Here is a 55,267-nt window from a genome sequence, read left to right on the forward strand (position 1 = left end):
CTCGCCCGTCGCATCGCCGCGCTCGAGGCCCGTATCGCCGACCTCGTCGCCCGCACCCCCGATCTCGCCCGACGGCAGACCGCCTTGCGCTCGGTCCCCGGCATCGGACCCGTCCTCGCCCCCATGCTGCTCGCCATCATGCCCGAGCTCGGCACCCTCGACCGACGCCAGGCCGCCAGCCTCGCCGGCTGCGCACCCCATCCCAGGGACAGCGGCAGGAACACACCGCACCGCCGCCTCGCCGGCGGACGCCGCCAGATCAAACCCGCCCTCTTCGTCGCCGCCATGGCCGCCGCCCGAGGCAAAAATCCCCTCGGCGACTTCTATCGGACCCTCCTCGCCAACGGCAAACCCAAGCGCCTCGCCATCGCCGCCCTCATGCGTAAGATCATCACCATCGCCAACGCACGCATCCGCGATGCCCTCCCACCACACAACAACTGACTTGATGACGGGTGACTTGGGGCACCCGGCGTCCGCCTCAGATTGTTGCGCTAACCCCGCACGCACCCCCGTTTGCGACGAGCCGAGCCGCGCTCGTCGCAAAGCATGTTGCGGTGCAGCAGCTTTCGTGATGCTTTGATGACCGTCGCGAGACGAAGCCGTTAAGCTGGCTGTTAACCATCTTGGCGCATAGTCGGACGATGTTCACTGGCGGGGCGGGGTAACGAGCATGGCTGTCAAGAGACCGGTCGAGGGCGCGATGACGCTGGCCGAGATGAAGGAATTCGCAGGCTTTCCGGCGGCGACGCAGCGCTACATCCGGCGCAGTCTCGACATCGGGCTGGACCGCGATGACGCGATGACGCGCTGGTCGCGCGACGTGGTCGAGGCGGCGAGCATCCGCGCGCAGGCGCGACTGTACCGCGCGCTGCCGCATCTGCGCCAGCTCGTCCCCGACGACGCCGATCTCGCCGCGGTCGAACCGTTCCTCGCGCCGCTCGTCACGCTGGTCGGCTTCGATCTGGGGCAGGGGCGGCTGACCAGCTTTTCGGCGTTCCGCTTCCTCTACGAACGGCTGATCGGCGCCGAGGCGCGGCCGTGGCTGCCGAGCGCCTTCTGTGCCGCGGCGGCGCTGCCGCACCTCCACCCGGAGCTGCGCCGCAAGCTGCTCCAGTCGATCAGCGAGGCGGCGGCGACCGCATCGGGCTGGTCGAACCGCCAGCCGGCGTTCTTCCCGCACTGGGTGGAGAAGGTCGACACCGGATCGGCGGCGCTACCGCATTGACGCGGCCGTCACCCCGCCGTTCGCCCTGAGCCTGTCGAAGGGCATTGAGACTCATCGTACTTCGACAAGCTCAGCACGAACGGAGGGATGGAGGCCGCGTACCGAAACGGCTGCCGGCCACGCTACCGGCACGCCCGCCACCCCATCGCGCCGCGGTTCGCCTGGTCGAGGTGCAGGTGATCGCGATGCGCCGCATTGTAATCGGGCGACAGCGTCGTGCTGAACAACCGGCAGGCGCCGTCGCGCACCTCGCGCAGGAACGCGGCCTTGGCGCCGTCGCCCCGCCAGTCGCCGACCACCGTGATCCGCGTCCCGTCCGCCAGCCGGAACCCGGCGATGTCGACCGCGTCGGCGGTGGCATGCTCGCTCATCGTCCCGGCGTCGCGGCCGTAGATGCGGCGGCACGAATAGCTGCCGAAATGGTCGATCGACGCCACTCGGTCGCCGAAATGCCGCTGCGCCGCGGGTTGCACAACGTCCCATTCCCACATCGCCAGCGCCGCCGCGACCGGGCAGGCGATGCCGAGGCCCGCCGGATGGAACGCGATTCCCCGCGCGCCGCCCTCGCCGAAGCGCACGGCGTCGTCATAGCCGCAACCGCCCCCGCCGTCGCGCGGCGGCAGCGCGGTATAACGGACTCCAGCGGCGTCGAGTTTCGCACGGCACAGCGCGAAATTCCCGGTCAGCGCGGTCAGCTTGCGGCCCGTCGACAGGCCGATCGGCGCACCGAGGTCGAGCGGCGTCCACGGCATGTCCTGCGGCCGGCCCCTCGCCCAGGCCCAGAGCAACATCGCCGCGGCGGCGATCAGCGCAGCCGCGAACAGCAAGCCGATCGTCCGGCGCAGCGCGCGCATCAGCCGCGCACCGCCGCAGTGACGGGTTCGGCGCTGACCGGATAGCCGAGGTCGTCGGGAATGCAGAGATGCGCGACGCCGCCGCGGTCGTCGTAGAAGGGCGTGATCGCCCGGATCGGATGCGCCGCCGCCTGCGCCACCGCGGCCTCGTAATCGGCGAACAGCGCGAGGCGTTCGAGGTTGCGGCGCGTCGGATAGATAATCGTCGCGCGGCCTGCGTCGGCCTCGGCGAGCAGGTCGGCGGCGGTGGTCCAGGTCAGCGCCACGGTCTCGGTCGCATCGACGCTCGCCTCGCCGTCGGGCGCGCGGGCGAGGAAGAACAGGGTATCGAAGATCCGCATACCCGGATGGTCGGGCAGCCAGCGCGCGAACGGCACCAACCGGTCGAGGTTGAGCGCGATGCCCTCGTCGGCGAGGATCGCGGCGAAGGCATCGCCTGCGTGCAACCGCGCGCGCATCGCCGCCAGTCGGTCGGGTGCGGGCGCCGGATCGAGGCCGATCGCAAGACCCGCCTCCTCGATCGTCTCGCGGATCGCCGCGATCCGCGCCGGCGCGTCCGGCCCGGCATCCAGCGTCGCGGCGAGCGCATGGTCGCCGGGATCGATCCGCCCGCCCGGAAACACCATCGCGCCGCCGGCGAACGCCATCGCCTTGGCACGCTCGACCATCAGCAGCTCGGGCCGATGGCCCGCACGGTCGCGCAGAATGACGAGGGTCGCGGCGGGAATCGGATCGTTGGCCATGGCCCGCTGTAACGCGTGGCGCACGGGTTGGGAGCCGGTCATTCGGGCTGGCGGGGTGGTGGTGGAGCTGAGGGGGCAGCAACAAACGAGGCGGGACATCCACTTAGCGTGTCTAACCCGCCTCGATTGAGCAACGGAAACCCGCCGCGTCCGATGGTTAATGTCTAACCGGTCAGCCGGGTGATTTCGGCTTCGTGAGCTTGTCCAGCTTCGACTGCGCGGCGGTCGCCGCCGCCTGGATCAGCAGTGCGCCGACGATCGATCCGAGGCTCTTCAACAGGCTGTTCATACGACCTTCCCCCCATCAACCGCCGCAACATCGCAGCGGAAGTCCCCACACGCGGCCGGCATCCCCTGGCTCACCGGCCAGTAGAAGCCCTTTACGCGCGACCGCGCGAACCGCGCGACATTCACCGCGTCGCCCTGGTTGCCGCCCAGCAGCCACACGAAATCCTTATCGGCGCCGACGCAAAGCCCGACATGGCCGAGCGAGGGATGCGCCGGCACCCGCTCGATGACGGCGATCGCGCCCAAGGCCGGCTTCGGCAGCAGCTGGAACAGCGTGCTCGAGCAGAACGATTTTGCCGCCGGCGACGCGGTGCCCTTTACCCCGACGCCTTCGAGCATCGCGTTCACGAAGATGGCGCACCACGGCACCGCCTCTTCGCTGCCCTTCATCCAGGAGCAGCGATCGGCCGCGCGGTACGCGATGATCCGCGGGTTGTCCTTCGCGCCCTTCACCTCGCGCGTACCAACCTCGGCGCGCGCGGGCTTCATCCATTTCGGCTCCATATTCCCCCCTTGGTGTGGCTACAGCCTGTCGAGCAGACGGAGCATCGCCGGGGGGACTGGCTCCATGGTTGGCGCAGCATGGACCTGCCGCAGAAGATAGCCCGCGCCATCAGCCACGCGGGTGGCCATGCCGCCGATCGCGTCGGCCGCGCCGTCGCAGCTGATGCTCATCCGCAACGCCCGCGCGCGAACGGTGACGGCGCGGTGCTGGGCGTTGGCGTCGGCGATCGCCGCGTCGACGGCGGTCGTATCCAAGGGTCGGAAGGCGCGGGCGAGACGTGCGAACATGGTCAGTTCCTTGCTCCGGTTCGGACCGCATCAAGGATGCGGTCGAGGACCCCCTTCACCTCAGAGGTGGAAACGGCCTGCGCGGTCGCAAGGTCCGCCATCTGCTTCATGAGCGCCGTGCATTGCGCGTCTTTCCGGAGCGCGAACCAGACGGCCAGCGTCGCGATGCCCCCGCCGGGGATCACGCCGATCAAGCCATTGATGATGTCTGTACCCACGCTCAACCCCCGACAATCCGCCGAGCAGGCGGGAACATGGGGGGAGTGACGCCGTTATAGCAGCACCCCCCCGGCCGCGCCAGCATTCCCCCTGCTGGCGCGGTCTTCCTTTAGCTGTTGATGACCGACGCCGGGGTGTTCCAGCCGTCCTGGTAGAACCGGCCGCCCGGTCCGAATGCCTCCGTGAATGCGACTTGGTCGATCGCGTCAAGCTGGGCAAACGATAAGCCGGAAGCAGGAATATCGACGAGATGTTCGCTATAGAACACGGTCGATCGGCCATTCATGTCGTTCAGACCGCCATAGGGCGGCGAGTTTCCGAAGAAGAACCCGCCCGCGTTCAGCGTCGGCTCCGAGCTTGGGCTACCTGTCCAGCCGGTCGGCGCATAGAACACACTGCGCTGTGGGCCCAACACGTTCTGAGATGCCCCGGCGATGAGATAGTTGCTCGCGGCGCTGCCATAGTTGCCGATGAAAACATCCACGGTATTTGCGGCGCTGGGAGCTGCGCGAGTTACAACCTGCCAGACGAAGTAGACCTTCCCGCGGGTCGGATTAGCGGCGATCCATGCCGTCATCGGAGGTGGCAGAGTGACACCCCCGGTTTTCCCGCCGCGCCCGCTTGCGGACAAGATCGCATGAAGCGCCCCGCGCGACGTCCGCTGGAACGCGATCTTGGTCGGGTCAAGCGGATCATAAGAAAACTGCGCAGCAAGAGATGCTGCCGTCTGTCCGCCTCCGATCAAGGCTGCGGCCGACTGCCAAGCGACATTCGGCTTGGACCCGGCGCCGATACCGTCGGGCCACGCCCCCTGCGAATGCGTCGGTTCGACCAGCATCAGCGATCCAGGATTGATCCTTGCGTCGATGCTCGAAGCATATGGCAGTGTCGGGTCGGGATCGACTGCGGACGGAACTACGATATCAAGACCGATAGCCATTTAAAGCCACTCCAGTTCTGTCAGGCGTTGGTTAACGAGGTAGGCGATCAGCTTATAAAAGTGTGAGTTGCCGTGCGTGGGATCGACCCGAATAGATGGCGGCACATTGCCGATTGCCATTGCGTCGAGGTCGTCCTGCGTGGGCGTGATGCCTTCCCGAGCCAGCGCGGCGGGCGATGAAAGGTAAGCCCGCAGGTTCACAAACCTGCGTCCGAACGCAGCCAAGAATGCGGCCTCCATCGGTGCGCGGTACGATGCGCCACCCGTCGTCAAACCCAATACGAGCCACCGCTTATTCGCGCGGCGTAGCTCCTCGATCAGGTGGCGTTGCCGAGCGATGATCGCAGTGGCGTCGTTCGTGGCGTCGTTCTGCCCCCAGAACATGATCATGATGTCGCCGAGCCTGGACTCGAAAGCATCGGTGATAAGCGGGAGCGGGTACGGCACAGGCACTGCGGCGCCAGGTGCCGATCGCGTGAACGTGTATTGCACGCCAGGCGAGTTTGGCGCCGCCGGCCCCAGGACGCCGACCACACCAGCCAACTTGCAGGGGTTGATCCCGCTGTTCCCCCCTTGGATCAGCGGCTGAACCGCAGCGCCGTCGGCAGTGGACAGCGACACATTGACAGGTCCGCTAGTCGGAATTTGACCGCCGGCAACGGTCACGACAAACGGGTCTGCCCCCATGCGTCCGGCGATCGTGGCGGACGTCTCTCCTCCGATGCCCAAATTGCGAACGGTGCGCCCGGTCAGGTCGGCCAGATATTCCGGATATGACCGGCCGTTTTCGTCACCGGCGCCGAGCGTCAGACTGTCGCCAGCGCAGCAGATATCGGGACCGGAAACACCGCCACCGGACGAACCGCCTAGGCGGTCGCGCAAGGTCAGCGTCAGATCGTCATCCATCCGCGCGGATGCGGGGATCGTCATGCGTCGCGGGTAAAGGCCGCGCGCGATCGTCACGTCGTACAGCAGCCTGGACCCAACGACGAGACGCTGCAGAGTGGCAACTTCGGGTCCGGTCGGGCGCGCGATCCGATCGCGCAGGAGAGGAACGAGGGGGCTGTCATCCAGGCGGGTTTCGGCGGCCTTCAACATGAGCCGATTGAACATCATCCCCACGCCCGGAAGCCACGAGCCAAGTTCGCGGATGCCCCAAAGCACGCGAAGGATTTTGCCTCCGTTCGCTTCGACGCCTGTCTTGCGCGGCAGAATGTCCGCCGTGTTGGCCAACAGCTGCTGCGTTTCGTCGCGCGCTTCCTGCGCCTGCTCCACCGCCATCTCGACGTCGATCAGTGCCAAGTTGGCGATACGGGTCCAGCCCGATGGATTGCCGCCGACGTAGCTATAGACGCCGGCATTGGGAACTTGGGCGCCGGTACCGGTCGGGTCTTTCACCGGATCGTGGTGGGAGCCGCCATCCGCTTCGAGAACGATAGCGCCATCGCCAGCTGTGCCAACGATCGCGGCCAGTGCAGCCCATGTCTCGAGTGCCCGGCCGACACCGGTGTTGGCGATCGCTTCGACACGATCACGTTGCGCTTTGGCGGATTGGGCAAATCCGGCCGCCTCTCCGGCCGAAGCGTCCGCCGCTTCGGCTTGCGCTGCAGCCTCTGCGACACTCGCATCGAGGTTCCCCAATCGTTCGTTGATGGTCGGCAGGTCGAAAATCTCGACCGCCGGGACAAAAATCGACCGGTTCCCATACGTCATCTTGAGGTCGTAAACACCGTTCGGCGCGTAGAAGCCGAAGCGGCCAACGTCGTCGGTCAGGATCGGATTGTCTGCAGGGTCACTGTTGGGGTCGTTCGCTCCGAAGATTGCCGCAACCTCGGAGGTACCCGCGAGCGTGACCAGGATCGACGCGCGCTGCACTGGCAGGCCCGTCGCATCGCTGAGCACCTTCTCGTTATATCGCTTCATGAAAATCCCCACGATCAATCGGCAGAAGCCGGCCAGCTTCGGGGGGACCATCTCAATAGCAGACGCGCGCTCGCCCTTCCAGCGTCACTCTTCGTTCGGGTCCGCGCCGCCAACAGCATCCACGAAAGTCGACCGGTCAGCAGGCAGCAGCCCATCGTCATTCCGAACGCCGTGACCTAGGATCACGGCGCTTCCGGCCGCCCCGCGCAGCACCGATGCGCCGATCGCGCTCTCTGCTGGGTTTACCACGAGATCGTAGAATGCTCCCGCAGCTTTGCGCTCGGCGGCATCGGTATCTGGATTGTCGTTCACGAGCGGCGCCGCCAATCCCGTCACGCCTTGCGAGACGCGGCCCAGCACCGATCCTTGCAGGCTTTCGCCCAGGCCCCGCTGGTATTTCAGTCCGTTGAAGGCGTTGAACAGCGGCGAGGCGGCGCCGAACAGGCCGGTGCGATCCATCGTCTCGAGCGCATAATGCAGCGGCGTGTCCTGATCGGAATTCACGGGCGAGCCGAAGATTACGTGGCGCAAGCCCTGCACCAACGCCGTCGTCCCGGTCAGCACCACCAAGCCGGACGCCGCTGCGAGCTTTGCCGGGTCGCGCTCCTTCACCGCGCCCATCGTCTCGCGTCCGACGCGATCAAGGACGTTCTTCTTGAACGCGTAACTGTAGCTTTGCAGGGCCATAATAAACGACCCGATCGGATGCGACGCCCACGACGGCTTCACGGATCGCGTTGGCATCAGCACGGTCTGGTTCGCGAACCGCAGCAGCGCGGTCGCATATTCAGCGGCGTGGCCGGTATCGCCGAGCAGATCGGCGGGGGAGGGGGTGTTCGCGCGGATCGCGGCGGCGAACCCCTTCGGGTCCGAGATGCCGAGCTCACGCAGGTATCCCGCCGCGCGATTGCTGACGCGGGCGTTCGTGCTCTCGATGTCGTGGGCGAGCACGTCGACGAACCGCTGCGCCGTTTTGACGGCAGCGGTACGCCCCGCGCGCGTCCACGCCTCGAGGCCGTTCTTGCGATAGAACTGGTCGAGGATCTTGCCCGTTGCCGCGTTTGCCGTCGGATCATCTGCGCGCGCGCGCAGAAGGTGCAACGCGTTCTCTGATCCGATCGCACCAACCGCCTCGGCGTAGCGCGCAGCGTCGGACGGTGGCGCCCTGCGGATCAGGCGACCGACCTCCGTCATCGTCGTCACCATGTGCGGCACACCGTAACGGGGGCCACCGCGCACGAACCCCATCGAGATTTCGGGGATCGATGCGATCATAGCACGGGCGAGCGTCGACAGCTGGTTCCACGCATGGACGACCGACACCGCCGCTCCGACGCGCGGGGACCCCATGCGCGCTTTCCCCAAGCTGTTGGTCCGGAGGGCCTCGATCCGATCCATCAGGCCCGGCGATCGTTCCCCGTTCGCGCGAAGCTCGTCCTGGATCGCGGCCTTCATCACCGCCCACTGTGTCTGGTCGCCGTGCTGCTGCTTCCACGCCAGGCGCTCGGGGCTGTTCTCGCGCCCCTTGATCCCGAACCGCCGCGTCTCCTCCGCGCGCTTCACCGCGCCGGAGATATGGCTGGTCAGGGCCGACAGCGGGTTCGTGTCGTAGAAGTCGCGCAGGTGGGCGTCGGCCGCCTTCCCGAACTCGCGCGCCTTCGCGCTGCTCGCGCCTGGCGCCCCGGCACCGACGCCATCCTCGATCCCGAGATGCCCGTCGATGTTCCGCTGCAGGTACGCTTGCGCCGCCTTGGCGGGGTCGGGTGCGCCGATGTCGCGGTACGCACGCTCGGCCGCCTGCAGGAACTTGGTCGGGTCAGCGAACACGCGGTCCTGCCGCATCTGGCGCGGGAAATACCCGTCCTTCACCTCGCCGATCGCCTCGCCGGCATCGCGCCGATATTCCAACACGTCGTTGAGCAGGTCGCGGATTTTCGCTGCGGCGGCGCGCTCGGACGCTGCCGCCCGCACCGACGTGGTGGGCGTTGTCAGCAGGTCGCGAATGCGGCCCATCGCGGGATCGTTGCCGCGGAACGGCTTCAACGCCTCATCCAGCTGCGACATGAACCGGCCGGTGTTGCCGGTGACCGCCTCGCCGAACGTCCGCGTCGTGGTCTTATCTGTGACGCCTGCCTCGGCGTGGAACAGGTCCGCCATCTTCGCGAGCGTCGGCGAATTGAACCGGTCGGAGATCGATCGGATGGCGCTGTCGGTGCTGTAGGCGGTGACTTCGCCGAACGCACGCAGCCGGTCCGCCGTGCCGGTCATCACCGCCTTCGGATTTTTCATCCCGCGCGCGATCGCAGCGATTGCCGCCTGGGCGTCGCCCTTGAGGAACTCGGGGTCGAACAGCAGCTTGCCGGCCGCGCGGAACGGGGCGAGCAGCATGTCGGCAGTGATGAAGCCGGCGTCTCCGCCCGCGCCGTCCCATTTGCCCTCACGGATCAGCCGTGCCCGCTCGGCCGGCGTCATCTTTGCGCGGTCAACCTTCGGAGCTCCGGGCGCTGGGTCCGAAGGTGGGAAGGTCAGCAGGTCCTGCTGCCGCCCTGCGTTATCGTCGAACAGGCCGCCGTCGCTGCCCGGCGGCTTCTGCCCTACGTTGCTGCGCTGTCGTCCTTCGCCGGCGCGCTCGAGGGCGCGGCGCTGGTCGCCGGGTCGCTGCCCGAAGGCGTCGGATTGCTCTCCGGGAAGTCGATCGAACTCGGCTTCCCGTCCTTGTGGGCGCGCTCCACCACCGGCAGGGACCGGCGTATCCGCTCCTTGGTCTCCTCCGATACGCGCGGGTCGTTCAGCGCCGCCTGCGACTGCTCGATCAGCTTCTGCCGGTACTGGTTCAAAGCCCGATCCCCCCGCCTGCTCCGGCGCATCATAGAACGTGTCGGCGGTATCGCTCGCCGAATGGTTCGACGCAATGGCGAGCTCGTGCTCGTGGTAAGCGGTGAACGCGTCGTCCGCCGTCCGGCCCTCGGCCATGAACCTGCGCATGCCCTCGAGCTCGTGGTCGCCGATCGTCGTGCTGTGCTGCGCCGCCACGTCTTGGAGCTCGTCGTGCGTCTGCTCGAGCCACAGGTCGTTCTCGCGTTCGGCGCGCGCGGCCTCGATCGCGGGCATATCCTCCGGGCGGTACTGGCGATCGACCACGGACCGGTCGAGCATGTCGAGCACCTCGGACGTTGTCGGACGCTCCGGGAAATAGCCCGCCTCGTGCAGGAGCTCGCCCGCGTCATCGATCGACATCCCAGCCTTGCGGAACAGGTGACCGCCACCCGGCGCGAACTGCGGGATGTCACGACTGCCGCCGCCCTGCCCGCGCGACCGGGTGCGCAGCGCGTGGCCCTCGTCGTCGCGCAGGCCGCCGCGCTTGGCGAGGAAGGTTAGGGCGTCTTCGGGCGCTCGGGCGCGGGCAGCAGCAGTTCTTCCGGCGGGATCGGCCGGTGCTGCAGCTTCCCGTCCTCGAACGTCGTCAGGCAGGCCCCGCCCGGCTGCAGGCTCTTGAGCAACTGAGAGAAGCGCAGGTTGTCCGCCAGCATCTCGTCCAACGACGGAAGTAGTTTCCCGTACTCCTCCTCCGCCCAATCCAACGCGCTCATCGGCTGTGACAGTTCGGGCAGCGGAAGGAAATGGATCGGCGGCATCGACGCGATCCTGCACCTGCACGGGATCGCGCGCAACCGGCGGCTGCATCTCGTCGATCGCGCGGGCGACGGTGCCATCAGTGGGCACCTGTGAGGGCACCTCCGCGGTAGCGCGGGCGCTACTCGGAACCTCGGGGCTGATACTTGGACCCTCGGGCGCGCTGACCGGCGCTGCCCCGCCCAGCGCCTTCATGTTCTTCGCGACATACGCCTGCGTTTCGGCCGGCATGTGCTCGAGCCATGCGTCGCCATGCTGCGCGATCTGGCGTTCGACCCTCCCGACGCCACCGTTGTACGCGGCCCAGCCCTTTGCGGGATCCCCGCCGAAATGGTCGGTGTAGGCGGCGAGGAGGTCGCGGCCGACACGCGCGTCGTCGTCGAGGGAGCCGTTCGAGGGGCGGACGCCATAGCCGGGATCGCGGGCGGTCGCCGGCATCACCTGCATTTCACCACGCGCGCCCTTGGGGCTGGTCAGGACCGAACCATCGGCGGCGAACCGGCGGCCACCGCTTTCCGTGCTGCGCGTGATGTCGACCATGCGCGACCGGGAGCCGATCCCAGCAGCAGGAGGGACAACGCCGGGCGTGTCGAGCATCAACGGGCGCGACGGTACCGCCGGCAGGTCGAGGTCGTTGGCGATGTCGGGGCGTGCGCCCAGGCGCGACCACACGTCAGCGGGGCCACGGGGCGGCGCGGTGCGGGTGAGCAGGTCCGCGCGAACAGACGGGTCACCCGACAGCACGGCGCGGATGCGCTCGATCGCGCTGCCGATGTTCGCCATCTCGGCCGGGTCTGCCTGGGGCGTGATGACGTCGGGCGTCTCGATCGGGTTCGCCCGGCCACCGGGCGCAGGACGGTTGCTGTTCGCGGGCTGCGCGAAGTCGCCGCGCAGGTCCTCGATCTGAGGGGGCGGCGCGGGCAGGCGCGGGTCCGGTCCTGCGATGCGCGGTGGTGGCGCGGGGAGGGCGCGCGAGGGCTCCATCCCGATCCCCGGTTGATCGATGATAATCGGCTCGGGCTCGCTGCCCCAGAACGCCGGGCGCTGTCCCATGGTCGACGGGAGGCCGCCGGGCTGCGGCGGCAGGATTTCGCCGTCGAGGGCACCGTCGACGAGCTCCTCGGGCGGCATGCCCGGAGCGCGCGGGCGGCCAAGCCGCGCAGCGGCAACGCCACCTGCGAGCCCGCCGGCCAGCGCCGCGACCGTCTGCCCGACCTCGCCATAGCCCGCCTCGCGCGCCGCGCCCTGCGACAGGCCGCCCGATGCGCCCGCCACCGTGTTGACCACCGGAGCCTCGGCCAGAAACCGCATGAACGAGCCCGCGATGCCCGGCGCCTTCGTCGCGAGAATGCCCGCCTCCGCGCCGCCGGCGGTGAACAGCCCGCCCGCGCCGGCGACTGCCGTGTCCTTGACCAAGCGCTCGGTTCGGTTCTGCGGCTGCGGCAAGCCCAGCTGCTCGCTCCATCCTTCCCCGACCCGCGTCGAGAATGGATCGCCGGGCAGCACCGCGTTCGCCACCGTGTTCACCGGGTTGGCGAAGAACCCCAGCGCCGCGCCCGCGCCGTCGACGACGTGGCCGACGCCCATCTTCAACTGGCGCCCGACCTCCTGCGTCGATGGCAGGCGATCCCACAGCGAGGGCGATGGTGCTGGGGTGGAAATCGCGCCGGCTTGGTCGAACCGGTCGAAATAATTCGAACCCATCGCCGGCGTCGGCGCGGGCTTCGGTGCTGCGCGATCGAGCTCCGCGCGGGTGCGCGGCTGATCCATCCCGCCCTGCGGCGTGGTCAGGTCAGCATCCGGCGCAATGTCGAACCGGTCGAAGAAATTGGAGGCCATCAGCGGCCCCCGAGATACTGCGCGGCGGAGCCGGCCCCATATTTCGCCTCGAACTGCCCGCGCAGGTTCGGGTTCGCCTTGAGGGCCGCGACGGCACTCGCCGGCGCCGCGGCGGCAGATGGCGCGACGACCATGGGGACGTGCGTGGTCGTCTCCGTCGCGGGCGTCGCGGCACCGAACCACGGATTACGGGCGGGCGTCTTGGTCTTCGTCTCCGTGTAAGGGATCGCCGAGGCCTTTGAGCCGATGCCGGCCGCTGCCGTCCGCGCTGCGTCCGCCATATACCCGACGTTGGTCCCGTAGATATTGGCCCCGTACGACCGCTGGCTGTTCGTATCGTCCTGGACGATCCGGCGGCCTGCGATGTCATAGTCGAGGTTCTGCCCGCGCTGCGTCGTCGCCGCCTGTGTGTCGATCCCGTGCAACTGGATACGCTGGCCGTTTGCGTCGATCATCTCGCCGGCGCGGTTGTGGCGGCCCGTTTCGTCGATCGCGGTCGCTTGGTTCGCGACACCCGCCCAGCCCAGATCGTTCGCCTGCTGCTGCCGAAGGCGCGCGAGGTCTGCCTCGCCGGTCGCAAGGTCGTTGTTGAACGCCTGCTGCTGCGCGCGGGCGTCGATCGCCTTCTGGTCGTCCATGTAACCGGAGCCGGCGGCAATCGCCCCTCCCAGCCCGCCCCCGTTGAAAGCGGCTCCTGCTGCACGGAGAAGAGCGCCGGACATACCTGGCTGTTGCAACACTCCGCCGATACGATCCCAAACGTTGGGATTGCGCGAGTTGGCGATGCCGGTGGCAAGGCCGGTGCGCTGCGCATCCATCTCTGCAGGAGAAGTGATCGCCGACTGCGCAAGCGCCTCATTGGGATTGTAGATCGGTGGCGTCGAGAAGGTGGAGGGCGGCGCGAAGCGGCTTTGACGAGAGGCGATCATGCGAAGGGCTTCCAGCCGAGGCCGCCAGCGACTGATGCGCCGCCGAGGGCGGTTCCAAGGAGCGTATCGAGGAACGAGCCCGATTGCTTCTGGGTGGATGTGCCGGTGGACGTACCGGTGGTGCTGACGTTGCGCGGGGTGCCCTGCAGGATTTGCGTCAGCGTGCCATAGCCCGACAGCTTCGCCGCGCGATCCGCCTCGAACGCTGCACGCGCGGCGTCATAGCCTGAAGCGTTGGCGCCCGCTTCGTAATCGAGCAGCCGGTCGGCCTGGTCGTTCCGTACCTGTCCCTCGACCACGGCGTGGCGAGTGCCGCCGAACGCCTTCGCCGCCTGGACGCGATCGTTCATATCGCCGAGCTCGACCTGGTTGTCCTTGACCATGCCGGCCTTCGTGCGGTCGATCACCTGCTGCTGCCATGGATTGGCGTAGGCGGCGGCTTTCTCCGGCGTCCACACCGCGTCCGGCCCGTTCACATAGGCCGCGGCCTGTCCGTAATTCTGCTGACCCGCAGTCGTCATCCACTCCGGCAACGTGGTGGTCGTTGCCGTGTTCTGGTTGCTGCTCGTGGTGGTCTTCTTGCCGCCGCTCACCGCTATTCCCCCGCTTCGAACGAATATTCGTACCGAACCGCCACCCCAGGCAGGGCGCGCATCCATCCACGGCGGGGGCTCGTGAAGGTCACCCGATCGCAGCCGGCATCGCGGGCGATCGAACGAACCTGATCCATATACTCCAAGGCGCGGGCATCCGTCACCTCAGAAGCGATCCAGACGACAAGCGATCGGCCCCACGGCTGTTCGTCGATCTGGGTGACGATGAAGCAGCCGAGGTCCGGCGTGGCCCAGAGCGTTGCCTGTCCCATCGTCGTCAGATGGAACACGTCCTCCGGCATCCACGGTTCGCCGGTGCGCTCAACCAGCGCGGCGAGACGCGGCCGGAGCTCGGGCCAGGCGGCGCGGCGCTGATCGTAATCGAGCGGGAAAAGCGCATCGACGCTCATAGCGGGTTCGACCCCATGTTCGTGGCGGTCAGGACGCCGGCATCCGACACGGTGATCCCGAAATAGGTCCCGTTCGGCGAGCGGAGGAACAAGCGACGCGGGTCCTCGATCACGACATCCTCGCGCTTGGCTCGGCTGCGCGCGCGGTCGCCTTCGTCCAAGCGCTGGCGCAGGCGGTTGTTCGAGTCCTGCGCCTCGTTCTGAACACCGAAGCTCGATCCCTGCAGCCGGCTCATCTCAGCGATCCCCCCTGCATGGAAATTAGAGGCAGGCCGAGCTCCCACCGGCCGCCGGCGCCACCGATCCTCAGCTGCAACTCGCGGGTGGAGATGTTGAGCGGGACGATCTCGTCGCCGATCGCGAACATCGTCGGCCCGACGGTATAGGCCGCGCCGCCGGGTGCGTCCCGGCAGATGAACGATACGCTGCAGGGGGCGCTGCCCTCCTGCATGTCGGGCCAGAACTGATCCACGTCGGCGAACTGCTGGCCCACGCCGATCGTGATGGGGTGCGACAGGACGAACGACGGCATCGCCGTTCCATTCGCCGTGTCGCCCACCTCATGCGCCCATAGCGCGCCGGCGGCATCGACGGCGATCGGGGTGTCGAAAATCCCGCGATCGGCCCAGCACAGACGGGCGATACTGGCCTTCGACCAGATGCCGAGCTTGAAGTTGAACACGACAGCCCGGTCGACTTCCTCCGACGCCGCCGAGCAATACCAGAACCACACCTCGTCGAACCCGCCATTGAGCCGCGTGTGAAAGCGGGCGGACTGCTGCAGGTTGATGTCGTTGAAGACGTAATCGTGCAGATCGCAGTCGAGGACGCGGACGTATCCCTCGTAGATGAAGAAGTTGTCGCGACCGATCCAATAGGCACTCTCGCCGGTCTGATCGGTGACGACGACCACCGCCTGCGGCCCCGCGGCCCCCGCCTTCGTCGCGATCTTTTCGCGATCGTAGACCAGCGCGTTGTTCAGTGGCGCGAACTCGAACACCTCGCTTTGCGTCCAGCCGAGGATCGCTCCCCTGCAACGGTGGCCGCACTGGAACGGTGAGCTCGCCTGCACGTCATAGCTGCCCGCGCGGTTGGTCGCGAGCGGGTCCCACACCGAGCGGTTCTCACGATCGGACCATGCAACACGACCCGGAACCCCGTCGGCGCCGAACGCAATGACGTGACGCTCGTCCGAGACGCAGATCGCGCTCGCGCGAGGCGCGCCGGTGACCGGGCGTAGAACGGTGTCCTCGCCGACGGTGAATTCGTAGATGATGCCGTCGGACGAGAAGCAGCCGATCAGCGTCTCGCCGAACAGGTCGAACGTCCAGTTGCTCGCGTCGATCAGGTTGCCGCCGTCCGTGCGAGGCGTGCCGTACGCTTCCGCGCCATATCGGCCGGCGCCCCATCCATCGCCGATCACGCTTCCGCCTAGCCCAGGCTGGAAGCCAGTCGGCGTGATCGCCGTGATGCCGTCCCCATCGTACAGGAACGCGCCCGCGCTCGTGCCGATCGCCGCGTATCGCCCCGTCTGGCTGGGCCGGAACGTTATGATCCCGCGCGCCGCGCCCGTGATCTGGTCGCCGGTGGTCGTCAGCCTCTGCCAGCCCCCGATCTGCGCCGGAACGCCGTCGCGGAACCGCACAAGGTCACCATCGACCCACCGCTGCTTCGATGCGCGGCGCGATCGGTTCGAGAATATTCCCGCTTGGAACGCGAGCTCGCTCTGATCGAACGCCATCAGAAGCTCGCTGAACCCGAGGCGGTGAAAATGTGGCTCATCGTGCAGGTGGCGCGATAGACCACGCCATCGACCGTCATGTCGCAATAGAAAGTGGCGTATCCATCCTCACCCGAGCCGGGCGAATACACACGCAGCTGTGCGGTCGAGGTGGTGCCTCCCGACACGACGTTTCCGTTGCCGTCGAGCAGACCCCATGCGTAGACTGACGGTGTGGCGCCGCTCGAATAGGCGGTGAAATAGGCGGTGCGCGATGACGTCTTTCCATAGGTGTCGCTGCTACCCGGCGAGATGTATGTCGGGTTCGATCCACCGCCACCGCCACCGCCACCGCCGCCGCCCGCGGCCGTGAAGACTTCGCGCAGGACGTTATCGGTCCCCCGAACACGGATGAAGTCGATCGTCCGCAGGACGCCATCGGCTCCGCGTACCTTCACGACGTCGATGGTCCGGACCGTGCCGGTCGCATCGCGCGCCTTGGTGGTCACGGCGTATAGCCGAACCAGATGTCACCGGGCTGGCCCGTGGGATCGGTGCCGGTGCTCGGGACGAGGAAGGCGGTGCCGTGATCCATGGCGTCGTCCGACCAGTGAAGCACGGCGCCTTGGCCGTCGCGCAGAATTTCTCCGGTCACTGTTCCGCCGACCTTCGGAAGCGCGCCGTCCGCGCGATCCTTCGCCGCCTTCACTGCCGTGTCGATCTTGTCGAGGTTCTCGTTTGCAACCGCGCCCCAATCGTCGCGGTGCGTCCCCGGCTGCATCTTCGTCAGCGCGAGGTTCGGTGTCGTGCTATCGGCCACAGCCCATCCCCCAGGTGTCCGCTTGGATCATGCCGCCGTGTTTCTCGGCTTCGACATTGAGCAGGCGCTCGACGATCCGCTCGTAGATTGCGCGCTGCCGGGCGGCTTCGTCGGCGTTCTTCATAAAACTCAGCGCGACGTGGTGGCAGGCGTTCGCGATCACCGCCTGCTGTTGCAGCTGTAGGGTGACGGCCGGCGAGGCGAGGGCATCCTCGAGCACCTCCGGCGTGGTCGACGAGACGATGATCTCGAATATGGTGCCGGCCTGGGCGCGGCTGTCGATCGCGATCCGGCCGTTCGCCATGGCCCAGCGGGAAGGATCGCCGATGTCCGGCGAGAGGTTGGCGCGGACCGCTGCCAGTGTCACCTCGTCCAGTCCGTCGAGGAAGGCATCCCGCCGCACCGCGACCGACGACACGCGCCCGATCGTCGGGGGCAGGTCGATGAATTCGGCGTCCTCGTCGAGGGTGACGATCGCCGTCAACTCCTCGAGCCACGTCCATTTGCATTCGCCCTCGATGTCGAGGACGGAAGCGTGGAGCGCGCGATCTACAACATCGTCAGGCAACGAATTGCCCGGCCGCCAAAGGTCCCCCCGAACCTTGGCCCGCGCACCTTCCCAGCTGAGCCGGTCCGGTCCCCCGATGTAGATCGACACGCCCCGCGCCCCCCGGCCAGTCGCGCTTACGCGTGACGGGCGAGGATGTCGTACTCGATGACGCCGGCAGCGCTGGCGCCGCCGGAGACGAGCACTTCGACCGTGTCGCCGGCGGCGAGGTCGATCGGGAGCAGACCCGCGCTGTTGACGACGCCGGCGGTCGCGGCGGTGGTCGAGGCGGTCAGGTCCGTATAGGTGCTGGCGCTGTTCTTCTGCAGCTTGAGCGTCGCGCTCGCACCCATCCCGGCGGTCTGCCGAAGGTGCGCGGACGTAAGGCGCATGGCGTGCGGCGCGGTGAACAGGACGATGCGATCGCCTGCCGCCACGGCCGGAAGCGCCGGCTTGCCGTCGATCGAATATACCCCGGTGTCGAGGCTGCGGACGTTGCGAGCGGCGATCGCGATGGAAGTGATGGTAGCCATTCTATGTCCCCCAGGACTGCGATTTGACGGGTCGGACCCGCCGGTCGCGGACGGCGAGAAGCTCGCCGTCCACGTTCCGGATTAGACGGCGGCCTTCGCGGCGGTGTCGACGGCGATGACGCCGAAGTCCGACTGGCCTTGAAAGCGGGTCTTTGCGAGGCCCCAGATGAACGTCGCGGCCACGGCGTAACGCTTGCCATAGTCGAACGTCCGCTCGGCGAGCTTCATTCGGCCCCAACCGTCCGTCTTGCCGCCGCTCGAGGTGACCGCCGCCTGCGCGCCGCAGAACAGCGCGCGGTGGATGCGAACGTTGCCGCCGGCGCCGCCCAGATAGGTGAACGTCCGGGTGCTCTCGACGAACATGACATCGCGGTAGATGCCGATCATCTCGCCCTCGAACAGGTTCTTGCCACCGCCCTGCAGCTGGGCCTTGGTGATATCGAGCCACTGGCCAGCCGAGGTGTTGGTGCGGATCGAAGTGACCTGCTCCGGCGACAGGATCAGGACCCACAGGCGCTTGCCGTCGAACGACGCCTTGCGCATCGTCGGCGAGTTGCGCTTGGCCTGCTCGACGAGCTTGTCGACGACGGCGAGCGTCATCGTATCGCCGACGGTCACGGTGGCGGCCGACGTGTTGCCGGTGCCGCCGAACACGAGGCGATCGCTCGACGGCGCCAGGATCGGATTGCCGCCCAGGTTGCCGTTGAGCTTGTGGTACTTCGAACCCCCGTTGGCGGCGTAGCCGGCGCCCGACAGATATTCGAGGAACGTGGTGTCGAGGTAGACCTGGGTCCATTCCTCGATCGCGTCCTTCGCCTCGGCGCGGACGTCGATCATCGTCCGCTGCTCCGACAGGTTGAGGTCGACCTTGAACGCCTTGCGGCGCTCGCCGAGCGTCATGTCGAAATAGGTGAAGTCGAGGCCGTCTTCGTTGCCTTCGAGGGTCTGATCCTCTTCGGCGCCGCCGTCGCCTTCCTCGAGCGTGCGCAGGCGGAACCGGACGCGGTCGCCTTCGCCCTTCGAGAGTTCGTCCTTGCGCTGAACGATCGCGGTGTCGCTGTCGCCGACGAGCTTGCCGTACAGCGTGGTCTTCACGGCGTCCGAGAACGTCTTGCGCGCCCACAGCTTGACGGCGAGCGCGGAATTGGTGGTGAACGTGGTGGTGGACATGATAGCGGGCCCCCCGACCCGGCGGCCCCCCGGCCGCATCATGGGATTGCAAACGAAAGCTGCCGTCCGTCAGGCTGGACTTGCCGCTGCCCGTGCGTGGGCGATCCGTTTGCACCCATGAGGCGGGGTGCCTGCCGCTACCCTTGAGGCCGGGCGGGGCCGCTGCCGGTTACGCCGGCGAGACGGGTCAATTATCCGCGTGGTAGCCTTGCGAGCGCCATACGAGATCTTCGTCCTCGGTCGATGGGGAGGCCGTCCCGGCCTTGCCGGCCAGATAGGATTGAACCGCCCCCGCGTCTTCCGGGTAAAGGAGTACCACGTAGACCTGCTTGAGGCCAATGGCTTTCGCAGCGGAAAGCGCATCATCGCCGGCGATCAGGTGCTCGGGTTCGAAGTCGTCGTTCATCGTGAAATAGACAGGAGCGCACCGCCCTTCGGACACACGCATCCGCGACTGCAAATCCTGGACCGCTGCGGTGAATGTCATCGCCTCGATCTTTTCCGCGAAGGTATCCGCGTAGGACAGCACATCACCCAGAGGCATACGGTGAAGCAGGCCAATGACCTGTCCGAGCCGAACCTCGGTGGGTGCGACGGATGATTGCTCGTGAACCGGATCAGCAGCCGGCGGCGAGGCGACAGGCGCAACGTCGTTCGGATGCATCTCCGGGATCACGGGCACCGGGGCAGCGGGAGTTTCCTCCTTCACGTCGTCGATCCCCTCCGGGCGATCTTCGACGGAGGGTTCGCTGGAGGCCGCGGGATCGATGGTCGGCTGCTCGGCCACGGGTGGCTCGGGCTGCGCGTCATCGAACAAGGACGTCGGATTGGCCACCGGTGCCAGCGTCGGCTCGGGCGTCGCGGGTGCGGGCTCGGGCGTCGGCGTGGCCACGGCGGGCTTCTCTTGGGTCTGCGGCTTCGGGGCGGTCCTCGTCCCGGTCTTTCTCGTGTTCGGCATTGGCAGTGCGCTCCTATCCTCGACCAGGCCGTCCACTGACACCCGGCCGAACTGTTGAGCCTATCCCTCGAGTTGCTTCATCAGCGCATCGAGTTCGGCGGGTGGCAATTTCGCGAAGTCGGCGTCCGACATGTTCAGCAAATCCGTCGCCTGCTTGACCGGCGCCGCGCTGGTCGTCGCCGGCCGCGCGGGCGTCGAGGACAGGGTGGCGACAGGCGTCGGCGCGGTCAGGCGCGGATCGGTCGGCGTGGTGGCGACGGGCGGCGGTGCGGATGCCAGCTGCATCGTACGGGCATCGACGAGGCCGGCCTTCATCAGCCGCGCCATTCCCTCTGCCATGGTCAGGACGACCAGATCGCGGCCGTCGCTGATCCCGGCGAGCTCCTCCTTCGAATAACCCATCTCGCCGCCGAACCCGTAAACCGCCGGCGCGCGCGTCTCGAAATCCGGAAATGCCGTCGATGCGAGGCCGATCGCGGCATCCACGCGCGCGCCGTGTTCCTCCGCGTCGATCGCCGCGAGGTCGGCGGCGTCTCGCTCCGCACGCAGCGCCTTCGTCGCTGCATCCGGGTCGGACTGCAGCTGCTCGTCGAACTGCTTCTGGCGGTCCGCGATCTGCTGCCGCGCGAGGCGGGCGCGTTCGGTTGCGCTCGCAACACGATCGTTGATCTGTTGCAGCGACTGGTTCGCGGTACGGGCGCGCGCCTCCGCGCCGCTGGCGCGCTGCGTCTGCTGAAACGCCAGCCGCGCGAGCTCCTCGGGGGTCTTGCCGGCGTGCTGAGCCTGCCACGCGGCAAATCGCTCGTCCTCGGTCTGCTCCGCAGGAGCTGCAGGCGCGGGTGCGGCCGGAGCCGGCTCACCGGGCGCGGGCTCTGTGGGCGTCGGTGCGGCGGGCGCTGGGGCAGGTTCCGGCGCAGCGGGCGCCGGCGCGGGGGCGGGCGCTGCCGGCGCGCCTTCTTGCTCGTCCGGCGGGGGCAGCGTCTGATCCGTCGTCGACCACTTGTCGAGCGCGGCCTGTTCGTCAGCGGTCAGATCGTCGTTGAAGCCAGCCATTTCTCGTCCTCGTTATGCGACCGGCGGGGCCGGTTGGGGTGGTGGGGGTGCGCCGGGCCCGCCGGGCGGCATGCCGGGCGATCCGGCGGGCAGCGGCAGCGGCATGCCGGGTTGCCAATCGGGCGGCGGCATCTGACCGGTGACCAGCATGTGCCACTCCATCAGCCGCTTCCAATCGTCGCGGATGTGCGGTTGCATCGGCAACAGATCGATGATGCTGGGCGGTGTTGGGATGCCGGCCTTCGCCATCTGTGGCAGCGTCGTCTGCAACACGGCCAGCGTGGCCATGCGATCGTTGATCGTGCTGTTCGTCTCCTCGACGGTGACGTCGTACCGGCCCAGCTGCATCTGCTCGGTCATGTCGACGTAGCTCGAGCCGTTGGGCCCGAGGATGCGCATGCGCCGGCCCTTCGAAATGTACGTCTGCATGTACGCCAGCAGCACCATGCCGAGCGCCTTCTTCGACTGGCGATGGTTGTCGAACATCGGGGCGAGCACGGTCTTCGCCGCCTTCTGCCGCATCTCCATCACGACGCCGGGATCGGACGCCTGCCGCGCGCCGGTCATCTCGACGTTCACGCCGGAGATTTCGCGCATGGTCTGGGGGCGCGTGAACGCCATGTCGATGATGTGCCGCGGTACCGCCTGTACGGGGATCGGCTCAGGCTTGCCCTGCGACTTGTTATATTCGAGCATCGCGCCGGGCTGGGCGATCTTCGTCTGCCAGTCGGGTTTATTATGGAACGAGCCCTTTGGGCCCATCCACGCCTGCTTCGGCATCAGCTGCGTCAGCTGTACGATGACCGACTGCTCGGTGTTGTGCTGCCGCTGCGCGTCGATCAGCGAGCGGATCAGGCCGAACCACTCGCCCTCGACGCGATCGTACAGGCCACGGATCGGCACGTACGGGATGCGCTTCAATCCCTTGAGGGGCGACGCCATCTTCGACAGCAGGGCCTTGCCGCACCAGAACGCGACATAGAACCGCTTGATCGGGCGCTGCTTCGCCTGCAGCGGAGGCGGCATCTGGATCGTCGGAGGCGCGACCGGCGGCATCATCCCCAGCGCGGCGGCTTCGGGCGGCAGCGGGGGCGGCGGAGGCGCGAACGTCGCCTGTCCTGACATCACCGCCTGCATCGCCGCCTTCTGCTCGCCGGCGCGCTGGACCTTCGCGCCCTCGAACTCCTCGTCGGTCATCTCGACCAGCAGGCCGGTCGCGTCGTCGACCACCACCCAGCCAGGTTCGATCTGGTGCCACCACGTCTCGTTCACCGCCCAGAGCTTCCGCTTGGCGTCGAACGTCTTGAGCGACTTCTGATCGTTCGGCGTCGAGTAGATGTCGCGATACCCCGCCGCGTCCGTCTCGCTGATCCCGTCGCCGAGCGAGTGCGCGCCCTGGACCGATACGCGGAAGCCCGCGAAGTCCCCGGCCGCCGGAAAGCGCGCCTCGCCCTCTTCGTCCGTCATGTAGCGGACGCGGTGGCAATAGCGGCTGGTCGCCGACGTCGGGTCGGACGTGCCGAACGGGTCGTCGAACATCTCCGTGTCGGGCACGGCGAGGATCTTCAACAGCCCCTCGGGATCGTCGAAGAAATCCATGTCGGGCACGACCCAACCCTCGCCGCAAATCAGGTTGGACCGGAACGCCTCCGAGAGCGAGAACTCGCCGCCGCAACCGTCGAACACCCATTTGAGCAGGCGGTTCAGCCCATAGGCCGCGCCGTCGTCCTCGGCGCCGGTGCCGTAGAACTTGATCTCCTGTCGGTTCGTCCGCTCCTCGCCCTCGACCGCCGAGATGATCGACAGCAGCATGTTGAGCGTGAGGGCGGGGCGCTTCTGCCGGAGTGCCAGCGCCTTGTCGGCGGCCTCCCACTGGTCGCCGGCATAGAACTTCCAGTCGAGCTCCCGGTTCGGCCGGTGCTTCGAGATGTGGTCCCACGCCTCGCGGAACGTCGCGGCGAGATAGTCGAGCAGCTGGTCGTCCGGGCGCTGGTACGGGCCGACCGGCGCGGGGTCGGCCGTCTTCGCCGCGTCGACGCGCGCCGCCAGCGTGGCCTCGTCCTCGGACGGCGGAAGGATTTCGTCAGCCATGTTGGGTCCCCGGCATCAATTGCTCATCCACGAGCCGCCGGGGGACGGTTCGCCGTATAGATCGTGGTACCTGTCGCGCTTCTCGGGCAGCAGGTCAAAGGGAACGGCGAACGTGAGCGCCCAGGCGTCGCCCACATCGGGCGAGGGAAGGCGTCGGCGACGCATGTCATCCTTGCTCTCGAGGGTCAGCACGCCGTTGCCACCGCTGGGCTTCTGACGGATCGATAACAGGTCAGCGCGGAACTGCGGTTCGTTCGGCATTTCCACATCGCCCTCAAGCCACTGACGCCCCTCATCCCACATCTGCGCCCGCAGGTTCCGGTGGAGGTCCGGCTCGGTCGAGGGATTGCCGGTGTTGATGCCCCAGACGTGTTCGCCGAAACCCATGTCTTCGAGCGTCTCCACGACCCCCACGCCCATGCCGAGCTCTTCGATGATGACCTCCGGCTCAAGGCCGTGCTCATCCCGGTAGAACCGGATTTCATCGGCGATCCGGCGGGCAAAATCGGTCGTGCGTGAACCTTGGATGATCCGGATAGCGTCGAGCACCTTCCGCCCCCGACGGGGAAGGATCACCGAGCGGTCGCCGCGCCCGACGTCAACGCCGAGGATCAACCGCCAGCGCGGGAACATTTCCACGCGCCGCGTCATCGCCGCGTCCACGAGTTCGCGCGAGATGAACTGCGACGGATCGGATCGTGGCGGGAGACCAAGCACCTGCACGCGGTAGCGATCGTCGTCCACCGACTTGTACGCAGCCAGCATGTCATCGGCGTACGTGGCGCCCACGAACGGGCTGTCGGTCGCCTTGATGATGAACGGCGTCCACTTGCCGGGCTTGTTCACATCCTCCGGACGGCGGGCTGCGTAGTCGCCGAACACAGCGTGGTAGAAAAATCCCTCCGAACGGCGCGGATTACTGATTGCCAGCCAGCGGGCGCCGTCGGTGGTCATGGCGCCGTTCGACACCTCCCAGATGTTGTTCGGTATCTCGGCCGCCTCGTCGAACACGAACAGAACATGCTCCTCGTGCACGCCGGCGAACGCGCCCGGATTGTTCTCGTTATTCGGCACGGCTGTCGCTTGCGCGCGCACGTCACCGAACCGGGTGAACGTCGACCCCTCCCACTTGAACCAGTCGCCGTTGACCGCTCGGCCGTTGACCTTGGCGAGCTCGCGCCAGAGGATTTTTTGAAGCTGGGTGTCGGTGTTCGCCGTTGCGCGGATGGCAAACGTTGGGCGGGTCGCAGCGAACCAGTGGATCGCCGCCGCCGCCAAGCCAGTCTTTCCAACGCCATGTGCTGCGCTGATTGCCGTCCGCTTGTTGCGCATGATGCTCTCGCCCACACGCGCCTGCCAATCCGCCGGCTTCATGCCCAAAATGTCGACCATATATCCCGGTAGGTCGTCGAAATACGTCTCCGCGATATGGCGGATGAACTCGGGGCTGTGGGTGGGCGAGCTCATTGCGTCGTCGGGATCGCCAGCACCTGGACCGTGATCCCCGCCGCGGGCGCGCCGTTCGGGTCGAACGACAGCAGCGCCGTCAGGGTGAGGATCGTGGCGGGCAGGGTGCGTGCGAGCCAGCATCGTCCGCTGGCGCCGGTGGTCGTCGACGACGTGACGTTGCACACGATCGGCTGCGTCCCGGTGTTCATCGGGATCGGCAGCGTCACCGGCGGCGATGGCAGCGGCGACGACCAAGTGATCGCCCAATCGCCGGTCGATGGGGTCGGCGGTGCCATGCCCGCGCGGGTGATACGCGGCAGGCGCGCGTCTGATCGCAGACAGGTGGATGCCGAACCGGCGGCGGCGGCGACGGCTTCCGTCTGTGGTGCCACCGTACCGGGCGGGCAGAGGCTCGATTGCACCGTCGCAAGCTCGGCCTTGCTCGCCAGCTGCGAGGTGTCGGCGGAGATCGGGTTGACGATCTGGGCATGCGCTACGCTCGGCGCGCACACTGCGGCGATGAGGATCAGCGCGCGCACAGGGTCAGCCCTGCTTACAGACGAAGCGATGCCCGGCGGTGGCAGCATAGACCGACACGGCTTCCGTAGGCGCCCAAGTGGTGGAGGGTCCCAACGACCAGCTACCCCCCGGCGCCAGCTCGATCGAACCGTTAGCCGCGCCGGCCGCCGAGCCGACGTTCACCATCAGCGGCTCGGTCGCCGCGATCGGGTTCTGACAAACGAGGTAGCGGCGCGTCGGCTGATAGCCGAACACCTGTTGCGCCACGCCGGCCTGCGCGATCGTGCCCGATCCGTCGGCCAGCGTCTGCGCGGCGACCGGGGCGGCGAGCACCGCCAATCCCAGCACGAGCATCAGCTTCTTCATCGTGGTTCCCCCAACCGGCATGCGCCCCCGCGCAAACGGGTATCTCAATACCATTATCGACAGAAGATCGCGAGAGGTTTGGCGGCGCCGGTCGCGGCACCGCCGTACCCCGTTCAGTCGGTCGGCTGCTCCGTCGGATCGAGGTCGCCGACCTCCGGCATCGTGGCCGCATGCAGGCGATCGCGCAGCGCGTAGCCCATCAGCGGCCAGACCTGCCGGACGGCGTCCTCGTATGCGAGTTTCTGACCCAGCACCGGGTCGAAGTTGTCGCGCGAGGCGGGTGCGGACTTGCCGATGATCGTGAACCCATTCTGTAGCACCAGGATGCAGATCGTCAGCAGGTCCATGCCGGGCAACACAGGCGCGCCTGGGAACATCTGATCGGCCGTGTTGAAGAATTCGCCGGCAATGTTCGCTTTGATGTCGTCGAGCGACACGCGTGGGGCGGTGCGGCCGGCGGCGCATTCGACCTCGGTGGCAGTCAGTCCGTCGGTGTTCATGCCGCCTCTCCCGCTGGCGAGCGAAGGAACCGCAGATAGGCCTCCGCACGCTTGACGGTTTCGTCGATCCTTTCGGACGCGCTGCGACCTTCGACTGCCAGTTCGAGTGCACGCTGGCGCTGTATTTCCTCGATACTCATCATCGTTCTCCGCGCGACAGGGGGACAGCACAGAGGACGCGCCGCGCGGCGCCGCCGGCGAAACTCACATCGTGCCGGTCATCACGCGGGTGGCGATCCGCCACGTCAGCAGCAGCACCAGCAGCATCACGCCGACGACATGCCGGCCGTGCACTGGCGATCCGGCCGACCACTCGAACAGCAGGTCGACCGCGAGGAACATCGTCGTCGTCAGGATCAGGAGCGCGGCAATCGCGGCGATCACGGCCACACCGCCCAGATCAGCGCCAGCGCAACCAGCACCACGATCAACAGCTGATCCTCGCGCAGCGGCGATTGGGGTTCGGGCATCATGACCGCCACCACCGGCGCAGGTCCGCCCACCATCGATGACGAACGACGATCGCGGTCCGCGCCCCATGGTCCATCCCCACGAACCGAACGATCGGCGTCCCGGCGCGAGCCTCGGTTGAGGACTGACCCTCATCCACATCGGGCTCCTGCTGATTTCGGCTGTGGGTGTTGGTGGGGGCAACTATGGATCGGGTTCGGGGGACGGGACCCTGATCGATCACCCCCCCCCTTACCGGCCGAGCATCGGACGAAGACGCGGCCCTGGAAGGTGCGGATCGGGCAGGCGCATCGCCGGCATCGTGCGCCGATCACGATGTCCGTCATTGCAGGTGGAATGGCGGACAGATCAGTCATCGGCATGGTCCGATTGGTGGACCAAGCGCTGCTGGCGACGCTCCTGAACCTCGACGAGGATGGCCTGGGCGGCGCTTCCGTTCATCACGTTGAGGTTGACCTGCGTTGCCGGGCCTTTTGGCGGTGCCATTCCGAAGCGATCGAGCAGCGCCGTCGCTGCGGTGACGATCGCGCGCTCATCCGAGCCCTTATCAAGCACCTTGAACAGCGCCGATGTGCCGGCGAGCAGCGCCGAGCCGCGTCCCATCTTCACGCGACGCTCGATTTCGGCCTGTATCTGGGGCTTGAGGAGGTTCCGCGTCGCCATGTTGGAGGCGCCGCTCTCGGCATATCCAGCCGCCAGCGCTGCCGCATACCCATCGCCCGGCGGCGCGTCCTCGCTGCGGCCACAGAGCGCGGCAGGAACGCCCGAGCAGTACCAGTCGACAAATGCGCGCTGAACCTTGTTCAGACCGTCATCGTCACGCGCACGAGAAGCGGTGGACGCGAGGACACTGCCCTCCACGATGACCAGTCCCGGATTTTCGCGTGTTTCGTCGTCCACCACAGCCCCCGACGATCACACATAGCGTATGCGTGGTCGGGCTGTCCAATGCGCTGCGTATTGGTGGGCTGACGGACGTTGACCGTTAGCGTGTAATTCTGAAATCTATTGAGAGCGGGTGATGTGGAAATAGGTTGTGCTAGTGAACCAAGCTATTTCCACATCATAGGGTCTCTTATGCGTTCCCGTTAACGGGCGCCGCTTCGATTACAGGCCAATTGCCTTGCGAGGCACCCAGACCACTTCGTCCCGTTCGGTGTCGACCGCCTCGACCCAACCAAGGCGCAGTAGCGAGTTGGCAATGCCCTTCTCAACATGTGGGTTTGCGGCAATGGTTGATCGGTCGCGAGGATCAACCGTTGGTGTGCCTACCTTCACAACTTCGAGAGGGTGACCGGTCGTAACCTCACAGACATAGGCGATCGTCGTATATTCAAGGCCTTCTATCGCCTTTGCGATCACCTGATCTTTGTGAGGATTTTGCGACGCCGGTATTGCTGGGGGCCTTCCAGCTAGGCGCTTAAACCTCGCCTGTTCTACCACAGGGGAGGTCAGCGCAGGTTCTGGTTCGACGCCTAGTCCAGCGCCTACAAGACGTCTGATTGCCTCCGATCTGCTTGGCAGGTCCGGTTGGCGCCTCCGCCATTCGTCGATGCGCGCGACCTCGGCCGCCGTCATCATGATCGGAATGCGGAGTGTTTTGAGGTTTGTCATGCCTGATAATAGGCATGGCGGCATGAGTTGCGCAATATGGTTGACTAGCACAAGACGCCTAATAATTATGTGCGAGCCAGAGAGGAGTTGGCCCTCCGCCCTGGCTCTAACCACCACCGTCCTTCGGAGCTGACGCGGGCGAAGGCGATCGCCGTATTGCATGGGGGCGATTTGTCGGAATGGCAGGATGATAGCCCTTGCGGGATACTGACGCGGCAGATCGTTGAGACGCTGCTGAACTGATATTACGGGTCGCGCCATCTCTGCGGCGCGACCACCTATTCGCCAGCGAGCAGGTAGCGAAAGCTGCGCCCGACAAGGGCAATCAGGGGTGCGAAGACGATGGCCTCGATGCAGGTCGCAATCTGCTGAGGGCGCGGATCAACGGCGGGTGTGAACTGGTCGAACACGTTTGGAGCCGGCGGCTCTCGAAGAAACGACGCGACCAATCCAACGACGCCGATGAGCAGAACGAGCGCGGCCAACCCAAGCGCGAGCCAGTGCACAATCCTGCCTGCGCGGACCATGAAATTGGCCGGGTATATGCGTTCGTTCGGCCACGCCCAGTTCGGTTTGCGCATGTCTGTCGCTTTCTCCTCATGCTCATCGTAGCGCGTGCATCAATGCTTGTCGTATTGACGAAGACAAATACATAACGTATTGATGGTGCTCCACAGCCAGGAGACACCCATGTTCATGATGAGGGCGACGCACGACGCGATTGTCGCGGAGATGCGGAAGAGCGCGCAGTCGCTGCTGATCGAGGCCGAGACGACGATCGCTGATCTGCGCGCGCAGCTGGCCGAGCGCCAGGTCGTCGCGATCCGAAACCCGAAGACGGGCCGCTTCGACAAGCGGGAGGGCTGAGCGATGGCCGATACCGCACAGGGCAAGCTGCTTTCGATCGCTGAGGACGTGGGCGATGCGCTGAACGCCTTCCACGATCAGCGAGGATGGGAAATCAACGGGGACGAGCACTCGCTTGAGATGCTGATGGCGGACGTGATCCTGTTCGCGCGCGCGACGGGGATCAGCCTCGATAAGGTCATGGTCACCGCCACGGAGCTCGCAGGCGAGACGCTCACCGATATTGGTGAGTGTTGACCATGGCCCGCATGCGCCAGATCGCCGGCTGTCTCGACGACAGCGCCGCCGCCATGTTCGCGCGCGAGCCGGTCACCACCACCCGCTACGAGGAACCCGCGATGCTCAACCATCCGCTGGGGTGCGCGTGCCAACGCTGCGCGCCGCCGATCGTGCTCGATGGGCGCCGGATTACGCTCGGGTTCCTCGGGCTCTGCATCGTGCTCGGGTGGCTATGGCTGACGTGGATCGCGCTGCCCGCGTGACGCTGCAGACCTGACGGCGTGGTGAGAGCGCGCCGTCTAGCCTGCAACGACACGAGAGACACAGCCATGTCATTCGCCAAGAGAAAAGCGGCACCAGTGCCGACCGACCAACTGCCCGACGTCGACGATGAGGAAGGCTGGAAGGCATGGCGCATCGCGCAGGCGCCGATCTGGCGCGCCAAGCGGGAGGCGGAGAACGCAGAGGATCCGCGCGGTTATCGCGGAACGATCCGCACGATCGAGGGCGACCTCGGCCATATGCAACACGGCACCTATTACGATCAGGGACAGGCGACGGAAATGTATCGCTGCCCGCTGGTCGACCCCGGCCATCGGCGCTGGCGGTACGGCAACGAGTGGGATTGGGCGATCGCCGTGCTCGCGCTGAATGACGGCAGCTGGCTCTGCTGGCATTCGAATAGCCTACCGAAGCCAAAGGGCTGGGATCGCAACCGCGATCGTTTCATGCCCTCGGGCGGCTTCTCGCTTCACAGCCTCCGGTTCTTCACTCGCGACGCCGCAATCCGCGCCAACGTGGCCTACGTCATCGAGCGCGCCCGGCGCCAGCATCGATGGAAGCCCGATCCGAACGACACGCGCAGCTACTTCCGCTCGAACCCGTGGCCGGGCGGCGACATGCCGGCATCAGACGCGCAGGCAATCATCGCATGGGCGATGGAGGTTGCCGCGCGCCCCGCGCCGGTCCTGTTCGTGGCGCCACCTCCGCCTCCGCCACCTCCGCCGGAGCCGACCGACCTCCTGATGTGGATCGAGCAGGGGCGGCAGGCATGATCCGCGCCGACCCGCGCCAGTTCGACATGTTCGCGGCCATCGCGCCGACCCGAGCGCCTGCCATCATTCGCCGCGTCGACCCGAACGGCCCTGTCATTCAGGGCAAGATAGACGAGGTGCTGACGCTGCCCCATCCTCGCTTGCGCTGGGATCGCGCTCGCATCGAGCTCCACCGACACACGGACGGCCTGTGGATGTGGGCGACCGGCTTTCACGACGATGGCGGATCAGGCGGCGGTTATCGCGTCGGACCCAAATGGGGCAATTTCGCAAGCACGCGCGGCGATGCGCTGCACTACGCCTGCGAGGAAATCCGCGCTCGCGCCACCGGCGACAGCAAGGCACTCGTCGCGATCCGTTGCTGGCTGGACGAGCTCGCCGGCAATCCTACCCGAAAGCACGAAGAGGAGCCTGTCCATGGCTGAGAAATCCGAGGACGGTATGAGCGTTGAGAGTGTGGCGCTGCCTGACTGGCACAACGCCGACACCTGCATCGAGAACATGCAGATCGCCTACGACGACGCGACGGAGGCTGATCCGTTCGACGACGGCAATCCGATCCCGATCGACACGGTCGTTGATGCCGGCGATCTTGGCGTCCTAATCGGGTTGGCGCGCTACGCCGTCGCCCACCGCCTGTCCTCCGCTCCCGCTGCTGGCGATCCTCGCGCATGGCTCACCAGCTACAACGCCCGCAATTACGGCGGTGAGGAAGGTCAGAGCGGGGCCGGCTATACGGCTGACGATATGTTGGCCGCCCTCCAACCAGCAGACCACGCCGATCATCGAAACCGCACCACCTCGCCCGCTGGTGAAGGTTCTCGCACCGGTGTGAACGATTTTGCAGCGCCGGCCGGTTGGAAGCTGGTGCCGGTCGAGCCGACAGAGGCGATGTTGGGGGCCGCCTACCTGTGCGGCGATGGGGGCAGCCCGAGGACAGTATACGGCGCCATGCTCGCCGCAGCCCCGTCGCCAGCCGTGCAGGACGCAGAGGGCGGGGTTGGGCTTCGGGAGGCGTTGCAAGCGCAGGAGGATGCCGAGGACAAGCGCGAGACGTGCGTCAACTGCGAGGGCGAGGGGCAATGGGAGCATTGTCCTTCCTGCTCGCTGACCTTCGGCCGTGCGATAGACCTCCGTCGAGCGGCGCTCTCACAGGGAGGGCAGCGGTGATGGGCTACTACACGCAGCCCGCCGAAGCGATCCTCGGCGATAGCGTCATCTGTGAACGCTGTGGGGCCACGATGGTCACTTACGCCGACGTGTGCAGCGCGGCCTTGGACGATCCATGTCCGGGCTTTCAGGCGATCGAGAATGCAGTCGCTCGCGCCACCCTCACCAAGGACCCCCACCATGTCGGATGAGCGCGAACAGAGGGCGATCCCGGCTGGGATGGTCGCTTGGCATGGCGGTGATAGCGCACCGGTGGATTGGGATGGTGGGCCGGTCTACACCTACGACGATTCCGCCGAACCTGGTGATCAGTACGAGCTTGCCCCATTTCATTTCGGGGAAGGGGCGGAATGCTGGCAGCATAACAACCCATACGTCGACATCATCGCCTACACCCCCGCCGCCACCCTCCCGCCCCAAGCGCCCGCAGCTGACAGGAGCGGGGAGACGGGAGAGGGGCTGGCATACTGGCAGGGGTACGATGCTGGCGAACGTGCAGCCCTCGCCACCCCCAAGCCCGCGGATGCTGGGGCGATGCGTGAACGGTGCGCGCGATTGGCTGACATATTGGCGGATGATGCAGCGGGTCGTGCTGCGAAATGCTCATCATCTGCCGGTGAAACGATGGCCGCTATAACGCATGTCGTCGTTGAGCGTGAGGCAAGAGGCCTTGCCGCCGCCATCCGCGACCTGCCCGACGCGGGAGAGCCGCTGTGAGCGGGTGGTACTCAACCAGTGAGGCGCCACAAGGCGTTCGCGTGCTGACGAAGATCGAAGACGTGCGCGGCACCCGCAACAAGTGCTTCCTAACTTTGCGTGGGCGACTCTGGTTCACCGACGAGCCGAACAGCATGTACGTCTATTATCAGCCCACGCACTGGAGGTTTGCATGACCCATTCACCGGATCATGCCGAGCGGGCGAGGGGCTTGGCGACTCGATAGAGCCGCGCCTAAATCAGTCGATCCACAGCCAAGGAACGATAATGCAGGCTCTCCGATCCGACTGCATCGCCTGTAACGGCGATGGCCATTACACGGTCCTACTCGCTGTCGGCCCATCGATCGACGATGACCACGCGCGATATTTCATCCCGAACCAGCATGTCCGTGAAGAGCATGGTTCAGGGATGGACCCCACGCGACAGATCACGTTCTGTCGGTCATGCATGCGTGCCGTAGAGAAAAATCTGCGCAGCACCATTTCGGACTTGCAGCAGGAGCACGGCGTAACGCCCGTGCCGTACAGCCACTACTGATCGTGCCCCGAACCCGCTACCGCGTCATCGTCTTCGAAAATCCACGCGGCCCATGGCGCGACACGTTCGACGAGGCGAAGGACGACGCGATCGTCGCCGGGCTGGCGAGCTATGACGAGAGCAGGCGGGAATATTATCTCGCCGTGCCCGTTGCGATCGAGACTGAGCGCCTGCCCGCCTGAAACGAGGAACGCCCGCACCTGGGATCAATCCAGTGCGGGCGTTCGGTGTCCCACAGCCATGGAACGCGGCCTGTCTATTGGCCGTGGCCCCAATCGTCAAACACATCTCGAGGTCCCGGCCCGCCGGCGAGCGCGTGTTGCTGCTTTCGCTCGGGCGACATGAAGACCGCTGCGGGCTTGCCCGACGGCAGGCGCTTCGTGACGCTGGTCCATTTCAGCCCGCGCAGCGCGGCGCCGACCATGCGCGAGGTCGCGACGTTCTGCCGTTCCGCCGGGATGCGCAGGCAGTGGTTGAGGATTTCGGCGACCGTGACCTCGTCGCGAGCGCCCTCGGCCAGCCAGTTCGCGATGACGGGTTCCCACGGTGACGCCTCGCGGCGCTTGTCCTGCTCCTCCTTCGCGATCTCGGCGAGCTCGCCGGTCAGGTGCCATTTTTCGCCCGCCCGATACGCGGCCGCGGCCTCGGCCCACAGCTGATCCCGCGCTGCCAGAAGCCCGGTCAGGTCGATCGATCCGCATTCGATCGGGTAGAACCGCCGGTTGCCCGTCTGGTCCTTGAGGTAGCCCGTGCCCTCGTCGGGGTTCACGGTGCCCCACAGCACGGTGCGGCGCCGCACTCGGATCGGCATGCGCTCGTAGGGCGGCCGGTACTTGTCCTCGACGCGGGACAGGAACTGCTTCACGTCGCCGACGTCGGCTTTCGACATCTTGTTGAGCTCGGCGACCTCGACGCACCACGAGCCCTGCAGCTGCTGAAAGCTGTCCTTTGAATGGAAGTCGGGCAGGTTGTCGGTGAAGAACCGATCGCCGTAGAGGTAGCGCAGCGCGGTCGACTTACCTGTACCTTGCGGCCCCTCGAGGATTGCCATGTCGTCGTTCTTCGATCCGGGATCGAGCGCGCGCGCTACGCTGCCGACCAACGTCTTGCGGGCGACAGCGCGCACGTAGGCGGTGTCCGGCGCGGCGAGGTAGCGCGTCATCCACATGTCGAGGCGCGGCTTGCCGTCCCATTTGAGCCCAGCGAGATACTCGGTCAGCGGATCGAACGACGATTTGCGCGCGTCGGCGATCATCTCGTCCGCGACGTCGCTTTTCCGCGCGCGGAAATGATCCTTGTGCATGACGCGCCGGAATTCAGCGACGTGGAAGTCCTCCATGTCGTTGCCGTCGAGCTCGATGGTGCGGGTGAAGGTGTTGAACCGCAGCCGGCCGCGCAGCAGGCGATGGTTCGCGATGTAGAGCGCCACGCCCTGGACGTTGGATCCGTCCGGATGACCGTTCGCCGTCTCCGGGATCTGTGTGCGCCAGCTCTCGTCCTGGACGTGCTCGATTTCGACGATCGTCGCGCCCGGTTCCGCGTCCTCGGCGTCGACGCTGCGCAGCGCGCCCATGACCTGCGCGCCGACGACCTTGTCGCCCTCGCGCAGGTGCAGGTCGTTGAAGTCCGTCCGATCGCGCGCGGGACCGTCGGCGAACACGGGCATGATCCACCGGCATCCGATGGCCTTCGCCGCCGCGCCCGCCTTCTGCCGGCCGGCATTCACCCATGGCTTGCCCGCGCCGCGATCAGCCCAGTCGTCGGGCGCGATCACGTCGTCGTCGCCGGCGATCAGGATCGTTGCCATTGGCCGGTTGCGCGCGAAGTCCTTCGCGACGGGGATCAGGTTTCCCGAGTTGAACGCCGCGACCACCGAAAGGCCGGTCGCTTCCCAGATCGAGAACGCCGTCGCCACGCCTTCGCATAGGACGATGTACGAGGTGTCGCCCTTGAGCGAGAAGAAGCACCCTTCGACCCGACCGGCCTTGAGGAAGCTCTTCCGCCCTTCACCGTCGATCAACTGGAGGTTCGTCAGCTGTGGCTGGCCGTTCATGTCGAACGAGAACATCGGCACGGCGAGGAGGCGGGTGCCGTCCTTCGCTGTGAACACGCGCAGCCCGCGCGGTATCGCGACACGCTTGCGCGCGAGATACTGGTGGCCCTCGACGTTGGCGTCAGCCTTGCCCCACATCCACGACGCCTTCTCGGCGACCTCGGCCTGCTTCTGCTCGCGCGCCTGCGCGGCCTCGGCCTTGAGCCGCGCCTGCTCGCGCTTGATCTTCGCGCGCTCGGCATCGGACAGAGGCGAGGCGTTGGGATCGGCGAAGAACCACTGGTGCTGCTCGCCGGACTTCCAATCGCCGAACCAGCCGACCGGATAGTCGCCGTGCTTGAGCTTGTAGAACCCGTTCGCCTTGCCCTTCTTGTCGCCGGGCGCGTCGAACCGGACGAACGCGTCCGTCCCCGCGTTGATCGGCCCCGGGTTGAACCCCGCCGCCTGCATCGCATCCGCGAACGCGCGCTCGACTTCTGATTGTGATGGCGCCAGGCGCGTGGCCATTATGCCGGGACCGCGAAGATGCCGAAGCCCTGATGGGCTGCTCGGTGAAGAGCGGATACAGCTTGGCCACCACAGGCCCATAATGCCGTCCCGTTAGCGGGCGAGACGCCTTCGCTGCCATCGGGTCGTAGGAAGCGTAGCTTACGGGTGAACAGCACCGCGTCCGCGCAGCGCCAAGCAGCGTGGAACCAAGGCGCACTCGTCCGATCTGGCGTCAGCGCAATGCCGTTGCGATGCTCGAAAAACTTACCAAGCCATGGACTGAGCGCGTTCCTTCCCCCAAACGGTGGGTTCATCCAGATGAAGCCATAGTCAGCCCAGTCACGGTCTAGGCTCTCGGTCATGATCCACCGCTGCGCCGGGACGCAGCACCGAGCGTCGCCCGGGTGCGAGACGTCCGTGTCGAACCGGCAACCAAGGGCGTCGAACACAACCGGCGGGGTCCACCAATCGTCCGTCTGCCCTGACGCTTCCCATTGCCCCACGCCTATTCCCCCCGGAGCCCGGCGAGGAACTGCTCTGCCGAACGGAAAACGATGTACCGCCCGCCGGCGGCTTCCCACCGACGCTGGAAATTGACCTGCCCCGTGCGCTGCTGGCCCGAGAGCGTCTTGCCCTCGCCGGCGATCGGCAGTCCGTCGTGCACGCCCATGATGTCACCGGACCCGAGGCATCCGAAATCGATCGGCCGTGCGTCGCGCAGGATCACCATGCCGCGCTCGACGATCACGGTGGCGCCGGGCGCGCGGCTGATCCGCTGACCCTGCCACGCCTGCCCGGTGTTGTTCCGGTAGAGCAACGTCCGGGGCAGGGCGGTGGCCGCGATCAGGGTTTCCTGCAGGATGCGCTGTTCGGATTTAGCCACGGTATTCCTCCGGCAGCAGGGCAATTACCTCGGCGATGAGGTGGTCGCGCTGGTCTTCGGAGCTCTCTCGGAACGCGATTTCGCTCATCCGTTCGACGATCAGCGCCAGCAGGCCGCCCGCGCAGACGTCGGTCGCGTTCGCCGTGTAGATGATGGCGCGGCACAGCTGTTCGACGTTCAGGCCGACGTGCTTCTTCTGGCGCATCAGGTGGGCGCACAGACCTTGGGCGTGCTCCGCACTGGCGCCGTCGGCCAGCGCGTCGTCCGGCTCGACGCCGGCGGCCGCTCCGCCCAGCATGTCGCGGAAATCAAACCCGCTCATCGTATCATCTCCCTGGCTGTGGAAATCATCGGGAGGCCGCGAACCGCTGCCGGCCGCCTCCACGGTATTGCTCGCGGAGGCCGATCTTCATCAGGGCCCATTTCTTCGGGTCCTTGTATCGGCCGGGCGTGATGGCGTTCCGCTCGCGGGCGAGGCGCATCAGCGTCGCCATCGACGCGCCGCGCTCCTCGTCCTTCTCGCGCTTGCGGGTGGCTTCCTTCTCCGCCGCCAGCGCCGCCTTACGCGCGTCGCGGCCAAGCGCGCCGAGCTCGAACAGCGAATCGGCGGCGGCGATCGGCGCGACGTAGACCGTGCCGTGCTCGTACCCGCAGGGGCAGACCTTCACCGTCGACGGCGACACCTGATAGCATTCGGGGCATTGCCGGATCGGGATCGTGTCTCGCACCCGCTCCGACGCGCGCCGTTCCTTTGCCCCCAGCAGCGACCATTGCCGCTGATCGCAGGGCATGCCGAAGTCGAAGGCGTTCCCGCCCATGTCGAGGATGACCGCCGATGGCTTCGGACCGGCGGCGATCGATGCGCGCCGCTCATCGTCGGTGGCGGTGCCGGCATCGAACCCCGGCGAATAGAGCGGCCGGAACACGCGGCCGACGTCCTGCATCCACTTCGTCAGCGAGTTCGTCTTATACCGCAGCAGCGCGCATTCGGCGCCGGGGATGTCGACGCCCTCGCCGGCGATCGCCACCTGCGACAGATATGTGATCTGGCCCGTCCGGAACGCCGTGAAGAGCTCCCGGCGCTGATCGCGATGCATGGATCCGTCGACGTGCCACGCTTCGACGCCGGCCGCGCGAAATGCTGCGACGCTGGCCTGGCTGGCGGCCCGGTTCATCTCGAACCCGATCGTCCGCAGGCCCAGCGCGTCGCGGTGCCAGTGCTCGACCGCATCGCCGACCAGCTTCGCCTCGCCCATCGCCTGCGCGAGCTCGGTCATGTTGAGGCCGAGCATGTCGGGCGAGCCGGGCGCGAAGTAGCGGTACGGTGACAGGAACCCGCGCTTCATCAACTCGCCCGACTGCGGGCCGACGATCATCTCATCGGCAAAGGGCGCGAGGCCAGCGCCGTCCAGGCGCTCGGGCGTCGCCGTGATGAGGATGTGCCACGCGTCGGGCGCAGAGCCCGCGACGACGCTATGATTGCCGGCGACGATGTGGTGCGCCTCGTCGAACACGATGCCCGCCGGCGTCGGCAGGAGGTGGAGCTTGTTCACCAGCGTATCGACGCTGCAGATCTGCACGGGCTTGTCGGGTTCGAGCGGGAAGCCGTCCGCCACGATCCCGAAGTCGATACCGAGGTCGCGAAACGTCTCGGCGGTGCGAAGGATGATCTCGATCCGGTGAACGACGAACCAGCCGGTTAATCCCCGCTCGGCGGCACGGCCGAGAATAAACGCCGCGATCACCGTCTTCCCCGCGCCTGTCGCCGCGACTAGCAGGATGCGCCGTATCCGCCGACGCAGGCTTTCACGCGCGCGGTCGGTCAGGACCGATTGATAGTCGCGGAGCTCCATCTCACTGCCCGGCGGCAGCGACGGCGCCGGCGGGAGCAAGCCGCTTATCGGGGTGGATGAAAGCCTCGTAGGGGAGGGTATGGCCCTTCGCCGCCGCCGCCGCGATGATCTTCGCCCAATAATCGTCGGGGATACGGCCGCGGAAACGCCACTGGCTGACCGTCACCGGCAGTTCGTCGATGTCGCGGGCCATCGCCGAAGCGTTGCCGTCCCACGGCGCGTAGATGGGGTCGAGCCAATCTTTCATGGTTAATGAATACGCAACGTATTGATCGTTCGTCAATACCCTGTGTATGCATACAGTCGGTATGAATTGAAGGATGACGGATAGAGAAATGATGGCCAGTCGCCTCCGTGAGGCTCGCAACACGGCAGGGTTCCCCTCAGCAGCTGCAGCAGCGGCCGCGCGCGGATGGACCCCATCAACATACACCAGTCACGAGAATGCCACGCGCGGCTTCGGCGTTGACGAGGCGAAGAAATACGCGCGTGCCTTCCGGGTGAACCCCGGATGGCTGCTTGCCTTGGACCAAATAAAGGTCCCGGAGGTGCAGCTGCTCGATAGCGATGCGCCCGTGAAAGAGGTGCTGTGGGTACAGGGCGCCGTCGCGGCGGGAGTATGGAGAGAGCAAATCGCTTGGCCGAAAGACGAGTGGTACCAAATCGAGGTCGGGCCGCCGCCGCGGGCGGGGCTTGAACGCTTCGCTGTCCGAATGGATGGCTATTCCATGGACCGCACCATCCCGCCGGGTTCGAACTTGGAGGCGATCCGCGTCGCGTTCGGTGAGGTGTCGCCCCAGGACGGCGACCTCGTGATAGTCGAGCGGCGCCGGCATGATCTGGTCGAGATGACCTGCAAGCGCCTCGTCCAGAACGGAGAAATGTGGGAGCTCCATTGCGAGAGCACGCGGGCAGAGTTTCGGGATCTGGTTTTGCCGATCGGAGCTCCGGACGCCGAGGCCCTGACCGACGATGAGACGAGGGTGGTCGGCATCGTCGTCAATGCGCAGCAGAGCCACTTCCGCCGCCGCATCTAAATCCATACGCTGCGTATTGACATGGTAAATACGAGCCGTATTGTTATCCCAATGGCGCCGGGCTGTTCCGGCGCGATTGGGATATGCCCCCCGTGTCCACCACCAACGCGCCGCCAGCCGTCACCGGCTGGGGCTTCCTCGACATCGACGCCGAGCATTATCACGCGGATCCGGCGCCGCGCCCGTCCATGTCGTCGGGGCTTCTGGCCACCGTCGTCACCGGCACGATCGCCCAGGCGAAAGAGGGGCATCCCCGCCTGACGCCGCGCGACGAGCCGGAGGAGGACAACAAGAAGTTCGACATCGGCACCGTCGCCCACACGCTGGTGCTGGGTAAGGGGCGCGAGATCGACGTCGTCGACGCCGACGCGTGGACGACGGCGGCGGCGAAGGCCGCCCGCAAGGACAGCAAGGCAGCCGGCCGGACACCGGTGCTCCGCAAGCATTACGAACAGGCCGAGGCGATGCGCGTCGCGCTGTTCGAGCAGCTGGCCGTGATGAAGGGCGAGCAGGACACGTTCACGCCCGAGGCCGGCGTGTCGGAGCAGGCGGGCTTCTGGCAGGAGCCGACGCCGCTCGGAAAGATGTGGGGCCGCGCGCTGTACGATTGGCGGCGCACCGATCGCCTCGTGATCCGTGACTACAAAACGTACAACGGTCAGCAGGGCGCAGACCCCGACGGCTTCATCAAGGGTATCATCGGCACGGGCAAGGACGTGCAGGACCCATGGTATAGTCGGGGGTTCGCCGCGATCGCCGGGCTCGAGGCGGGCGAGACCATCCCGTTTGACGCGGTCGACTTCAAGTTCGTCGTCCAGGACCCGAACCCGCCCTACCTCGTCGCCGTCGTCGCGCTCAACGATCGCCACTGGTCGAACGAGCGGTGCCAGTGGGCGATCGATCGCTGGGCCGCCGCCGCCGGCGCGAACCTGTGGCGCGGGTTCGTCCCGGCCGTCCACTACGTCGACCCGCCGACCTGGGCGAAGACCGCGTGGGAAGCACGGATGCTGCGCGAGTGGGAAGGCGAGCAGGCGATGCTCGAGCAGGGCATACCCGCGCTCGCGCTCAAGGAGCCGGACGCCTATCGCGTGGAGCAGGCGGCGTGACCGAACGCATGGCCCTGCAGCGGCTGGCGTGGGCGCGCCAGACCGCCGATCCCGCCGACAAGGCGCTGAACGCCCTCGAGCAGCGCGGCTATGCGATCCGCACCGGCCATCGCCCCGGCGGGAAGGTTGAGTGGCGGATCACCGCCGCCGGCGCCGAGCGCCTGTACCCGCAGCTGCGCGAGCATGCGCCGGCGGTGGCGGCATGAATATCGTCGCGACCACCCAGACCCCGCCGGCCTTCCGGTCGACTGCTGTCGTCCCCGGATGGCTGTGGCGCACCCACAACGAAGGCGACATCGCGCCATCGCAGATGAGGACCACGCATCTGTTCTTCACGCTTCGCATGATTTGGAACCACTCCATGCCGACGAGCATGCGGGTAGGCCGGAACGTAAAGCTCTATAGCTTTGGTGCTCGCCACGACGCGCGGTACATGCGCTCTGCGATTGTACACATCGGGGCTGAGCTTTTTCGACGTACCGATCTTCCGGCTTGGATGAAGCGAGAACTGGACGAGATGGCCGCGCACATGCGCGACGTCGAGGCGCAGCACTTCATCGCTGAGGCTCGCGCGCTGACTTTCGCAGGTGCCGCATGAGCATCTTCCAGAAGGCGGTCCGCAAGGACATCCCGCTGCTGATCGGCGTGGAAGGCGCATCCGGATCCGGCAAGACGAAGTCCGGCCTCGAGATCCTGACCGGCATCGGCGAGGCGGTGGCGGCGCGCGAAGGGCGCCCGGCGCGCCTGGGCGTCATCGACACCGAGAACAAGCGCGCCCTCTACTACGCGTCGTCGTACGACTTCCTGCACCTCGACATGCAGCCGCCGTTTTCGCCGCTGGCGTTCGGCGACCTGATCGACGAGGCGGAACGCGCCGGCATCGACGCGCTGATGATCGACAGCTTCTCCCACGAGTGGGCGGGCGAGGGCGGGGTGAAGGATTGGGCCGAACGGCTCGAGGCCGGCATCCCGAAGGCGGGCATCGCGAACCCCGAAAGCTGGAAGCGCGACCACTGGATCGTCCAGCCGGTTAAGAGCCCGGGCAACTGGTCCGAGCCCAAGAGCGCGATCAAGCCGGGCCACAAATGGCTCGTGGCGAAGATGCTCCGCGCGCCGATGCACATCGTCCTCTGCCTGCGGTCGGAAGAGAAGATGCTGATGCGCCAGGTGCCGAAGCTGAACGGTCAGGGCGAGCCCGAGATGTGGAACGGCAAGCCGAAGATGGTTTCGGAGGTGATTGCCGCCGCCGACCGGCCGCTGCTCGAGCGCTGGCAACCGCAGTGCGAGAAGGACCTGCCGTACGAAATCAGCACGTCGTTGTTGTTCCTGCCGACGAACCCCGGCGTCCCCGTCGCCCGCAAGGTGAACGAGGAGCACGTTCCGCTGATCCCGCTCGACCGGCGGATCACCCGCGACGTCGGCCGCGCGCTGGCGGAATGGGCGGACGGCGCGAAGCAGGTCGATCCCCGTCGGGGCGAGGCGATCGCCGCCATCGCCGCAGCGCCGACCCTCGATCGTCTCGAACGCCTCTGGGCGCACCGCGACATGGCCCCGTTCCAGGGCGAGCTTCGCGCCGAATACGACGCGCGCAAGGCAGACCTGACCCCCGACACCGACACCCAGCGCGACGACGCGCCCCAGAACCAAGGAGAGTACGATGGCGTCTGACCGTCTCACGATCACCATCACCGGCCCGCAGGGCTGCGGGAAGTCGCTCGTTGCCGAGTGGCTTGCCGACAACTTGCCTCGTAGCCTGCCGCGTCAGCTTTACCAGCGCACAGGCAAGGTGCTCCGGGACGTCGTCATCATCCATGGCGAGGGTCTCGATCGTCAGGAAATTCACCTGTGAGCCCGCGCGACGACGCCCCGCTGCCGATCCCGACAGATATGCCGACGCTCGAGGAGCCGATGGACGCGCTGCGGCAGTTCTACATGAACGGCGCGTCGGACCTGATGGACAAGGTGCTCGAGCAGTTCATCCTGCCTGACGATCGGTCAAAGCTCGCCCTCGACTTCGCTCAGGTCGTCGCGTTCCTGATGTGCATCAAGGTCGTCGATGCGAGGGGCCAGAAGCCCACCCGCGAGAACCTCCTCGCCGTGTGGTGGCCATTTCAGAAGGCGTTGAAGGACGACGTGCCGGGGATGCTGCGCACGTTCGCCGAGGAAGCGGCGGGAGCGCGCGCCTGATGGCCTGGGCTGACGATTTACCCCGCATCCGTGCCGAAAACGAAGCCTGGCGGACGGAGCATTTGCCACGGTTACGCGAGCGCGAGGCGCAGCGCGCCGCTGCCCGAGACGCCGGAAGAGCAGCGCTGGACCGGATCGCCCCCGCCGACCGCGCTGCCATCATCGCCGCTTACGGCGGCACCATCTAACCACAGCCAAGGAACCACCATGTCCAAGATTATCCGGCTGCAGGCCGACAACTTCAAGAAGCTGACCGTCATCGACATCGCGCCCGGCGGCGGCGTCGTGCCGATCCGGGGCCGCAACGCGCAGGGCAAGTCCTCCACGCTTGACGCGATCATGGCGGCGCTCGGCGGCAAGGCGGTGATGCCCTCTCGCCCGGTGCGCCGCGGCGAGGACGAGGGATCGATCCGCGTCGAGCTCGACGACGGCGTCGTGATCCTCCGCCGGTTCACCCAGGACGGGAAGGGCGACAGCATCGAGGTCACCAACGCCGACGGGTTCCGCGCGCCGTCGCCGCAGAAGATGCTCGACGGGCTCTATGCGTCGGTCGCGTTCGACCCGCTGGCGTTCACGCGGCTGGATGCCAAGGCGCAGCTGGCCCGGCTCCGGCAGCTGGTGAAGCTCGACGTCGACGTCGACGCGCTCGAGCGCCAGATCGCTGCCGACTACGATGCGCGCCGCGACAAGAACCGCGAGAAGGATCGCGAGGCCGCGCGCTTGCTACAGATGCCGACCTATCCCGACGCGGCTGCGCAGAAGGTCGACGAGGCCGCGCTCGAGACGCAGATCGCCACGGCATCGGTGACAAACGGCCAGATCGAGCGTCGCCGGGTGAACCGGGAGGAGTTCGGCCGCGCGATCGACAGCAACAAGGCGCTGGCGGTCAGGTGCCGGGAGGATATCCTCGCGCGGGAGGAGCGCCTGCGACAGCTTCGCCAAGAACTAGCGGAATTGGATGAGACGATCGCCGCACAGGAGAAGCAGCTGGCCGAGGCCGAGCCGCTCCCCGATCCCGTCGACGTGTCCGAGGTGCAGGCCGCCCTGCGCGCCGCGCGCGACACGAACGCGAAGATCGCCGCCGAAGCAGCCCATGTCGCGCAGAAGATGTATGTCGAACGGCTGAACCTCGAGAGCGCCGAGCTATCCGGCCAGATCGACGGCCGGCGCGAGGCAATCGCCGCATCGATCGAGCGGGCGAACATGCCCGTGCCCGGCCTGTCGTTCGGCGACGGCGAGGTGCTGTTCAATGGCCTGCCGCTGGATCAGGCATCGTCGGCCGAGCAGCTGCGCGTGTCGACGGCGATCGGCATGGCGACGTCGCCGAAGCTCCGCGTCATGCTGGTACGCGACGGCTCGCTGCTGGACGACGAGGGCGAGCGGATCCTCGCGACGCTCGCCGAGGAGAACGACTTTCAGTTGTGGGTCGAGGCGGTCGACACCAGCGGGAAGGTCGGGATCGTGCTCGAGGACGGCGCCGTCGTGTCGATCGATGGCGAGCCGGCACCGGAGCCAGAAGCCATTGCCGCGCCGAAGCGCCGGCAGAAGAAATCCGCAGCGGGTGGGGAGCCGGAAACGGTGGTCGAGCCCGCGAGCGGCCAGGGGGAGGATGGCGGTGTCGCTCCCGTCGCCTCCCCCGAACCCTCCACCGTCGGCCCCGACATCGACACCGTCGCGCCGAACGATGCCGACTTCGAACCTCGTCATGATGACGGCGATGACGGCGACGTGCAGCCCGAGGCGGACACCCTGCCGTGGGAGGAAGCCGAGCCCGAGCCCGAGCCCGAGCCGGTGCGCGCGCCTACCGAGCCCATGGGCCTGTTCGACTGATGTCGCTCTACGATCACGACAACCCCCAGCATCTGGCCTACCTCGCCGCCCACCGCGCGCGGCGAGAGGACCGGGAGCGGAAGGGGTTCCAGCAGCAGCGCCGGCCGGACCGGCAGGGAGGCAACCGTGGTTAAGGAGCCAGCCCACCGCCACAACGGCGGCCCGCTATCCGACGAGGATCGGCGAAAGCTTTGGGATCATGTTCGCGCGCGCGAAGCCCTGAACGAGCAACAGGATGAAATCCGCCTCGATATCTCCGCCCGTAAAGAGCTCATCAAGGCCGACGGCTTCGACGTGAACATGGTCGAGCTCATCCTGAAACGCCGGAAGGCAGGCGAGGGTGAGACGGCAGCGGCGGACAGCATCATCCGCATCTACGAAGAGGGCCTGCGCGATCAGGGCGCGTTGCCGCTCGAGCAAACACGGAAACCGACGACACCCGTCCGCCGCCCGCTCGAGGACATCGCCCGCGATCTGCACGGCGAGGAACTGCCGCCGATGCCCGAGAAGCTGGATCCGGAGGTCCGGGAGGCGGCCGAGCGGCTGAACGAGTTGCTCAAGCGAAACGGTGCAACGATGACGATGGGAAGCGGCGACAATGCCGTGACGTTCGGCGCCGGCATGATCGATCCGTTCTGATGATAGGGCGCCGGTTTGCCCCCGCACCGGCGCCCTGGGCGGGATAGGTCACCCTGTCGCCCGAAGCATCCACGTACCACAGCCATGGGAAACTAGAAGATGAACACGAAGGTCGCAGTCCGCATCAAGCGCGGTGAAAGCCCCACCCGTAGCCGGGTCGCCGCCTGCGCGCTCGAACTCGCCGGGTATCGCGCCCGCATCGTGCGCCGCAATGGCCACCCCGTTCGCGTCTGGACCCTGTGATGAACGTCACCGAAGCCCTCGCAGCTTGGCGCTCCTACCGAGAGCAGATGGTCCGCCTGCGCCTCGTCGCCGAGAGCACGTACGATAACCAGACGGCGATCGTTATGCAGCTGCAGCGCGCGCTCGGCGAGCACGCGCTCGACCAGCTGCGCAAGTCGCACATCGAGCTTTGGATGGGTGAACGGCTGCAGACCTGCGCGCCCGTCACCGTACGCGGCGAGCTCAACGTCCTGCGGCAGGTGCTCAATTGGTGCGTGGATGAGGGGCATCTCCTCGCCAAGCCGCGCTTCCCGACGCTGTCGGTCGCCAACGTCGAGGCCGACCTGCCGTCGGACGACGCGTTCCTTTGGGTGCTCGCGAACGTGCCCGAGCAGCACGCCCGCGCGCTCGAATTCATGATGCTGACCGGGCTATCCCCGCACGAACTCGAGCGGGTGCAAAGCCGCGATTACGTGCCGCAATTCGTCGGGACGACGCAGGCCGCGCCCGGCGAGCGCCATTATATCGGCATCGGGCAGCGGCCGGACTTTCCTGTAAAGCAACCCAGCCGGCGACGCTGGGCGCCGCTCAACGACCGCGCCCGCGCCCTGTGGTTCGAGGCGTCAGCAGGACGTGCGCCGGATCAGCAGGTTTTTTCGTCCGTCGCGGCGATGCAGAAGGCGATCCGCCGCGCCGTCGACGCGCTGGTGCACGAATGCGCAGCCGGTCCCGCCGGTGTCCGCAGCATCACCCCCAAGCTGATGCGCAAGTGGTTCGCCTCCAAGGTCGCCAGCCAGCAGCCCGAGCACGTCCTGCAGCGCTTGATGGGCCATGCGCCCGGATCACCAATCACCCGCCGGCATTACGTCCGGTCCAACGAGGGGCAGGGCAGGGATGCCGTTGCCGATCTGAGCCTATGACCGCACCCGCTCGCTTCAAACAGGACGACATCGCCCGCGCCGTTTCCGGCGTCATCAAGGGAGGCATGCGCCCCGGCCGCGTTGAGATTGACCCGAACGGGAAGATCGTCATCCTGTCCGACACCGTCGCCCCGGCCGTCGAGCCGAACCCATGGGATACGTGCCTTGGCAAAGCGTAGGTTCCTCCCCGAGTTCGTCACTGCCTTCAAGGATCGGCACGGCAAGGAGCGCCTGCGCTTCCGGCGCAAGGGCTATGCCGGCGGGTACTTCAAGGCGGCGCTCGGCACCGAGGAATTCCGTGCCGAATATCGGGTGTTCATGGATGCGGAGGCGCCGATGGTCGCGGCCGATCGCGCCGCGCCCGGCTCGGTCGCCGATCTGGTCACCCGCTATTTCGCCACGCCGACCCGGCTCGGTCCGACCGCGCAGACCCAGGCGACGGTTCGCGGCATCCTCGACGGGTTCCGGCGGGAATATGGCCACCTCCCGGTCGCGCGCATGACGTTCGAGCACGTCGAGGCGATCGTCGCCGCGCGCATCCCGAAGAGGCAGGAGGGCAAGCGGATCGTCGGCGGCATTCAGGCGGCGCGGAAGCTGCGCAAGGAGCTCGTGCGCCTGTTCGCGTTCGCCAAGAAGGCCGGGATGCATGCCTCGAACCCGGCGGCCGATGCAGACCGCGTGAAGATCGGCCCCGGTCAGCGGTCCAGCGGCCACCATACATGGACCGAGGAGGAGATTACCCAATACCGGGAGCACCACGCGCTCGGTACCAAGGCCCGCCTTGCGATGGAGCTCATGCTCTGGACCGATCAGCGGCGCGGTGATGCGATCCGGATGGGTCGCCAGCACATCCGCGACGGGCGGCTGCACTTCACCCAGGGCAAGACCGGCTCCGACCTCGGTCTGCCCGTCGCGCCGCAGCTGCTGGAGGCGATTGTCGCCATGCCGCCAGCGCAAAAGGGCCACCTGTGCTTCCTCGTGACGGAGTTCGGGAAGCCGTTCAGCGATGCCGGGTTCGGCAACTGGTTTCGGAAACGGTGCGACGAGGCGGGCCTGCCGCAGTGCGCCGCGCACGGCCTGCGCAAGGCGACGATGCGCCGCATGGCCGAGCTCGGCATGTCGAACCAGTCGATGAAGTCCGTGTCCGGCCACAAGACCGATCAGGAGGTGTCGCGCTACACCCGCGCGGTCAATCAGCAGCGCATGGCGGACCAAGCGATCGGCATGCTGGCGCGGTGGGAAATGTCTAACCTGCCTGCGAGGTTAGACACCAACGATGCGGAAAGTGGCTGATTTCTGCCGTTTCTGTCGGGGTGGTGGTGGAGCTGAGGGGAATCGAACCCCTGACCTCTGCAGTGCGATTGCAGCGCTCTCCCATCTGAGCTACAGCCCCGCACCCCGGGACCCGGGCGCCGCCCGGGAGCGAGCCCATTAGCCGGGCCGCGAAATTGATGCAACAGCGCCGATGCGGATCGTCGAAATTTCCGGCGCGTGATCCCGCTGCGACCAACCGCCTCGCCGACGCGACGCAAAGTCGTTGCGCGCCCTCAACGACAGGAACGAAGCGCTCGAACGCGGTTTGTTATCCGCGGAGCAGGGACGCGCGCCAACGACGTGCCCCGCACCCGCAGGAGCGATACTTCAGGAGACCATCATGGGCTACGAACGTTATCCGCGCGGCACCGATCCGCAGAGCGATTATTACGGCCGCATCGACCCGCAGGACTATGGCCGCGATTACGGCGCGGGACGCGATTACAGCTATTCGAGCGCACGCGACTATCGCGCCGCCGGGGCGTACGACGACCGTGACCGTGACCGTGACCGTGACCGTGACCGCCAGGGCTATGGCGCGCGCGAATACGGCAACCAGCGCTACGGCCAGCGCGACCAGCAGCAGCGCGGCGACTATAGTCGCGATTCCTACGACCGCAGCCGCTACGGCGCCGACGCCGACCGCTATCGCGGGCCGGAACGCGAATATCACGGCAGCTACGGCTCGGGCAGCCGCCGCTTCGAGGATTTCGGCCGCACCGCGCATGCCGACGACGACGATTACCGCAATCGCCAGGCACCGCGCGGCCAGCAGGGCTACGGCCGCCAGCCGCAGGGCTATGAATACGAGGACCGCGGCTTCTTCGCGCGCGCCGGCGACGAGGTCCGCTCGTGGTTCGGCGACGAGGAGGCGGAGCGCCGCCGCGAATATGATTCGCGCCTCGACGAACGCGCCTATGGCGCGCGCGACGACGATTACCACAGCTGGCGCCGCGGCCAGATCGACGCGCTCGACCGCGACTATCACGAATATCGCCGCGAGAACCGCACCAAGTTCGACAACGAATTCGGCGCGTGGCGCACCAGCCGCCAGGGCCAGCGCGACCTGCTGAACAAGGTCGAGGAGCATGCGGATGTCGTCGGCTCCGACGGCGAGCATGTCGGCACGGTCGACAAGGTGCGCGGCGATCGCATCCTGCTGACCAAGAACGACGCCGATGCCGGCGGTCGCCATCATTCGATCCCGTCGAGCTGGCTCGACGCGGTCGACGGCAAGGTGACGCTGCGCAAGACCGCCGCCGAAGCCAAGGCGGCGTGGCGCGACGAGGAGCGCAACCAGGCGCTGTTCGGCGACGACAGCGATGGCAACCGCCGCCCGACGCAGACAGGCGCGCAATCGTCGGCGACCAGCACGTCGACGGACGGCAAGACGCTGAACCGGAGCTTCTCGGGCACCTATTGAGGCCCGGCGAACCTCGACAGGGAAAGGCCCGGGTATCCCCCGGGCCTTTTTCGTTGCAGATCGCAACTGATCCCGCCACATTGGCCGCAAATCTTCAGGAGACCCGACGATGGCACGCGCATGGACACTCGCCTCCCGCCCCAAGGGGCTGCCGACGCCGGAGAATTTCGCGCTGGTCGACCTGCCGCCGCGCGAGCTCGCCGAGGGTGAGGTGCGCATCGCCAACCGCTGGTTGTCGGTCGATCCTTACATGCGCGGCCGGATGAACGACGTGAAGAGCTACACGCCTCCGTTCGAACTGGGCGCGCCGATGCAGGGCGGTGCGATCGGCGAGGTGATCGAGAGCCGCTCCGACCGGTTCAAGGCGGGCGAGATGGTCCAGCATTTCGGCGGCTGGCGCGAAGAGGCGGTCCTGCCCGCCGATCAGGTCCAGCCGCTCCCGCAGCTCGACGTCGATCCGCAGGCCTATCTGGGGCAGCTCGGCATGCCGGGGATGACCGCCTATTTCGGGTTGCTCGAGGTCGCGCAGGCGAAGGAGGGCGACACCGTCTTCGTCTCCGCCGCGGCGGGCGCGGTCGGATCGACCGTGGTGCAGATCGCCAAGGCGAAGGGCTGCCGCGTGATCGGATCGGCGGGCGGCGCGGATAAATGCGCCTGGGTCGAATCGCTCGGCGCCGATGCGGTGATCGACTACAAGAGCGGTACGCCGGTGGTGAAGGCGCTGGGCGAGGTCGCGCGCACCGGCATCGACGTCTATTTCGACAATGTCGGCGGCGAGCATCTCGACGCGGCGCTGGCACACGGCAACCAGGGCGCACGCTTCGCGATCTGCGGGATGATCGACGTCTACAACAGCGCCAAGCCGACCGAATTGCGCTATCTCGCCCGGCTGATCGGCATGCGGATGCGGATTCAGGGCTTCATCGTCAGTGACTATACCGACCGCGCCGCCGACTTCTATCGCGACATGGGCGGCTGGCTGAAGGACGGCAAGCTGCAGCGCAACGAAACGGTGTTCGACGGGCTCGACGCGATGCCCGACGCGTTCCTGGGACTGTTTTCCGGCGGCAACACGGGCAAGATGCTGGTGCGCGTCTAACGTCCCTTCGCTTGATAGAGCTGGTCGACCCGCTCGGACAGGACCGAGCGGTCGATCAGCCGATAATGGCGCGCAAGTTCGCGCCGCATGAAGGCGTGCGCGGCGATGTCGGTCGCACCGGGATCGATGCTGCTGATGACGACGTAGCCGGGCCGGCGCGCCATCACCATGCGCAGTTCGGCGTGAGGATCGATTCGCAACGTCCGGCTGTCGCCCATCTCGCTGAGGAACGTCGGGAAATTATACGCTGTCGGCAGGCAGGATCCGGTCAGCTGGTACAGGATGGGATCGCCGGAAAACACGAACAGACAGCCGCGGGGGGATGGACCGATACGCGCGGCGAAGCGGCGGGCGCCCTCGCCATCGCCCCGCGTGCCACGCAGCACGCTGGTATTGATGCCGACATAGACGAGGCCGATCGTCACGATCGGCACGATCATCGGCACGCCTCGCACCGTTCTGGCGAACGTCGGGGCGGCGATCACCGCGAGCGGGAGCACCAACGGCAGCGCATAATGATCGAAATAGGTGCCGAACAGCAACAGCCCGACGATCGCCATCGCCGCCCAACCGAGCAACAGCGGCCCGATGGGGCGCCGTTGCCGTATCGCCGGTAATGCCCAGATGGCTGCCGCGACGAGCGGCAACAGATGCAATGCGATCAGCGTCAACCGTTCGATCATCAGCGCCCGGTCGGGTGGTTGGCGCAGGAACACGGATTGGAAGTTGGCGAAGACCAGCGCGTCGAGCTGGCCGATCATCCAGTATGAGCCGACGACCGCCGCAGTCGGCAGCAGGGCGAGCATGCACCATGTCGCCGCCATGGCAGCGAGCGGTGCCACGTGAACACGGCATCGCCACGCGCGAACGAGCAACGCCACGCCGAAGAACACCCCCTCGAAGAGCACCGAATATTTGATCTGCAGCGCGATGCCGAACGAAGTCATCTCAGCGGAGGCGAACGCCATCGCCGTTCGATCGAAGCGGGGCCGTTCGTATACGCGCACCACCGCGAGCGCGGCGAGCGCGACGGGCAGGTTGTAGAAGACCGGGCTTTGCCCGCCATCGCCGCCGTTGACCGACAGATAGACGATATACGCCAACCCTGCGAACAGCGCGCCACGCCCCGGCGCGATGCGTGTCGCCAGTCGCTGGACGATGCCGGCGGTCAGACCGGCCGCGACCGTCGCGACGATCTGATAGGCGAGCACGCCATCGCCGCCGAAGATCCGCGTCGCCGCATAGATCAGGAAGAGACCGAACGGTTTGCGGTCCCATGCATCGACATAGGGCAGGCCGGTGCCGTGCCACAGGCGATCGCCGACGAGCAGATAGAATTGCTCGTCGATATGGATCACCGGGTTGCCGAACTGCCAGATGCGCAGCGCAAACGCCGCGAGCAGCAGGACCGCCCATGGGATGGCCATCGGACGGGTAGAGGAGACGACGCCGGCCGACGTCGTGGGAAATCGCGACGTCATCGGTCGGACGAACTCATCTATGCGAGAGGCGATCCACTATCCGGTGTCGCACCCCGAACGTCAAACGGATGGGAGGAAACCGCTATGTTCGCTGCACAATAGTACCCGGACCATGTCGGCCCTCATGTCCCTGCGATATCCTGATAATCGCCATTCCCGCGCCGGCTGGCGTCCAGCCGGCTGACCCTTCGACGCTATCAAAAGCGGGAGCGCGTATGGATGCCAACCTGTGCGCGAACGACGATGACCTGGTCAAAGGGTATCGGTAGGAAACACGTCCCCGGTGACGGGGCCTTGATGGCAAGCCGTGCCGCAGCGTCCGGTGCGACGGAATAGACCTGCGTCGCCGTTCACCCGCTTGCGACATCGTACGCGACGAGAACCCCCTCCCGCTCAGAGAGCAGAAGGGGGTCTGTCGGTCAGGCGCCGAAGGTGCGTTGCCACCAGCCGCGGCGCGGCGTTTCGCCGTCGCCACCGGCGGTCGGCGCCGCGTCGTCATCCTCGGTAGAAGCCGGAGCCGGAACCGGGACGGGCTGCGGTGCCTGTTCGGCCGCCGCGGGGGCCTCGATCGTGTCGGCCGGGGCGGCGTCGGTCGCCACCGCTGCCTTGCGCGTACGGCGGCGCGGCTTGGGCTTCTCCTCCGCAGCCGGCGCCTCGGCGGGTGCCTCCGCCGCCGGCACTTCGCTCACCGGCTCGGCGGCGGCGGGTGCCGCCTTCTTGCGGGTGCGCTTGGGCTTGGCCGCGGGCTCTTCGACCAGGGGCTCGACCGCTGGCGTTTCCGCGACCGGTGCGGCCTCCGCCGAAGCTTCGACCACGGGTGCCGCGCTGCGGGCGCGGGGACGACGGCGGGTCTTGGGCGCCTCGACCGGGTCGGCATCCTCGACCGCGGTCGGGGCGGGGGCGTCGAGTCCGGTGGTCACCGGACCCGCGTCGCCGGCCTCGGCGATCGGCTCGCGTTCGATCGATGCCGTATCGGCGTCGTCGTCCTGCGGCTCGCTCGCGCCTTCGGCCTGCGTGCCCTCGGCCTGACGGCGGCCACCGCGACGACCGCGACGGCCACGGCGGCGGCGGCCTTCGCCCTGCGGCTGCTCGCCGGCGAACTCGGCATCCTCGTTCGCCTGCGGCTCGGCACCGGCGTCCGCGTCCTCGGCGTGCGCCTCGTCCCGCTCGGTGCCGTCCTGTTCGGGCTCGTCCTGACCGGCGTCGTCGCGGTCGGTCTCGTCCTGTACGACGTTGCCGTTCTCGTCCTCGCGGTTGCGATTGCGGCGGCCACGACGGCGGCGGCGGCCACGACCGCGGCCTTCGCGATCGCCCTCGCCACGCTCTTCGCGCGGACGGCTTTCGCGGCGCGGCTCTTCCTCGCTCGCCTCGGCGATCTCTTCCTCGTCCTCCTCGTCCTCGATATCCTCGGAGACGTCGTCATACTCCTCCTCGAGCAGCGCCTCGATCTTGGGCGGATGCGCGGGCGGCGGGCCGCTGGCCTCGACCGACATGCGCGCGCCCTCTTCCTCGCGATCCGGCAGGATCTCGACCTGCACGCCATAGCGGTCCTCGATCTCGGCGATGTCGGCGCGCTTGCGGTTGAGGACGTAGATCGTGGCCTCCTGCGACGCGCGCAGCGTCAGCAGCGAGCCGCGGCCGCGCGCGGCCTCGTCCTCGATCAGGCGCAACGCGCTGAGGCCCGCCGACGAGGCGGTGCGGACAAGCCCGGTGCCCTCGCAGTGCGGGCAGGCGCGCGTCGACGCTTCCAGCACGCCGGTGCGCAAACGTTGCCGGCTCATCTCCATCAGCCCGAACGAGCTGATGCGGCCGACCTGGATGCGCGCGCGATCGTCCTTCAGCGCCTCCTTCATCGCCTTCTCGACTTTGCGGACGTTCGAATTGTTGTCCATGTCGATGAAGTCGATGACGACGAGGCCCGCCATGTCGCGCAGGCGCAGCTGGCGTGCGATCTCCTGCGCTGCTTCCAGATTGGTCGCGGTCGCGGTCTGTTCGATATTGTGTTCGCGCGTCGAACGGCCGGAATTGATGTCGATCGACACCAGCGCCTCGGTCGGGTTGATGACCAGATAGCCGCCCGATTTCAGCTGCACCACCGGATGGTACATCGCGGCGAGCTGGTCCTCGACATGCGCGCGCTGGAACAGCGGCACGGCGTCGGCATATTGCTTGATGCGCCGGCCGTGGCTGGGCATCAGCAGCTTCATGAACTCCTTGGCGTGGCGATAGCCGTCCTCGCCCTCGACGATCACCTCGTCGATGTCCTTGTTGTAGATGTCGCGGATCGCGCGCTTGATGAGGTCACTGTCGCCATAGATCAGCGCCGGCGCCGCCGAACCCAGCGTCGCCTCGCGGATACCGTCCCACAGCCGCGCGAGATAGTCGAAGTCGCGCTTGATCTCGACCTTGGTGCGCTGCAGCCCCGCGGTGCGGACGATGCAGCCCATCGAGGGGGGCAGCTGCATGTCGGCCATGATCGACTTCAGCCGCTTGCGGTCGGACGCATTGCTGATCTTGCGGCTGATGCCGCCGCCGTGGCTCGTGTTGGGCATCAGCACACAATAGCGGCCGGCGAGGCTCAGATAGGTGGTCAGCGCCGCGCCCTTGTTGCCGCGCTCTTCCTTGACGACCTGGACCAGCAGCACCTGACGGCGGCGGATCACGTCCTGGATCTTGTAGCGACGGCGCAGGTTCATGCGACGCTGGCGCAGCGCCTCGACCTCCTCGTCGTTCGCGGTGCGCGGCTTCTTCGACGTGCCCTCGGCAGCGCCTTCGCCCTCGTCATGCTCGCCGTCGTCGTGATGGTCGGCGTCGTCGAAGTCGTCGTGGTCGTCGTCGCCGTGATCGTCGCCCTCATGATCGTCGTCGTCGGCGTCATGCTCGGCGCGCAGCGCGGCTTCCTCGGCGGCATGCTCCGCCTCTTCGCGCAGCAGCGCGTCGCGGTCTTCCTTGGGGATCTGATAATAATCGGGGTGGATCTCGCTGAAGGCGAGGAAGCCGTGGCGGTTGCCGCCGTAATCGACGAACGCCGCCTGCAGCGACGGCTCGACACGCGTCACCTTGGCAAGATAGATATTCCCCTTGAGCTGCTTGCGCTCGGCACTTTCGAAATCGAACTCTTCGATCCGGTTATTCTTGACGACGGCGACCCGGGTCTCTTCCCGGTGGCGTGCGTCGATCAGCATACGCGTGGTCATTGGATAGTCTCCACGCGCGGCGCGCGCCTGCGGTCGATCCCGACGGGGTCGGGCCGGAGGGCGCGCTCGCGCGACGATAAAGGGCGCCGGGCGAACCGGCGCTGGGGTGTGGCAAAGATGCGTCTGCTCGCGAGGCACGTCGGGGGGCACGGCCCTCCCACACGTTCGCCACGCCGCCGGCCGGGGCCGGGCGGTGTCGAACGTAGGAGAAGTGCGGCATGCGAGCGTCAACCTGGTTAAGGCCGCGCCAGGACGGCGCGGGGACCCGGTGCATCGTCTTCATGACAAGGCGCGACGCACGGGTGCAGGACATTGGTAGCATCGCCCCCTGCTTCCCGCAACTGGCAGGAATTTGCCGGGGCGGGCGGCAAAAAAATGCCGAATCCCGGATTAACCTTGCCGGGCAACCCGGCGTTCGCACCCTCGGCCCCAAGACAAGTCCCGGCGATCGCACCAGAATCGCCAAAGGGGTTTGTGATGGCTTTTCGCTGGACCCGCGCACCGATCGCGCGGCAAGGACGCCGTGTGTTCGCGCTGTTCGCCCTGATCGCCGGCTGGTGCACCAGTATGCCCGCATGGGCGGCGACGGCGATCCGCAGCGTCGCGGTATCGGACGGCCGCATCGTCATCCGCTTCGACGGCCGTGTCGCCGATGCCAGCGGCGAAATCCTGTCGGGCAGCCGCCAGATCGCGATCGATGTCGCCGATGCGCTGCCCGGCGCGAAGGCGCTCGCCGGCGGCCCGGTCAGCGGCGTGCGCCAGGT

Annotated in this window: 68 protein-coding genes and 1 tRNA gene (1 of these 69 cut by a window edge); 29 read left to right on the forward strand and 40 right to left on the reverse strand. The window is 66.9% G+C overall.

Features of this window, described 5'->3' with window-relative positions; translation table 11 throughout:
• On the forward strand, positions 1–444 hold a 444-nt coding region (locus M9979_RS12060; protein WP_254289606.1), incomplete at its 5' end, for a transposase.
• 229 nt (positions 445–673) lie between these two features.
• Positions 674–1,228: a transcription elongation factor Spt5 gene (locus M9979_RS12065; protein ID WP_254289607.1), complete on the forward strand. Its 555-nt coding sequence runs from the start codon at positions 674–676 to the stop codon at positions 1,226–1,228.
• Positions 1,229–1,350: 122 nt separating this feature from the next.
• Here the strand turns inward: M9979_RS12065 and M9979_RS12070 are convergent, their stop codons facing one another.
• The 31 genes from M9979_RS12070 to M9979_RS12215 form a co-directional block, all read right to left on the reverse strand.
• Positions 1,351–2,082: an extensin-like domain-containing protein gene (locus tag M9979_RS12070; RefSeq protein ID WP_422922026.1), complete on the reverse strand. Its 732-nt coding sequence runs from the start codon at positions 2,080–2,082 to the stop codon at positions 1,351–1,353.
• Positions 2,082–2,825 carry an NUDIX hydrolase gene (locus M9979_RS12075; protein ID WP_254289608.1) on the reverse strand — a complete coding sequence of 248 codons (744 nt, stop codon included), beginning with the start codon at positions 2,823–2,825 and terminating at the stop codon, positions 2,082–2,084. Before M9979_RS12075 ends, M9979_RS12070 begins: the two co-directional genes overlap by 1 nt.
• A gap of 285 nt (positions 2,826–3,110) precedes the next feature.
• Positions 3,111–3,617, reverse strand: a complete 507-nt coding sequence (locus M9979_RS12080) for a TIGR02594 family protein (protein ID WP_254289609.1) — start codon at positions 3,615–3,617, stop codon at positions 3,111–3,113.
• Positions 3,618–3,635: 18 nt separating this feature from the next.
• The gene (locus M9979_RS12085; RefSeq protein ID WP_254289610.1) at positions 3,636–3,905 is read right to left on the reverse strand and encodes a hypothetical protein; all 270 of its coding nucleotides are present in this window, start codon (positions 3,903–3,905) and stop codon (positions 3,636–3,638) included.
• A 2-nt stretch (positions 3,906–3,907) separates the two neighbouring features.
• On the reverse strand, positions 3,908–4,123 hold the full coding sequence (locus M9979_RS12090; protein ID WP_254289611.1) for a hypothetical protein: 216 nt from the start codon (positions 4,121–4,123) through the stop codon (positions 3,908–3,910).
• Between the two features lie 110 nt (positions 4,124–4,233).
• A complete protein-coding gene (locus M9979_RS12095; RefSeq protein WP_254289612.1) occupies positions 4,234–5,064 on the reverse strand; it encodes a hypothetical protein in 831 nt (276 codons plus the stop codon).
• Positions 5,065–6,987, reverse strand: a complete 1,923-nt coding sequence (locus tag M9979_RS12100; RefSeq protein ID WP_254289613.1) for an SGNH/GDSL hydrolase family protein — start codon at positions 6,985–6,987, stop codon at positions 5,065–5,067.
• Positions 6,988–7,071: 84 nt separating this feature from the next.
• Positions 7,072–12,459 (reverse strand): transglycosylase SLT domain-containing protein, encoded by a 5,388-nt coding sequence (locus M9979_RS12105; RefSeq protein ID WP_254289614.1) that lies wholly within the window; start codon positions 12,457–12,459, stop codon positions 7,072–7,074.
• Positions 12,459–13,277: a hypothetical protein gene (locus M9979_RS12110; RefSeq protein WP_254289615.1), complete on the reverse strand. Its 819-nt coding sequence runs from the start codon at positions 13,275–13,277 to the stop codon at positions 12,459–12,461. Before M9979_RS12110 ends, M9979_RS12105 begins: the two co-directional genes overlap by 1 nt.
• A 107-nt stretch (positions 13,278–13,384) precedes the next feature.
• Positions 13,385–13,981, reverse strand: coding sequence for a hypothetical protein (locus tag M9979_RS12115; protein ID WP_254289616.1), 597 nt, complete (start codon positions 13,979–13,981; stop codon positions 13,385–13,387).
• Between the two features lie 2 nt (positions 13,982–13,983).
• A complete protein-coding gene (locus tag M9979_RS12120) occupies positions 13,984–14,391 on the reverse strand; it encodes a hypothetical protein (RefSeq protein ID WP_254289617.1) in 408 nt (135 codons plus the stop codon).
• Positions 14,388–14,627 (reverse strand): hypothetical protein, encoded by a 240-nt coding sequence (locus tag M9979_RS12125; protein ID WP_254289618.1) that lies wholly within the window; start codon positions 14,625–14,627, stop codon positions 14,388–14,390. The genes M9979_RS12120 and M9979_RS12125 overlap by 4 nt, the downstream gene beginning before the upstream one ends.
• Positions 14,624–16,036 carry a hypothetical protein gene (locus tag M9979_RS12130; RefSeq protein WP_254289619.1) on the reverse strand — a complete coding sequence of 471 codons (1,413 nt, stop codon included), beginning with the start codon at positions 16,034–16,036 and terminating at the stop codon, positions 14,624–14,626. The genes M9979_RS12125 and M9979_RS12130 overlap by 4 nt, the downstream gene beginning before the upstream one ends.
• A gap of 95 nt (positions 16,037–16,131) precedes the next feature.
• On the reverse strand, positions 16,132–16,620 hold the full coding sequence (locus M9979_RS12135) for a hypothetical protein (protein ID WP_254289620.1): 489 nt from the start codon (positions 16,618–16,620) through the stop codon (positions 16,132–16,134).
• Positions 16,617–16,931 (reverse strand): hypothetical protein, encoded by a 315-nt coding sequence (locus M9979_RS12140; protein WP_254289621.1) that lies wholly within the window; start codon positions 16,929–16,931, stop codon positions 16,617–16,619. Before M9979_RS12140 ends, M9979_RS12135 begins: the two co-directional genes overlap by 4 nt.
• On the reverse strand, positions 16,921–17,589 hold the full coding sequence (locus M9979_RS12145) for a phage adaptor protein (RefSeq protein ID WP_254289622.1): 669 nt from the start codon (positions 17,587–17,589) through the stop codon (positions 16,921–16,923). The genes M9979_RS12140 and M9979_RS12145 overlap by 11 nt, the downstream gene beginning before the upstream one ends.
• 26 nt (positions 17,590–17,615) lie before the next feature.
• On the reverse strand, positions 17,616–18,011 hold the full coding sequence (locus M9979_RS12150) for a hypothetical protein (protein ID WP_254289623.1): 396 nt from the start codon (positions 18,009–18,011) through the stop codon (positions 17,616–17,618).
• Positions 18,012–18,092: 81 nt separating this feature from the next.
• The gene (locus tag M9979_RS12155; protein ID WP_254289624.1) at positions 18,093–19,181 is read right to left on the reverse strand and encodes a N4-gp56 family major capsid protein; all 1,089 of its coding nucleotides are present in this window, start codon (positions 19,179–19,181) and stop codon (positions 18,093–18,095) included.
• Between the two features lie 187 nt (positions 19,182–19,368).
• A complete protein-coding gene (locus M9979_RS12160; protein ID WP_254289625.1) occupies positions 19,369–20,073 on the reverse strand; it encodes a hypothetical protein in 705 nt (234 codons plus the stop codon).
• 126 nt (positions 20,074–20,199) lie between these two features.
• On the reverse strand, positions 20,200–21,192 hold the full coding sequence (locus M9979_RS12165) for a hypothetical protein (RefSeq protein ID WP_254289626.1): 993 nt from the start codon (positions 21,190–21,192) through the stop codon (positions 20,200–20,202).
• Positions 21,193–21,204: 12 nt separating this feature from the next.
• Positions 21,205–23,283, reverse strand: a complete 2,079-nt coding sequence (locus M9979_RS12170; RefSeq protein ID WP_254289627.1) for a portal protein — start codon at positions 23,281–23,283, stop codon at positions 21,205–21,207.
• Positions 23,284–23,298: 15 nt separating this feature from the next.
• On the reverse strand, positions 23,299–24,750 hold the full coding sequence (locus M9979_RS12175; RefSeq protein WP_254289628.1) for a hypothetical protein: 1,452 nt from the start codon (positions 24,748–24,750) through the stop codon (positions 23,299–23,301).
• Entirely contained in the window at positions 24,747–25,271 is a 525-nt protein-coding gene (locus M9979_RS12180) for a hypothetical protein (protein WP_254289629.1), read from the reverse strand. The genes M9979_RS12175 and M9979_RS12180 overlap by 4 nt, the downstream gene beginning before the upstream one ends.
• 4 nt (positions 25,272–25,275) lie before the next feature.
• The gene (locus M9979_RS12185) at positions 25,276–25,617 is read right to left on the reverse strand and encodes a hypothetical protein (RefSeq protein ID WP_254289630.1); all 342 of its coding nucleotides are present in this window, start codon (positions 25,615–25,617) and stop codon (positions 25,276–25,278) included.
• A 113-nt stretch (positions 25,618–25,730) separates the two neighbouring features.
• Entirely contained in the window at positions 25,731–26,117 is a 387-nt protein-coding gene (locus M9979_RS12190; RefSeq protein ID WP_254289631.1) for a Gp49 family protein, read from the reverse strand.
• Positions 26,114–26,260 carry a hypothetical protein gene (locus M9979_RS12195; RefSeq protein WP_254289632.1) on the reverse strand — a complete coding sequence of 49 codons (147 nt, stop codon included), beginning with the start codon at positions 26,258–26,260 and terminating at the stop codon, positions 26,114–26,116. Before M9979_RS12195 ends, M9979_RS12190 begins: the two co-directional genes overlap by 4 nt.
• A gap of 61 nt (positions 26,261–26,321) precedes the next feature.
• Entirely contained in the window at positions 26,322–26,507 is a 186-nt protein-coding gene (locus M9979_RS12200) for a hypothetical protein (RefSeq protein WP_254289633.1), read from the reverse strand.
• Positions 26,498–26,623, reverse strand: a complete 126-nt coding sequence (locus M9979_RS17240) for a hypothetical protein (RefSeq protein WP_277998540.1) — start codon at positions 26,621–26,623, stop codon at positions 26,498–26,500. Before M9979_RS17240 ends, M9979_RS12200 begins: the two co-directional genes overlap by 10 nt.
• A 313-nt stretch (positions 26,624–26,936) precedes the next feature.
• Positions 26,937–27,491, reverse strand: a complete 555-nt coding sequence (locus M9979_RS17355; RefSeq protein ID WP_254289634.1) for a terminase small subunit — start codon at positions 27,489–27,491, stop codon at positions 26,937–26,939.
• Between the two features lie 204 nt (positions 27,492–27,695).
• Entirely contained in the window at positions 27,696–27,950 is a 255-nt protein-coding gene (locus M9979_RS12210; protein WP_254289635.1) for a hypothetical protein, read from the reverse strand.
• A gap of 530 nt (positions 27,951–28,480) precedes the next feature.
• Complete coding sequence (locus M9979_RS12215; protein WP_254289637.1) at positions 28,481–28,783, reverse strand: hypothetical protein; 303 nt, start codon at positions 28,781–28,783, stop codon at positions 28,481–28,483.
• 109 nt (positions 28,784–28,892) lie between these two features.
• Here M9979_RS12215 and M9979_RS12220 point away from each other — a divergent pair, with 109 nt between their 5' ends.
• The 10 genes from M9979_RS12220 to M9979_RS12260 all read left to right on the forward strand — a co-directional run bounded on the left by M9979_RS12220 (position 28,893) and on the right by M9979_RS12260 (position 32,952).
• Positions 28,893–29,069 carry a hypothetical protein gene (locus tag M9979_RS12220; protein WP_254289638.1) on the forward strand — a complete coding sequence of 59 codons (177 nt, stop codon included), beginning with the start codon at positions 28,893–28,895 and terminating at the stop codon, positions 29,067–29,069.
• Between the two features lie 3 nt (positions 29,070–29,072).
• Entirely contained in the window at positions 29,073–29,306 is a 234-nt protein-coding gene (locus tag M9979_RS12225) for a hypothetical protein (protein ID WP_254289639.1), read from the forward strand.
• 2 nt (positions 29,307–29,308) lie between these two features.
• Positions 29,309–29,551 carry a hypothetical protein gene (locus tag M9979_RS12230; RefSeq protein WP_254289640.1) on the forward strand — a complete coding sequence of 81 codons (243 nt, stop codon included), beginning with the start codon at positions 29,309–29,311 and terminating at the stop codon, positions 29,549–29,551.
• 66 nt (positions 29,552–29,617) lie between these two features.
• Positions 29,618–30,343: a hypothetical protein gene (locus tag M9979_RS12235; protein WP_254289641.1), complete on the forward strand. Its 726-nt coding sequence runs from the start codon at positions 29,618–29,620 to the stop codon at positions 30,341–30,343.
• Positions 30,340–30,768 (forward strand): hypothetical protein, encoded by a 429-nt coding sequence (locus M9979_RS12240; protein WP_254289642.1) that lies wholly within the window; start codon positions 30,340–30,342, stop codon positions 30,766–30,768. The genes M9979_RS12235 and M9979_RS12240 overlap by 4 nt, the downstream gene beginning before the upstream one ends.
• Entirely contained in the window at positions 30,761–31,513 is a 753-nt protein-coding gene (locus tag M9979_RS12245; protein WP_254289643.1) for a hypothetical protein, read from the forward strand. Before M9979_RS12240 ends, M9979_RS12245 begins: the two co-directional genes overlap by 8 nt.
• A complete protein-coding gene (locus M9979_RS12250; RefSeq protein WP_254289644.1) occupies positions 31,510–31,704 on the forward strand; it encodes a hypothetical protein in 195 nt (64 codons plus the stop codon). The genes M9979_RS12245 and M9979_RS12250 overlap by 4 nt, the downstream gene beginning before the upstream one ends.
• Positions 31,694–32,230 (forward strand): hypothetical protein, encoded by a 537-nt coding sequence (locus tag M9979_RS12255; protein WP_254289645.1) that lies wholly within the window; start codon positions 31,694–31,696, stop codon positions 32,228–32,230. Before M9979_RS12250 ends, M9979_RS12255 begins: the two co-directional genes overlap by 11 nt.
• A gap of 41 nt (positions 32,231–32,271) precedes the next feature.
• Positions 32,272–32,406: a hypothetical protein gene (locus M9979_RS17250; protein WP_277998541.1), complete on the forward strand. Its 135-nt coding sequence runs from the start codon at positions 32,272–32,274 to the stop codon at positions 32,404–32,406.
• 366 nt (positions 32,407–32,772) lie between these two features.
• Complete coding sequence (locus tag M9979_RS12260) at positions 32,773–32,952, forward strand: hypothetical protein (protein WP_254289646.1); 180 nt, start codon at positions 32,773–32,775, stop codon at positions 32,950–32,952.
• A 74-nt stretch (positions 32,953–33,026) separates the two neighbouring features.
• Here M9979_RS12260 and M9979_RS12265 read toward each other — a convergent pair whose 3' ends face one another.
• The 6 genes from M9979_RS12265 to M9979_RS12285 are packed head-to-tail and all read right to left on the reverse strand — an operon-like array spanning position 33,027 to position 38,295.
• On the reverse strand, positions 33,027–35,330 hold the full coding sequence (locus M9979_RS12265; protein WP_254289647.1) for a VapE domain-containing protein: 2,304 nt from the start codon (positions 35,328–35,330) through the stop codon (positions 33,027–33,029).
• Entirely contained in the window at positions 35,330–35,893 is a 564-nt protein-coding gene (locus M9979_RS17415) for a DNA N-6-adenine-methyltransferase (protein WP_422922039.1), read from the reverse strand. The genes M9979_RS12265 and M9979_RS17415 overlap by 1 nt, the downstream gene beginning before the upstream one ends.
• Positions 35,818–36,195, reverse strand: a complete 378-nt coding sequence (locus M9979_RS12270; protein ID WP_254289648.1) for a hypothetical protein — start codon at positions 36,193–36,195, stop codon at positions 35,818–35,820. The genes M9979_RS17415 and M9979_RS12270 overlap by 76 nt, the downstream gene beginning before the upstream one ends.
• The gene (locus M9979_RS12275) at positions 36,188–36,517 is read right to left on the reverse strand and encodes a hypothetical protein (protein WP_254289649.1); all 330 of its coding nucleotides are present in this window, start codon (positions 36,515–36,517) and stop codon (positions 36,188–36,190) included. The genes M9979_RS12270 and M9979_RS12275 overlap by 8 nt, the downstream gene beginning before the upstream one ends.
• Before the next feature lie 25 nt (positions 36,518–36,542).
• Positions 36,543–38,087, reverse strand: a complete 1,545-nt coding sequence (locus M9979_RS12280; RefSeq protein WP_254289650.1) for a DEAD/DEAH box helicase — start codon at positions 38,085–38,087, stop codon at positions 36,543–36,545.
• The gene (locus tag M9979_RS12285; RefSeq protein WP_254289651.1) at positions 38,050–38,295 is read right to left on the reverse strand and encodes a carph-isopro domain-containing protein; all 246 of its coding nucleotides are present in this window, start codon (positions 38,293–38,295) and stop codon (positions 38,050–38,052) included. The genes M9979_RS12280 and M9979_RS12285 overlap by 38 nt, the downstream gene beginning before the upstream one ends.
• 88 nt (positions 38,296–38,383) lie before the next feature.
• On the opposite strand from M9979_RS12285, the gene M9979_RS12290 reads away from it, so the two are divergent.
• The 14 genes from M9979_RS12290 to M9979_RS12355 all read left to right on the forward strand — a co-directional run bounded on the left by M9979_RS12290 (position 38,384) and on the right by M9979_RS12355 (position 47,282).
• Positions 38,384–39,085 (forward strand): LexA family protein, encoded by a 702-nt coding sequence (locus tag M9979_RS12290; protein WP_254289652.1) that lies wholly within the window; start codon positions 38,384–38,386, stop codon positions 39,083–39,085.
• A 92-nt stretch (positions 39,086–39,177) separates the two neighbouring features.
• Positions 39,178–40,191 carry a hypothetical protein gene (locus tag M9979_RS12295; RefSeq protein WP_254289653.1) on the forward strand — a complete coding sequence of 338 codons (1,014 nt, stop codon included), beginning with the start codon at positions 39,178–39,180 and terminating at the stop codon, positions 40,189–40,191.
• The gene (locus M9979_RS12300; protein ID WP_254289654.1) at positions 40,188–40,397 is read left to right on the forward strand and encodes a hypothetical protein; all 210 of its coding nucleotides are present in this window, start codon (positions 40,188–40,190) and stop codon (positions 40,395–40,397) included. The genes M9979_RS12295 and M9979_RS12300 overlap by 4 nt, the downstream gene beginning before the upstream one ends.
• The gene (locus M9979_RS12305) at positions 40,394–40,789 is read left to right on the forward strand and encodes a hypothetical protein (protein ID WP_254289655.1); all 396 of its coding nucleotides are present in this window, start codon (positions 40,394–40,396) and stop codon (positions 40,787–40,789) included. Before M9979_RS12300 ends, M9979_RS12305 begins: the two co-directional genes overlap by 4 nt.
• Positions 40,786–41,859 (forward strand): ATP-binding protein, encoded by a 1,074-nt coding sequence (locus M9979_RS12310; protein ID WP_254289656.1) that lies wholly within the window; start codon positions 40,786–40,788, stop codon positions 41,857–41,859. The genes M9979_RS12305 and M9979_RS12310 overlap by 4 nt, the downstream gene beginning before the upstream one ends.
• Positions 41,849–42,040: a hypothetical protein gene (locus M9979_RS12315; RefSeq protein ID WP_254289657.1), complete on the forward strand. Its 192-nt coding sequence runs from the start codon at positions 41,849–41,851 to the stop codon at positions 42,038–42,040. Before M9979_RS12310 ends, M9979_RS12315 begins: the two co-directional genes overlap by 11 nt.
• The gene (locus tag M9979_RS12320) at positions 42,037–42,378 is read left to right on the forward strand and encodes a hypothetical protein (protein ID WP_254289658.1); all 342 of its coding nucleotides are present in this window, start codon (positions 42,037–42,039) and stop codon (positions 42,376–42,378) included. Before M9979_RS12315 ends, M9979_RS12320 begins: the two co-directional genes overlap by 4 nt.
• On the forward strand, positions 42,378–42,566 hold the full coding sequence (locus tag M9979_RS12325; RefSeq protein WP_254289659.1) for a hypothetical protein: 189 nt from the start codon (positions 42,378–42,380) through the stop codon (positions 42,564–42,566). Before M9979_RS12320 ends, M9979_RS12325 begins: the two co-directional genes overlap by 1 nt.
• A gap of 19 nt (positions 42,567–42,585) precedes the next feature.
• The gene (locus tag M9979_RS12330) at positions 42,586–44,208 is read left to right on the forward strand and encodes an AAA family ATPase (RefSeq protein WP_254289660.1); all 1,623 of its coding nucleotides are present in this window, start codon (positions 42,586–42,588) and stop codon (positions 44,206–44,208) included.
• Between the two features lie 126 nt (positions 44,209–44,334).
• Complete coding sequence (locus tag M9979_RS12335; protein ID WP_254289661.1) at positions 44,335–44,847, forward strand: GapR family DNA-binding domain-containing protein; 513 nt, start codon at positions 44,335–44,337, stop codon at positions 44,845–44,847.
• A 99-nt stretch (positions 44,848–44,946) separates the two neighbouring features.
• Positions 44,947–45,090: a hypothetical protein gene (locus M9979_RS12340; protein WP_254289662.1), complete on the forward strand. Its 144-nt coding sequence runs from the start codon at positions 44,947–44,949 to the stop codon at positions 45,088–45,090.
• Between the two features lie 47 nt (positions 45,091–45,137).
• Positions 45,138–45,989 carry a site-specific integrase gene (locus tag M9979_RS12345; RefSeq protein WP_254289663.1) on the forward strand — a complete coding sequence of 284 codons (852 nt, stop codon included), beginning with the start codon at positions 45,138–45,140 and terminating at the stop codon, positions 45,987–45,989.
• Positions 45,986–46,168, forward strand: coding sequence for a hypothetical protein (locus M9979_RS12350; protein WP_254289664.1), 183 nt, complete (start codon positions 45,986–45,988; stop codon positions 46,166–46,168). Before M9979_RS12345 ends, M9979_RS12350 begins: the two co-directional genes overlap by 4 nt.
• Positions 46,155–47,282: a tyrosine-type recombinase/integrase gene (locus M9979_RS12355; protein ID WP_254289665.1), complete on the forward strand. Its 1,128-nt coding sequence runs from the start codon at positions 46,155–46,157 to the stop codon at positions 47,280–47,282. The genes M9979_RS12350 and M9979_RS12355 overlap by 14 nt, the downstream gene beginning before the upstream one ends.
• 24 nt (positions 47,283–47,306) lie before the next feature.
• On the opposite strand, the gene M9979_RS12360 is transcribed toward M9979_RS12355, so the two are convergent.
• Positions 47,307–47,382: transfer RNA gene (locus M9979_RS12360), tRNA-Ala, on the reverse strand.
• Between the two features lie 261 nt (positions 47,383–47,643).
• On the opposite strand from M9979_RS12360, the gene M9979_RS12365 reads away from it, so the two are divergent.
• Positions 47,644–48,726, forward strand: coding sequence for a DUF2171 domain-containing protein (locus M9979_RS12365; protein WP_254289666.1), 1,083 nt, complete (start codon positions 47,644–47,646; stop codon positions 48,724–48,726).
• A gap of 109 nt (positions 48,727–48,835) precedes the next feature.
• Positions 48,836–49,825, forward strand: a complete 990-nt coding sequence (locus M9979_RS12370; protein ID WP_254289667.1) for an NADP-dependent oxidoreductase — start codon at positions 48,836–48,838, stop codon at positions 49,823–49,825.
• Here M9979_RS12370 and M9979_RS12375 read toward each other — a convergent pair.
• Positions 49,822–51,252, reverse strand: coding sequence for a hypothetical protein (locus M9979_RS12375; protein ID WP_254289668.1), 1,431 nt, complete (start codon positions 51,250–51,252; stop codon positions 49,822–49,824). The genes M9979_RS12370 and M9979_RS12375 overlap by 4 nt on opposite strands.
• 473 nt (positions 51,253–51,725) lie before the next feature.
• Positions 51,726–54,491, reverse strand: coding sequence for a ribonuclease E/G (locus M9979_RS12380; protein ID WP_254289703.1), 2,766 nt, complete (start codon positions 54,489–54,491; stop codon positions 51,726–51,728).
• A 489-nt stretch (positions 54,492–54,980) separates the two neighbouring features.
• Between M9979_RS12380 and M9979_RS12385 the strand changes: the two genes are divergently transcribed.
• Positions 54,981–55,267, forward strand: the beginning of a protein-coding gene (locus M9979_RS12385; RefSeq protein ID WP_254289669.1) for an N-acetylmuramoyl-L-alanine amidase family protein. It continues 961 nt past the right edge of the window; the window shows 287 of its 1,248 coding nt (coding positions 1–287); the start codon lies at positions 54,981–54,983; its stop codon lies off the right edge, out of view.

It is taken from the genome of Sphingomonas liriopis (assembly GCF_024211255.1).
GTDB classification, from domain to species: Bacteria; Pseudomonadota; Alphaproteobacteria; order Sphingomonadales; family Sphingomonadaceae; genus Sphingomonas; species Sphingomonas liriopis.

Bases quoted from the DNA above. Each gene is read 5' to 3' on its own strand.
- M9979_RS12315 (WP_254289657.1), top strand. From the start codon at position 41,849: ATGGCGTCTGACCGTCTCACGATCACCATCACCGGCCCGCAGGGCTGC.
- M9979_RS12150 (WP_254289623.1), bottom strand. From the start codon at position 18,011: ATGGCTACCATCACTTCCATCGCGATCGCCGCTCGCAACGTCCGCAGC.
- M9979_RS12070 (WP_422922026.1), bottom strand. From the start codon at position 2,082: ATGCGCGCGCTGCGCCGGACGATCGGCTTGCTGTTCGCGGCTGCGCTG.
- M9979_RS12350 (WP_254289664.1), top strand. From the start codon at position 45,986: ATGACCGCACCCGCTCGCTTCAAACAGGACGACATCGCCCGCGCCGTT.
- M9979_RS12235 (WP_254289641.1), top strand. From the start codon at position 29,618: ATGTCATTCGCCAAGAGAAAAGCGGCACCAGTGCCGACCGACCAACTG.
- M9979_RS12345 (WP_254289663.1), top strand. From the start codon at position 45,138: ATGGTCCGCCTGCGCCTCGTCGCCGAGAGCACGTACGATAACCAGACG.
- M9979_RS12245 (WP_254289643.1), top strand. From the start codon at position 30,761: ATGGCTGAGAAATCCGAGGACGGTATGAGCGTTGAGAGTGTGGCGCTG.
- M9979_RS12365 (WP_254289666.1), top strand. From the start codon at position 47,644: ATGGGCTACGAACGTTATCCGCGCGGCACCGATCCGCAGAGCGATTAT.
- M9979_RS12105 (WP_254289614.1), bottom strand. From the start codon at position 12,459: ATGGCCTCCAATTTCTTCGACCGGTTCGACATTGCGCCGGATGCTGAC.
- M9979_RS12290 (WP_254289652.1), top strand. From the start codon at position 38,384: ATGATGGCCAGTCGCCTCCGTGAGGCTCGCAACACGGCAGGGTTCCCC.
- M9979_RS12165 (WP_254289626.1), bottom strand. From the start codon at position 21,192: ATGGCTGGCTTCAACGACGATCTGACCGCTGACGAACAGGCCGCGCTC.
- M9979_RS12240 (WP_254289642.1), top strand. From the start codon at position 30,340: ATGATCCGCGCCGACCCGCGCCAGTTCGACATGTTCGCGGCCATCGCG.
- M9979_RS12110 (WP_254289615.1), bottom strand. From the start codon at position 13,277: ATGGATGCGCAGCGCACCGGCCTTGCCACCGGCATCGCCAACTCGCGC.
- M9979_RS12375 (WP_254289668.1), bottom strand. From the start codon at position 51,252: ATGGCCATCCCATGGGCGGTCCTGCTGCTCGCGGCGTTTGCGCTGCGC.
- M9979_RS12100 (WP_254289613.1), bottom strand. From the start codon at position 6,987: ATGAAGCGATATAACGAGAAGGTGCTCAGCGATGCGACGGGCCTGCCA.
- M9979_RS12125 (WP_254289618.1), bottom strand. From the start codon at position 14,627: ATGAGCCGGCTGCAGGGATCGAGCTTCGGTGTTCAGAACGAGGCGCAG.
- M9979_RS12190 (WP_254289631.1), bottom strand. From the start codon at position 26,117: ATGAACACCGACGGACTGACTGCCACCGAGGTCGAATGCGCCGCCGGC.
- M9979_RS12065 (WP_254289607.1), top strand. From the start codon at position 674: ATGGCTGTCAAGAGACCGGTCGAGGGCGCGATGACGCTGGCCGAGATG.
- M9979_RS12330 (WP_254289660.1), top strand. From the start codon at position 42,586: ATGTCCAAGATTATCCGGCTGCAGGCCGACAACTTCAAGAAGCTGACC.
- M9979_RS12155 (WP_254289624.1), bottom strand. From the start codon at position 19,181: ATGTCCACCACCACGTTCACCACCAATTCCGCGCTCGCCGTCAAGCTG.
- M9979_RS12370 (WP_254289667.1), top strand. From the start codon at position 48,836: ATGGCACGCGCATGGACACTCGCCTCCCGCCCCAAGGGGCTGCCGACG.
- M9979_RS12195 (WP_254289632.1), bottom strand. From the start codon at position 26,260: ATGATGAGTATCGAGGAAATACAGCGCCAGCGTGCACTCGAACTGGCA.
- M9979_RS12310 (WP_254289656.1), top strand. From the start codon at position 40,786: ATGAGCATCTTCCAGAAGGCGGTCCGCAAGGACATCCCGCTGCTGATC.
- M9979_RS12225 (WP_254289639.1), top strand. From the start codon at position 29,073: ATGGCCGATACCGCACAGGGCAAGCTGCTTTCGATCGCTGAGGACGTG.
- M9979_RS12380 (WP_254289703.1), bottom strand. From the start codon at position 54,491: ATGCTGATCGACGCACGCCACCGGGAAGAGACCCGGGTCGCCGTCGTC.
- M9979_RS12275 (WP_254289649.1), bottom strand. From the start codon at position 36,517: ATGAGCGGGTTTGATTTCCGCGACATGCTGGGCGGAGCGGCCGCCGGC.
- M9979_RS12255 (WP_254289645.1), top strand. From the start codon at position 31,694: ATGTCGGATGAGCGCGAACAGAGGGCGATCCCGGCTGGGATGGTCGCT.
- M9979_RS12080 (WP_254289609.1), bottom strand. From the start codon at position 3,617: ATGGAGCCGAAATGGATGAAGCCCGCGCGCGCCGAGGTTGGTACGCGC.
- M9979_RS12325 (WP_254289659.1), top strand. From the start codon at position 42,378: ATGGCCTGGGCTGACGATTTACCCCGCATCCGTGCCGAAAACGAAGCC.
- M9979_RS12170 (WP_254289627.1), bottom strand. From the start codon at position 23,283: ATGGCTGACGAAATCCTTCCGCCGTCCGAGGACGAGGCCACGCTGGCG.
- M9979_RS12230 (WP_254289640.1), top strand. From the start codon at position 29,309: ATGGCCCGCATGCGCCAGATCGCCGGCTGTCTCGACGACAGCGCCGCC.
- M9979_RS12215 (WP_254289637.1), bottom strand. From the start codon at position 28,783: ATGCGCAAACCGAACTGGGCGTGGCCGAACGAACGCATATACCCGGCC.
- M9979_RS12085 (WP_254289610.1), bottom strand. From the start codon at position 3,905: ATGTTCGCACGTCTCGCCCGCGCCTTCCGACCCTTGGATACGACCGCC.
- M9979_RS12305 (WP_254289655.1), top strand. From the start codon at position 40,394: ATGAATATCGTCGCGACCACCCAGACCCCGCCGGCCTTCCGGTCGACT.
- M9979_RS12340 (WP_254289662.1), top strand. From the start codon at position 44,947: ATGAACACGAAGGTCGCAGTCCGCATCAAGCGCGGTGAAAGCCCCACC.
- M9979_RS17240 (WP_277998540.1), bottom strand. From the start codon at position 26,623: ATGGTGGGCGGACCTGCGCCGGTGGTGGCGGTCATGATGCCCGAACCC.
- M9979_RS12285 (WP_254289651.1), bottom strand. From the start codon at position 38,295: ATGAAAGATTGGCTCGACCCCATCTACGCGCCGTGGGACGGCAACGCT.
- M9979_RS12220 (WP_254289638.1), top strand. From the start codon at position 28,893: ATGTTCATGATGAGGGCGACGCACGACGCGATTGTCGCGGAGATGCGG.
- M9979_RS12185 (WP_254289630.1), bottom strand. From the start codon at position 25,617: ATGAAGAAGCTGATGCTCGTGCTGGGATTGGCGGTGCTCGCCGCCCCG.
- M9979_RS12175 (WP_254289628.1), bottom strand. From the start codon at position 24,750: ATGAGCTCGCCCACCCACAGCCCCGAGTTCATCCGCCATATCGCGGAG.
- M9979_RS12265 (WP_254289647.1), bottom strand. From the start codon at position 35,330: ATGGCCACGCGCCTGGCGCCATCACAATCAGAAGTCGAGCGCGCGTTC.
- M9979_RS12075 (WP_254289608.1), bottom strand. From the start codon at position 2,825: ATGGCCAACGATCCGATTCCCGCCGCGACCCTCGTCATTCTGCGCGAC.
- M9979_RS12120 (WP_254289617.1), bottom strand. From the start codon at position 14,391: ATGAGCGTCGATGCGCTTTTCCCGCTCGATTACGATCAGCGCCGCGCC.
- M9979_RS12095 (WP_254289612.1), bottom strand. From the start codon at position 5,064: ATGGCTATCGGTCTTGATATCGTAGTTCCGTCCGCAGTCGATCCCGAC.